General features: G+C 67.1%; 40 protein-coding genes. 26 read left to right on the top strand and 14 right to left on the bottom strand.

The features are described from left to right. The first annotated feature begins 463 nt into the window (after nucleotides 1-463). The 4 genes from benA (at nucleotide 464) to J2T47_RS28770 (ending at nucleotide 4354) form a co-directional block, all read left to right on the top strand. Nucleotides 464-1831 carry a benzoate 1,2-dioxygenase large subunit gene (gene benA, locus J2T47_RS28785; protein WP_253454145.1) on the top strand — a complete coding sequence of 456 codons (1368 nt, stop codon included), beginning with the start codon at nucleotides 464-466 and terminating at the stop codon, nucleotides 1829-1831. Next, complete coding sequence (gene benB / locus J2T47_RS28780) at nucleotides 1831-2316, top strand: benzoate 1,2-dioxygenase small subunit (protein ID WP_301295725.1); 486 nt, start codon at nucleotides 1831-1833, stop codon at nucleotides 2314-2316. The genes benA and benB overlap by 1 nt, the downstream gene beginning before the upstream one ends. Nucleotides 2317-2394: 78 nt before the next feature. Next, on the top strand, nucleotides 2395-3408 hold the full coding sequence (gene benC / locus J2T47_RS28775) for a benzoate 1,2-dioxygenase electron transfer component BenC (protein WP_253454141.1): 1014 nt from the start codon (nucleotides 2395-2397) through the stop codon (nucleotides 3406-3408). A 172-nt stretch (nucleotides 3409-3580) separates the two neighbouring features. Continuing rightward, on the top strand, nucleotides 3581-4354 hold the full coding sequence (locus J2T47_RS28770) for a 1,6-dihydroxycyclohexa-2,4-diene-1-carboxylate dehydrogenase (protein WP_253454139.1): 774 nt from the start codon (nucleotides 3581-3583) through the stop codon (nucleotides 4352-4354). An 18-nt stretch (nucleotides 4355-4372) separates the two neighbouring features. Here J2T47_RS28770 and J2T47_RS28765 read toward each other — a convergent pair whose 3' ends face one another. Next, on the bottom strand, nucleotides 4373-5245 hold the full coding sequence (locus J2T47_RS28765; protein ID WP_253454137.1) for a LysR family transcriptional regulator: 873 nt from the start codon (nucleotides 5243-5245) through the stop codon (nucleotides 4373-4375). Nucleotides 5246-5393: 148 nt separating this feature from the next. On the opposite strand from J2T47_RS28765, the gene J2T47_RS28760 reads away from it, so the two are divergent. The 9 genes from J2T47_RS28760 to pcaC all read left to right on the top strand — a co-directional run bounded on the left by J2T47_RS28760 (nucleotide 5394) and on the right by pcaC (nucleotide 13880). Then, complete coding sequence (locus J2T47_RS28760; RefSeq protein WP_253454135.1) at nucleotides 5394-6515, top strand: muconate cycloisomerase family protein; 1122 nt, start codon at nucleotides 5394-5396, stop codon at nucleotides 6513-6515. A gap of 41 nt (nucleotides 6516-6556) precedes the next feature. Beyond that, a complete protein-coding gene (gene catC, locus J2T47_RS28755) occupies nucleotides 6557-6847 on the top strand; it encodes a muconolactone Delta-isomerase (RefSeq protein ID WP_017519458.1) in 291 nt (96 codons plus the stop codon). Nucleotides 6848-6894: 47 nt separating this feature from the next. Further along, nucleotides 6895-7827, top strand: a complete 933-nt coding sequence (catA, locus tag J2T47_RS28750; protein WP_253454133.1) for a catechol 1,2-dioxygenase — start codon at nucleotides 6895-6897, stop codon at nucleotides 7825-7827. A 387-nt stretch (nucleotides 7828-8214) separates the two neighbouring features. Then, nucleotides 8215-9063, top strand: coding sequence for a CoA transferase subunit A (locus J2T47_RS28745; protein WP_253454131.1), 849 nt, complete (start codon nucleotides 8215-8217; stop codon nucleotides 9061-9063). Further along, entirely contained in the window at nucleotides 9063-9845 is a 783-nt protein-coding gene (locus J2T47_RS28740; RefSeq protein ID WP_253454129.1) for a CoA-transferase subunit beta, read from the top strand. Before J2T47_RS28745 ends, J2T47_RS28740 begins: the two co-directional genes overlap by 1 nt. Then, nucleotides 9842-11047 carry a 3-oxoadipyl-CoA thiolase gene (pcaF, locus tag J2T47_RS28735; RefSeq protein ID WP_253454126.1) on the top strand — a complete coding sequence of 402 codons (1206 nt, stop codon included), beginning with the start codon at nucleotides 9842-9844 and terminating at the stop codon, nucleotides 11045-11047. Before J2T47_RS28740 ends, pcaF begins: the two co-directional genes overlap by 4 nt. 143 nt (nucleotides 11048-11190) lie before the next feature. Further along, nucleotides 11191-12549 carry a 3-carboxy-cis,cis-muconate cycloisomerase gene (locus J2T47_RS28730; RefSeq protein WP_437181025.1) on the top strand — a complete coding sequence of 453 codons (1359 nt, stop codon included), beginning with the start codon at nucleotides 11191-11193 and terminating at the stop codon, nucleotides 12547-12549. A 9-nt stretch (nucleotides 12550-12558) separates the two neighbouring features. After that, the gene (gene pcaD, locus J2T47_RS28725; RefSeq protein ID WP_253454124.1) at nucleotides 12559-13362 is read left to right on the top strand and encodes a 3-oxoadipate enol-lactonase; all 804 of its coding nucleotides are present in this window, start codon (nucleotides 12559-12561) and stop codon (nucleotides 13360-13362) included. Between the two features lie 119 nt (nucleotides 13363-13481). Beyond that, nucleotides 13482-13880: a 4-carboxymuconolactone decarboxylase gene (pcaC, locus tag J2T47_RS28720; RefSeq protein ID WP_253454122.1), complete on the top strand. Its 399-nt coding sequence runs from the start codon at nucleotides 13482-13484 to the stop codon at nucleotides 13878-13880. A 178-nt stretch (nucleotides 13881-14058) separates the two neighbouring features. On the opposite strand, the gene J2T47_RS28715 is transcribed toward pcaC, so the two are convergent. From J2T47_RS28715 to J2T47_RS28685, 7 genes are all read right to left on the bottom strand, one after another. Then, nucleotides 14059-16011: an acetoacetate--CoA ligase gene (locus J2T47_RS28715; RefSeq protein ID WP_253454120.1), complete on the bottom strand. Its 1953-nt coding sequence runs from the start codon at nucleotides 16009-16011 to the stop codon at nucleotides 14059-14061. A 174-nt stretch (nucleotides 16012-16185) separates the two neighbouring features. Further along, complete coding sequence (locus J2T47_RS28710; protein WP_253454118.1) at nucleotides 16186-17088, bottom strand: hydroxymethylglutaryl-CoA lyase; 903 nt, start codon at nucleotides 17086-17088, stop codon at nucleotides 16186-16188. Between the two features lie 188 nt (nucleotides 17089-17276). Beyond that, complete coding sequence (locus J2T47_RS28705; protein ID WP_253454116.1) at nucleotides 17277-19238, bottom strand: acetyl/propionyl/methylcrotonyl-CoA carboxylase subunit alpha; 1962 nt, start codon at nucleotides 19236-19238, stop codon at nucleotides 17277-17279. Then, nucleotides 19238-20035 (bottom strand): gamma-carboxygeranoyl-CoA hydratase, encoded by a 798-nt coding sequence (locus J2T47_RS28700; protein WP_253454114.1) that lies wholly within the window; start codon nucleotides 20033-20035, stop codon nucleotides 19238-19240. The genes J2T47_RS28705 and J2T47_RS28700 overlap by 1 nt, the downstream gene beginning before the upstream one ends. Before the next feature lie 10 nt (nucleotides 20036-20045). Next, nucleotides 20046-21653 (bottom strand): carboxyl transferase domain-containing protein, encoded by a 1608-nt coding sequence (locus J2T47_RS28695; RefSeq protein ID WP_253454112.1) that lies wholly within the window; start codon nucleotides 21651-21653, stop codon nucleotides 20046-20048. Nucleotides 21654-21775: 122 nt separating this feature from the next. After that, the gene (locus J2T47_RS28690; protein WP_024765596.1) at nucleotides 21776-22939 is read right to left on the bottom strand and encodes an isovaleryl-CoA dehydrogenase; all 1164 of its coding nucleotides are present in this window, start codon (nucleotides 22937-22939) and stop codon (nucleotides 21776-21778) included. A 55-nt stretch (nucleotides 22940-22994) separates the two neighbouring features. Next, nucleotides 22995-23399 (bottom strand): MerR family transcriptional regulator, encoded by a 405-nt coding sequence (locus tag J2T47_RS28685; protein ID WP_184593353.1) that lies wholly within the window; start codon nucleotides 23397-23399, stop codon nucleotides 22995-22997. Nucleotides 23400-23639: 240 nt separating this feature from the next. On the opposite strand from J2T47_RS28685, the gene J2T47_RS28680 reads away from it, so the two are divergent. The 5 genes from J2T47_RS28680 to J2T47_RS28660 all read left to right on the top strand — a co-directional run bounded on the left by J2T47_RS28680 (nucleotide 23640) and on the right by J2T47_RS28660 (nucleotide 30059). After that, the gene (locus J2T47_RS28680) at nucleotides 23640-25538 is read left to right on the top strand and encodes a sigma-54-dependent Fis family transcriptional regulator (RefSeq protein WP_253454110.1); all 1899 of its coding nucleotides are present in this window, start codon (nucleotides 23640-23642) and stop codon (nucleotides 25536-25538) included. Further along, on the top strand, nucleotides 25538-27265 hold the full coding sequence (locus J2T47_RS28675) for an ABC transporter ATP-binding protein (RefSeq protein ID WP_253454108.1): 1728 nt from the start codon (nucleotides 25538-25540) through the stop codon (nucleotides 27263-27265). The genes J2T47_RS28680 and J2T47_RS28675 overlap by 1 nt, the downstream gene beginning before the upstream one ends. Further along, nucleotides 27255-27926, top strand: coding sequence for a subtilisin-like serine protease QhpE (qhpE, locus tag J2T47_RS28670; RefSeq protein ID WP_253454106.1), 672 nt, complete (start codon nucleotides 27255-27257; stop codon nucleotides 27924-27926). The genes J2T47_RS28675 and qhpE overlap by 11 nt, the downstream gene beginning before the upstream one ends. Further along, a complete protein-coding gene (gene qhpG / locus J2T47_RS28665) occupies nucleotides 27923-29239 on the top strand; it encodes a flavin-dependent monooxygenase QhpG (RefSeq protein WP_253454104.1) in 1317 nt (438 codons plus the stop codon). Before qhpE ends, qhpG begins: the two co-directional genes overlap by 4 nt. Before the next feature lie 292 nt (nucleotides 29240-29531). Beyond that, nucleotides 29532-30059 (top strand): DUF3828 domain-containing protein, encoded by a 528-nt coding sequence (locus J2T47_RS28660; RefSeq protein WP_253454102.1) that lies wholly within the window; start codon nucleotides 29532-29534, stop codon nucleotides 30057-30059. Between the two features lie 126 nt (nucleotides 30060-30185). Here J2T47_RS28660 and J2T47_RS28655 read toward each other — a convergent pair whose 3' ends face one another. Then, nucleotides 30186-31571 carry an NAD-dependent succinate-semialdehyde dehydrogenase gene (locus J2T47_RS28655; RefSeq protein WP_253454100.1) on the bottom strand — a complete coding sequence of 462 codons (1386 nt, stop codon included), beginning with the start codon at nucleotides 31569-31571 and terminating at the stop codon, nucleotides 30186-30188. Between the two features lie 142 nt (nucleotides 31572-31713). On the opposite strand from J2T47_RS28655, the gene ptrR reads away from it, so the two are divergent. After that, complete coding sequence (gene ptrR / locus J2T47_RS28650) at nucleotides 31714-32592, top strand: putrescine utilization regulator PtrR (protein ID WP_253454098.1); 879 nt, start codon at nucleotides 31714-31716, stop codon at nucleotides 32590-32592. Nucleotides 32593-32784: 192 nt separating this feature from the next. Further along, complete coding sequence (locus J2T47_RS28645) at nucleotides 32785-33714, top strand: hypothetical protein (protein ID WP_253454096.1); 930 nt, start codon at nucleotides 32785-32787, stop codon at nucleotides 33712-33714. A 118-nt stretch (nucleotides 33715-33832) separates the two neighbouring features. On the opposite strand, the gene J2T47_RS28640 is transcribed toward J2T47_RS28645, so the two are convergent. Next, nucleotides 33833-35380: a nucleobase:cation symporter-2 family protein gene (locus J2T47_RS28640; RefSeq protein ID WP_253454094.1), complete on the bottom strand. Its 1548-nt coding sequence runs from the start codon at nucleotides 35378-35380 to the stop codon at nucleotides 33833-33835. Between the two features lie 378 nt (nucleotides 35381-35758). Between J2T47_RS28640 and J2T47_RS28635 the strand changes: the two genes are divergently transcribed. Next, on the top strand, nucleotides 35759-36643 hold the full coding sequence (locus tag J2T47_RS28635) for a LysR substrate-binding domain-containing protein (RefSeq protein WP_253454092.1): 885 nt from the start codon (nucleotides 35759-35761) through the stop codon (nucleotides 36641-36643). Between the two features lie 340 nt (nucleotides 36644-36983). Here the strand turns inward: J2T47_RS28635 and J2T47_RS28630 are convergent, their stop codons facing one another. Then, nucleotides 36984-37907 (bottom strand): MBL fold metallo-hydrolase, encoded by a 924-nt coding sequence (locus J2T47_RS28630; RefSeq protein WP_253454090.1) that lies wholly within the window; start codon nucleotides 37905-37907, stop codon nucleotides 36984-36986. Nucleotides 37908-38339: 432 nt separating this feature from the next. On the opposite strand from J2T47_RS28630, the gene J2T47_RS28625 reads away from it, so the two are divergent. After that, nucleotides 38340-39032, top strand: a complete 693-nt coding sequence (locus J2T47_RS28625) for a B3/B4 domain-containing protein (RefSeq protein ID WP_253454088.1) — start codon at nucleotides 38340-38342, stop codon at nucleotides 39030-39032. A 4-nt stretch (nucleotides 39033-39036) separates the two neighbouring features. Here J2T47_RS28625 and J2T47_RS28620 read toward each other — a convergent pair whose 3' ends face one another. Further along, a complete protein-coding gene (locus J2T47_RS28620; protein WP_253454086.1) occupies nucleotides 39037-39666 on the bottom strand; it encodes a TetR family transcriptional regulator in 630 nt (209 codons plus the stop codon). Between the two features lie 96 nt (nucleotides 39667-39762). Here J2T47_RS28620 and J2T47_RS28615 point away from each other — a divergent pair, with 96 nt between their 5' ends. Next, nucleotides 39763-40428, top strand: coding sequence for an O-methyltransferase (locus J2T47_RS28615; RefSeq protein WP_253454084.1), 666 nt, complete (start codon nucleotides 39763-39765; stop codon nucleotides 40426-40428). A gap of 10 nt (nucleotides 40429-40438) precedes the next feature. On the opposite strand, the gene J2T47_RS28610 is transcribed toward J2T47_RS28615, so the two are convergent. Further along, a complete protein-coding gene (locus tag J2T47_RS28610) occupies nucleotides 40439-41356 on the bottom strand; it encodes a LysR family transcriptional regulator (RefSeq protein ID WP_253454147.1) in 918 nt (305 codons plus the stop codon). 95 nt (nucleotides 41357-41451) lie between these two features. Here J2T47_RS28610 and J2T47_RS28605 point away from each other — a divergent pair, with 95 nt between their 5' ends. Continuing rightward, nucleotides 41452-41952 carry a GNAT family N-acetyltransferase gene (locus tag J2T47_RS28605; RefSeq protein ID WP_253454082.1) on the top strand — a complete coding sequence of 167 codons (501 nt, stop codon included), beginning with the start codon at nucleotides 41452-41454 and terminating at the stop codon, nucleotides 41950-41952. Nucleotides 41953-41963: 11 nt separating this feature from the next. Here J2T47_RS28605 and J2T47_RS28600 read toward each other — a convergent pair whose 3' ends face one another. Beyond that, nucleotides 41964-42383, bottom strand: coding sequence for a transcriptional regulator (locus J2T47_RS28600; protein ID WP_253454080.1), 420 nt, complete (start codon nucleotides 42381-42383; stop codon nucleotides 41964-41966). A gap of 219 nt (nucleotides 42384-42602) precedes the next feature. On the opposite strand from J2T47_RS28600, the gene J2T47_RS28595 reads away from it, so the two are divergent. Continuing rightward, the gene (locus tag J2T47_RS28595; RefSeq protein WP_253454078.1) at nucleotides 42603-42992 is read left to right on the top strand and encodes a hypothetical protein; all 390 of its coding nucleotides are present in this window, start codon (nucleotides 42603-42605) and stop codon (nucleotides 42990-42992) included. A 435-nt stretch (nucleotides 42993-43427) separates the two neighbouring features. Continuing rightward, entirely contained in the window at nucleotides 43428-45122 is a 1695-nt protein-coding gene (locus J2T47_RS28590) for an amidase (protein ID WP_253454076.1), read from the top strand. Nucleotides 45123-45291: the final 169 nt, after the last annotated feature.

The following is a 45291-nucleotide window of genomic DNA, read 5'->3' as shown; positions in this document are numbered from 1 at the left end:
GCGATATCTGAAGATGCGAGTGTCACCCATGTGACTGAACTCGTTTGTTACCTATGTGGTTGTCTCCTACACCCCGGACATCCGGTTTTTCGCTTGGGGCGAAAAATTCCCTCGTTGAAGCGAAGTTTCAGGGGCACGCGTCGAAGGGCCATCCCTGGCCCATCGCCGCTCTCGCGACATCCATGTCGCTCAACCCCTGAAACTCCGCTTCAACGAGGCCTCCTGAACGGGGCATTCGGAGCGAGCGGATATTTCTCTGGAAGTCTCATCAGAGCCAAAGCGGTGCTGAGCCTGTAGGAGCGAGCTTGCTCGCGAACCGCCCAATAACGGTTTTCCATGTAGGAGCACCGCCTGCGGACAGCTCTGCAAGAAACGGATAGCACTCTGCACAAAGCGGATATTGCCCTGAGAAACCCAGCCCTAACCTGAGCCTGCCTGAACAATAACAACGGAGGCCCCGGCCATGTCCCTGGGTATCGACTACCTGCGTTCGCTGCTTGAGGAAGACCCTGCCAAAGGCGTCTATCGCTGCCGGCGGGAGATGTTCACCGACCCGCGCCTGTTCGACCTGGAGATGAAGCACATCTTCGAAGGCAACTGGGTCTACCTCGCCCATGAAAGCCAGATCCCCGAGAAGAACGACTTCCTCACGACCCTGATCGGTCGCCAGTCGGTCTTCATCGCGCGCAACAAGGACGGCGTGCTCAACGCCTTCCTCAACGCCTGCAGCCACAAGGGCGCCATGCTCTGCCGGCACAAGTCCGGCAACCGCTCCAGCTACACCTGTCCGTTCCACGGCTGGACCTTCAACAACTCCGGCAAGCTGCTCAAGGTTAAGGACCCGGCCGAGGCCGGTTACCCGGAAGGCTTCAACTGCGAAGGCTCCCATGACCTGACCAAGGTGGCGCGCTTCGAGTCCTACCGCGGCTTCCTCTTCGGCAGCCTGAAGGCCGAGGTCAAGCCGCTGGTGGAGCACCTGGGCGAGTCGGCGAAGATCATCGACATGATCGTCGACCAGTCCCCCGAAGGCCTGGAAGTGCTGCGCGGTTCCAGCAGCTACATCTACGAAGGCAACTGGAAACTCACTGCCGAGAACGGCGCAGACGGCTACCACGTCAGCTCCGTGCACTGGAACTACGCCGCCACCCAGAACCAGCGTCAGCAGCGTGAAGCCGGCGAAGAAGTGAAGACCATGAGCGCCGGTGGCTGGGCCAAGCACGGCGGCGGCTTCTACTCCTTCGACCACGGCCACCTGCTGCTCTGGAGCCGCTGGGCCAACCCCGAGGCGCGCCCGGCCTTCGAGCGCCGCGACGAGCTGGCCCGCGACCATGGCCGCGCCCGCGCCGACTGGATGATCGAGAACTCGCGCAACCTCTGCCTGTACCCCAACGTCTACCTGATGGACCAGTTCAGCTCGCAGATCCGCATCGCCCGGCCCATCGACGTCAACCGCACCGAGATCACCATCTACTGCATCGCGCCGAAGGGCGAGAGCAGCGAGGCGCGTGCCCAGCGCATCCGCCAGTACGAGGACTTCTTCAACGTCAGCGGCATGGCCACGCCGGATGACCTGGAGGAATTCCGCTCCTGCCAGCAGGCCTACCAGGGCAGTGCCGGCGGCTGGAATGACATGTCCCGCGGGGCGAAGCACTGGATCGATGGCGCCGACGACGCGGCGCGGGAGATCGAGCTGGCGCCGGCGCTGTCCGGCGTGCGCACCGAGGACGAGGGCCTGTTCGTGCTGCAGCACCAGTACTGGCAGCAGACCATGATCGACGCACTGGCCGCCGAGCAGGCCAAGCGCATCGCCGTGAAAGAGGAGGGCGTGTGATGAGCCGCTACGAGAGCGTCCGCGACTTCCTCTACCGCGAAGCGCGCTACCTCGACGACAAGGACTGGGATTCCTGGCTGGAGTTGTACGCCGCCGACGCCACCTTCTGGATGCCCTCCTGGGACGACCGCGACCAGCTCACCGAAGACCCGCAGCGGGAAATCTCGCTGATCTGGTACGGCAGCCGTGGCGGCCTGGAAGACCGCGTCTTCCGCATCAAGACCGAGCGCTCCAGCGCGACCCTGCCGGACACCCGCACCTCGCACAACCTGAGCAACATCGAGGTGCTCGGCGAAGCCGACGGGCAATGCCAGGTGCGCTTCAACTGGCACACCCTGAGCTTCCGCTACAAGACCGTCGACAGCTACTTCGGCACCAGCTTCTACACGCTCGATGTGCGAGGCGAGCAACTGCTGGTCAAGGCGAAGAAGGTCGTGCTGAAGAACGACTACGTCCGCCAGGTCATCGACATCTACCACATCTGATTCCGCCGTCAGGGCTGTGCGTTGCGCGCGTGGATTCACCGCGCGCGACGCCGCCTGCGCGGCGCCGAGGTGCACGCCATGAACCACAAGATCGCCCTTAATTTCGAAGACGGCGTTACCCGCTTCATCGACGCCAGCCCCCGCGAGACCGTGGCCGATGCGGCCTACCGCCAGGGCATCAATATCCCGCTGGATTGCCGCGACGGCGCCTGCGGCACCTGCAAGTGCTTCGCCGAAGCCGGCCGTTACGACCTGGGCCAGGACTACATCGAGGACGCGCTGACCGAGGACGAAGCGCAGCAGGGCTACGTGCTTACCTGCCAGATGCGCGCGCAGAGCGATTGCGTGGTGCGCGTGCCGGCCTCCTCGCAGGTCTGCAAGACCGCCCAGGCCAGTTTCGAGGCCAGCATCAGCACGGTGCGGCAGCTCTCCGAAAGCACCATTGCGCTGTCGATCAAGGGCGAGGCCCTGAGCAGGCTGGCGTTCCTGCCGGGGCAGTACGTCAACCTGCAGGTGCCCGGCAGCGAGCAGAGCCGCGCCTACTCCTTCAGCTCGCTGCAGAAGGACGGCGAGGTCAGCTTCCTGATCCGCAACGTGCCGGGTGGCCTGATGAGCAGCTTCCTCACCGGCCTGGCCAAGGCCGGCGACGCCCTGTCCCTGGCCGGCCCGCTGGGCAGCTTCTACCTGCGCGAGATCAGGCGGCCGCTGTTGCTGCTGGCTGGCGGCACGGGACTGGCGCCCTTCACCGCGATGCTGGAGCAGATCGCCGAGCGCGGCAGCGAGCATCCGCTGCACCTGATCTACGGCGTCACCCACGACTTCGACCTGGTGGAGATCGACCGCCTTGAGGCCTTCGCTGCGCGCATTCCCAACTTCACCTGGAGTGCCTGCGTGGCCAGCCCCGAGAGCAGCTACCCGCAAAAGGGCTACGTCACCCAGCACATCGAGCCTGCGCACCTGAACGATGGCGAGGTGGACATCTACCTCTGCGGCCCGCCGCCGATGGTCGAGGCGGTCAGCCAGTACATCCGCGAGCAGGGCATTACGCCGGCGAATTTCTATTTCGAGAAGTTTGCGGCGAGTGCGGCCTGATGGCGCTCCGCCGGTAAAGCCCCTCTCCCTAACCCTCTCCCTGAAGGGAGAGGGGACCGTTCGGTGCAGGATGAAACGATGGCGTCAGCCGGCACAGACAGCTCCCTCTCCCTTCAGGGAGAGGGCAGGGGAGAGGGTGGTGGACCAAACGAAGATGCCAAAAGAGGTCACCATGAACCGATTCAATAACAAAACCGCCCTCGTCACCGGCGCCGCCCAGGGCATCGGCCGGCGCGTCGCCGAGCGGCTGGCGGAAGAGGGCGCGAGAGTCATCGCCGTGGACCGCTCCGAGATTGTCCACGAGCTGCAGGACGCCCTCGGCCAGCACGGCGAAGTGCTCACCCTGACCGCCGACCTGGAGCGCTTTTCCGACTGCCAGGGCGTGGTCGCCCAGGCCATCGAGCGCTTCGGCCGCCTCGACATCCTGGTCAACAACGTCGGCGGCACCATCTGGGCGAAGCCCTTCGAGCACTACGCCGAGGACGAAATCGAAGCCGAGGTGCGCCGCTCGCTGTTCCCGACTTTGTGGTGCTGCCGCGCCGCGCTGGTGCCGATGCTGGAGCAGGGCGCGGGTGCCATCGTCAATGTCTCGTCCATCGCCACCCGTGGGGTGAACCGCGTGCCCTACGGTGCGGCGAAGGGCGGGGTGAATGCGCTGACCGCGTGTCTGGCCTTCGAGACCGCCGAGCGCGGCGTGCGAGTCAACGCCACCGCGCCCGGCGGCACCGAAGCGCCGCCCCGGCGCATCCCGCGCAACGCAGCGCAGCAGAGTGAAGAGGAAAAACTCTGGTACCAGCAGATCGTCGACCAGACCGTCGCCAGCAGCCTGATGAAACGCTACGGCAGCATCGACGAACAGGTCGGCGCGATCCTCTTTCTCGCCTCCGACGAAGCCAGCTACATCACCGGCGTAACCCTGCCGGTGGGTGGCGGCGACCTGGGCTGAGGCGCCGCGATGAGGCACTTACGGCAGGTTCGCGCCGATCAGTTGCAGGCAGCGTTGCAGCGGCGCACTGACGTCGCCGCGGCGCTGGCTGAGGATGATCGGCGAGACCGCCTCGGCGTCGGTCAGCCTGGCGTAGCCGATGTCGGCGCGGTGCTGCTGTTGCACCGACGCCGGCACCAGCGCCACGCCCAGGCCGGCGGCGACCAGGCCGATGGCGGTCTGCAGCTCATTGGTCCATTGCGAAACGCGCACGCTCAGGCCGTGGTTGGCGAACAGCGCCAGCACGTGGTCGGCATAGCTGGGGCGCGGGTTGGCGGGGTAGAGCACGAAGTCCTCGCCGGCCAGTTGCTCCAGGCTCAGCGGCGCGCCGAGCAGGCGGTGCCCGGCGGGCAGCACGGCGACCATCGGCTCCTCGCGCAATACCTGCTGGGTAATGGCGGGATCGTCGATGCGGATGCGCCCGAAACCGATGTCGATGCGCCCGCTTTTCAGCGCCTCGACCTGCTGCACCGTGGTCATTTCCTGCAGCCCCAGCTCCAGAGCGGCGTCGCCGCGCAACTCGCGGATCAGCTCGGGCAGGCCGTCGTACAGCGTCGAGGGCGCGAAGCCGATGCCGAACCACTGGCGTTCGCCCCGACCGATGCGCCGGGTGCTCTGGCAGATGCTCTCCAGCTGTGCCAGCAGGGTGCCGGTCTGCTCGTGGAAGTAACGCCCGGCGTCAGTCAGGCGCAGCGGTCGGCCACGCTCCAGCAGTGGCACGCCGAGCAGTTCTTCGAGCTGCTGGATCTGCCGGCTCAGCGGTGGCTGGGCAATGTGCAGGCGCTCGGCGGCGCGGGTGAAGTTGAGGGTGCCGGCCACTTCGCGGAAGTAGCGCAGGTGTCGCAGCTCCATGATACCTCCAGGGTATGCAACCAGACGGCAACGATATTGGACTGCCCTGCAGGCCAGACGCAATCCTTCTTCATCCGTCAAAAGACCTTCCGGGTATCGCTGCAGAGCAGCCCGGCCCATTCAGAAATCCCGGAGCGGAACGCCGTCCATGAGTAGCCCCGTCATCGAACGCATCGAGTCGATCATCGTCGACCTGCCGACCATCCGCCCGCACAAGCTGGCCATGCACACCATGCAGCAGCAGACCCTGGTGATCATCCGCCTGCGCTGCTCCGACGGTGTCGAAGGCATCGGCGAAGCCACCACCATCGGCGGCCTGGCCTACGGCAACGAGAGCCCGGAAAGCATCAAGGCCAACATCGACGCGCACTTCGCGCCGCTGCTCAAGGGCCAGGACGCCAGCAACATCAATGCCTGCATGCAGCGCCTGGACAAGTCGATCAAGGGCAACACCTTCGCCCGCTCCGGTATCGAAAGCGCGCTGCTGGACGCCCAGGGCAAGCGCCTCGGCCTCCCGGTCAGCGAGCTGCTCGGCGGCCGCGTGCGCGACAGCCTGGAAGTGGCCTGGACCCTGGCCTCCGGCGACACCGCCCGCGACATCGCCGAAGCCGAGCAGATGCTGGAAATTCGCCGTCACCGCATCTTCAAACTGAAGATCGGCGCCAACCCGCTGGAGCAGGACCTCAAGCACGTGGTGGCGATCAAGAAGGCCCTGGGCGAGCGCGCCAGCGTGCGTGTGGACGTCAACCAGGGCTGGGACGAATCCCAGGCCATCCGCGGCTGCCAGGTGCTCGGCGAGAACGGCATCGACCTCATCGAGCAGCCGATTTCGCGGATCAATCGCAGCGGCCAGGTGCGCCTGAACCAGCGCAGTCCGGCGCCGATCATGGCCGACGAATCCATCGAAAGTGTTGCCGACGCCTTCAGCCTCGCCGCCGACGGCGCAGCCAGCATTTTCGCCCTGAAGATCGCCAAGAACGGCGGCCCACGCGCCGTGCTGCGCACCGCGCAGATCGCCGAAGCCGCCGGCATCGCGCTGTACGGCGGGACCATGCTCGAAGGCGCGGTCGGCACCCTGGCCTCGGCCCACGCCTTCCTCACCCTGGAGAAGCTGACCTGGGCCACCGAGCTGTTCGGCCCGCTGCTGCTCACCGAGGAAATCGTCACCGAGGCGCCGGTCTACCGCGACTTCCAGCTCCACGTGCCGCGCACGCCCGGCCTGGGCCTGACCCTCGACGAAGAGCGCCTGGCGCGCTTCCGCCGTACCTGATTCGAAACCCTTTCCGACTGCCCGATAGAGGAGAACCCCCGATGCTGTTCCACGTGAAGATGACCGTGAAATTGCCCGTCGACATGGACCCGGCGAAGGCCGCCCAGCTCAAGGCCGACGAGAAGGAACTGGCCCAGCGCCTGCAGCGCGAGGGCAAGTGGCGCCACCTGTGGCGCATCGCCGGGCACTACGCCAACTACAGCGTGTTCGACCTCGCCAGCGTCGAGGAACTGCACGACACCCTGATGCAGCTGCCGCTGTTTCCGTACATGGACATCGAGGTCGACGGGCTCTGCCGCCATCCGTCCTCGATCCATTCCGACGACCGCTGATTTTCCCTTTCGCACACCTCACAAGAACAAGACTTGAGGATCGCATCATGACCGTGAAGATTTCCCAGACTGCCGACATCCAGAAGTTCTTCGAAGAAGCCAGTGGCGCCCTGAACGATGCGGGCAACCCGCGGGTGAAGAACCTCGTCCTGCGCATCCTGCAGGACACCGCGAAACTGATCGAAGACATGAACGTCACCCCCGACGAATTCTGGAAAGCGGTGGACTACCTCAACCGTCTTGGCTCGCGCCAGGAAGCCGGTCTGGTCGTTGCCGGCCTCGGCGTCGAGCACTACCTCGACCTGCTGCTGGACGCCCAGGACGAAGCCGCCGGCATCGGCGGCGGCACCCCGCGCACCATCGAAGGCCCCCTGTACGTGGCCGGCGCGCCGCTGTCCGAAGGCGAAGCGCGGATGGACGACGGCAAGGACGCGGGTACCGTGATGTTCCTCTCCGGCCGCGTGTTCGACCCGCAGGGCAAGCCGCTGGCCGGCGCCGTGGTCGACCTCTGGCACGCCAACACCAACGGCACCTACTCCTACTTCGACAGCACCCAGTCCGAGTTCAACCTGCGCCGGCGCATCGTCACCGACGCCGAGGGCCGCTACAAAGCCCGCAGCATCGTGCCCAGCGGCTACGGCTGCCCGCCGGACGGCCCGACCCAGGAACTGCTCGATCAACTGGGCCGCCATGGCCAGCGTCCGGCGCACATCCATTTCTTCATTTCGGCGCCGGGGCATCGTCACCTGACCACGCAGATCAACCTCGCCGGTGATCAGTACCTGTGGGACGACTTCGCCTACGCCACCCGTGACGGGCTGATTGGTGAGGTGCGTTTCGTCGAGGACGCGGCCGCCGCCCAGGCGCGCGGCGTGGACGGACGCTTCGCCGAGATCGAGTTCGACTTCCAGCTGCAGCAGGCGGTTTCCGCCGACGCCGAAGACCGCAGCAACCGCCCCCGCGCGCTGCAGGAAGCCTGATTCCCGCCAACGCTCCGACTTTGCCGGTAACCCCGACGTAGGGTGGAGCGGAGCGATACCCATGCTGTCGGCGCACGGATTGATGGGTATCGCTGCGCTCCACGCCATCCTACTCAGAGCACCCTGATGCTCCGCAGCTCGGACTGTCGCAGGCATGGCCAGCTCCTACAGGGGCTGGCCTGCGCGCTCCTTGTAGGAGCGAGCCACGCTCGCGATCGCGGACAAGGTCCGCGTCCACTCAAGCACTCCTCACGCCGCGAAAACCAGCCGTTAGCCTCCTAAGAGAAGTGTTCGATATTCGCACCAATAGTCGATTATCGCATTGTTCGCCCATCCCCCCGACGGTACTGTTTTCCCATCGGCACCCCCTACACAACGAGACCGACCATGGCTGAACTCCTGACTCTCCGCGAAGCGGTCGAGCGCTTCGTCAACGACGGCGATACCGTCGCGCTCGAAGGCTTCACCCACCTGATCCCCACCGCTGCCTCCCACGAGCTGATCCGCCAGGGCAAGAAAGACCTGCACCTGGTGCGCATGACCCCCGACCTGGTCTACGACCTGCTGATCGGTGCCGGTTGCGTGCGCAAGCTGACCTTCTCCTGGGGCGGCAACCCCGGCGTCGGTTCGCTGCATCGCCTGCGTGATGCGGTGGAGAAGGGCTGGCCGCGAGAGCTGGAGATCGACGAGCACAGCCACGCCGACCTTGCCAACTCCTACGTCGCCGGCGCCTCGGGCCTGCCTTTCGCCGTGCTGCGCGCCTACGCCGGTTCCGACCTGCCGAAGGTCAACCCGAACATCAAGTTCATCAATTGCCCGTTCACCGGCGAGCAACTGGCCGCCGTACCGTCGGTACGCCCGGACGTCACCGTGATCCACGCGCAGAAGGCCGACCGCAAGGGCAACGTGCTGCTGTGGGGCATCCTCGGCGTGCAGAAGGAAGCCGCCCTGGCCGCCAAGCGCTGCATCGTCACCGTGGAAGAAATCGTCGACGACCTGAACGCGCCGATGAACTCCTGCGTGCTGCCGACCTGGGCGCTGTCCGCCGTCTGCCTGGTGCCCGGCGGTTCGCACCCGTCCTACGCCCACGGCTACTCCGAGCGCGACAACCGCTTCTACCAGGCCTGGGACCCGATCGCCCGCGACCGCGACACCTTCAACGCCTGGATCGATACCTACATCCGCGGCACCCAAGACTTTGCAGAGTTCCGAGCCAAGCTCGCGGAGGCCAAGTAATGAGCGCCTACAGCACCAATGAAATGATGACCGTGGCCGCCGCCCGCCGCCTGAAGAACGGCGCCGTCTGCTTCGTCGGCATCGGCCTGCCATCCAAGGCTGCCAACCTCGCGCGCCTGACTGCATCGCCCGATGTGGTCCTGATCTACGAATCCGGCCCCATCGGCGCCAAGCCCAGCGTGCTGCCGCTGTCCATCGGCGACGGCGAACTGGCCGAGACCGCCGACACCGTGGTGCCCACCGGCGAGATCTTCCGCTACTGGCTGCAGGGCGGGCGCATCGATGTCGGCTTCCTCGGCGCGGCCCAGGTCGACCGCTTCGGCAACATCAACACCACCGTCATCGGCGACTACAACAAGCCCAAGGTGCGCCTGCCCGGCGCCGGCGGCGCGCCGGAGATCGCCGGTTCCGCCAAGGAAGTGCTGATCATCCTCAAGCAGTCGCACCGCACCTTTGTCGACAAGCTGGCGTTCATCACCTCGGTCGGTTTCGGCGAGGGCGGCGATCATCGCCAGCAGCTCGGCCTGCCCGGCAAGGGCCCGGTGGCGATCATTACCGACCTGTGCATCATGGAGCCGGAAGCCGGTAGCAACGAATTCATCGTCACCACCCTGCACCCGGGCGTGACCCGCGAGCAGGTGATCGAGAACACCGGCTGGGCGATCCGCTTCGCCGAGCAGGTGACCGAAACCGTCGCGCCGACCGACGTGGAACTGGAAGCCCTGCGCGCCCTCGAAGCCCGCACCGCCGCCGCCCACGGCCAGCTCGGAGGTGAGGAATGAGCCGCGAGGTCTTCATCTGTGACGCCGTGCGCACGCCCATCGGCCGCTTCGGCGGCTCGCTCTCCGGCGTACGCGCCGACGACCTCGCCGCAGTACCGGTGAAGGCGCTGGTGGAACGTAACCCGCAAGTCGACTGGGCCGCGCTGGACGAGGTGTACCTCGGCTGCGCCAACCAGGCCGGCGAAGACAACCGCAACGTGGCGCGCATGGCGCTGCTGCTGGCCGGCCTGCCGGAAAGCGTGCCGGGCGTGACCCTCAACCGACTCTGCGCCTCGGGTCTGGACGCGGTGGGCACTGGCTTCCGCGCCATCGCCAGCGGCGAGGCCGAACTGGTCATCGCCGGCGGCGTGGAATCCATGTCCCGCGCACCCTATGTGATGGGCAAGGCCGACAGCGCCTTCGGCCGCGGCCAGAAAATCGAGGACACCACCATCGGCTGGCGCTTCATCAACCCGCTGATGAAGGCGCAGTACGGCGTGGATGCCATGCCGCAGACCGCCGACAACGTGGCCGACGATTACAACGTCAACCGCGCCGACCAGGACGCCTTTTCCCTGCGCAGCCAGCAGCGTGCCGGCATCGCCCAGGCCAGCGGTTACTTCGCCGAGGAAATCGTCCCGGTGGTGATCAAGGGCCGCAAGGGTGAGACCGTCGTGGACACCGACGAGCACCCGCGCCCGGACACCACCCTGGAAGCGCTGGCCAAGCTCAAGCCGGTCAACGGCGAAGGCAAGACCGTCACCGCCGGCAACGCTTCCGGCGTCAATGACGGCGCCGTGGCGCTGATCCTCGCCAGTGCCGAGGCAGTGAAGAAACACGGTCTGACGCCGCGTGCGAAAGTGCTCGGCATGGCCAGCGCCGGCGTCGCCCCGCGCGTGATGGGCATCGGTCCGGTGCCGGCGGTGCGCAAACTGCTGGAGCGCCTGAACCTGTCGGTGGACCAGTTCGACGTCATCGAGCTGAACGAAGCCTTCGCCGCGCAGGGCCTGGCGGTGACCCGTGATCTGGGTATCGCCGATGACGATGCGCGGGTGAATCCCAACGGCGGCGCCATCGCCCTCGGCCACCCGCTGGGCGCCAGCGGCGCGCGTCTGGTGCTGACCGCCGTGCATCAACTGCAGAAGTCCGGCGGCAAGCTCGGCCTGTGCACCATGTGCGTGGGCGTAGGGCAGGGCGTGGCGCTGGTCGTCGAGCGCGTGTGATCCGCTGCTTTTCGTAGGAGCGAGCTTGCTCGCGAACAAACCCCGCAGTGGGGGCCGGGTTCGCGAGCAAGCGCGCTCTTACAGACAGCAGCTCTCCGGTCATACTGTCCCGACTACGCCCGCCGATCTCCGGAGCCACCCCAGTGAGCAGCAACCTTCTGTTCGACGCCTACTTCACCCAACCGGCCATGCGCGCGATCTTCAGCGACCACGGCCGGGTGCAGGGCATGCTCGACTTCGAGGCCGCGCTGGCCCGTGCCGAGGCCCGTGTGGGTGTGATCCCGGCGAGCGCCGTGGCGCCCATTGCCGCCGCCTGCCGTGCCGAACTCTACGATTTCCCTGCACTGGCCCAGGCCATCTGCAGCGCCGGCAACTCTGCGATCCCGCTGGTGAAGGCGCTGGGCAAGCGCATCGCCGCCGAGGACGCCGAAGCCGAGCGCTACGTGCACCTGGGGGCCACCAGCCAGGACGCCATGGATTCCGGGCTGGTTCTGCAACTGCGCGCCGCCGTCGAGCTGCTGGAAGGCGACCTCGCCCAACTGGCCGACGCGCTCGCTGTACAAGCACAAGCCCACGCCGGCACGCCCATGGTCGGCCGTACCTGGCTGCAGCACGCCACGCCCGTCACCCTCGGCATGAAGATCGCCGGCTGGCTGGGCGCGATCACCCGCCATCGCCAGCGTCTGCACGAACTCAAGCCGCGTCTGCTGTGCCTGCAATTTGGCGGCGCCTCCGGCAGCCTTGCCGCACTGGGCGAGCAGGGTTTTGCCGTGGCCGATGCGCTGGCTGAAGAACTCGATCTGCAACTGCCCGAGCAACCCTGGCATACCCAGCGCGACCGCCTGGTGGAGTTCGCCAGCCTGCTCGGCCTGATTGCCGGCAGCCTCGGCAAGCTGGGCCGCGACCTCAGCCTGCTGATGCAGACCGAAGCTGGCGAAGTCTTCGAGCCTTCCGCGCCGGGCAAGGGGGGTTCCTCCACCATGCCGCACAAGCGCAACCCGGTGGGCGCTGCCGTGCTCATCGGCGCGGCCACCCGCGCGCCGGGACTGGTGTCGACCCTGTTCGCCGCCATGCCCCAGGAGCACGAGCGCAGCCTCGGCCTGTGGCACGCCGAATGGGAAAGCCTGCCGGAGCTGTGCTGCCTCGTCTCCGGCGCACTGCAACAGGCGCTGAGCCTGGCGCCGGGGCTGGAAGTGGATGCCGAGCGCATGCTGGCCAACCTTGACCTGACCCGTGGCCTGGTGCTCGCCGAAGCCGTGAGCATCGCCCTGGCCCAGCGCATCGGCCGCGACGCCGCGCACCATCTGGTGGAGCAATGCTGCAAGCAGGCGGTGAAGGAGGGCGCGCACCTGCGCACGGTTCTCGGCGCCAATGCCGAAGTCGCCGCCCAACTGACTGCCGGGGAGCTGGATCGCCTGCTCGATCCCGCCCATTACCTGGGCCAGGCGCGCCGCTGGGTCGAGCGCGCGCTGGCCGAACACCACGAACTTTCTTCGCGCTAGGAGCCTTGCATGCCTGCCGTACGACTCGCCGATGGCGACCTGAATTACTTACTTGAAGGGCCGCAACTCTCAGGCCCCGCCGACGCTCCGGTTTTGGTGCTGTCCAACTCCCTGGGCACCGACCTGCACATGTGGGACGCGCAGGTCGCGGCCTTCGCCGAGCACTTCCGCGTGCTGCGTTACGACACCCGTGGCCACGGCGCTTCGCTGGTCACTCCCGGCCCCTACAGCATCGAGCAGAACGGCCGCGACGTGCTGGCCCTGCTGGATGCGCTGGACATCCCGCGCGCGCACTTCTGCGGCCTGTCCATGGGCGGCCTGATCGGCCAGTGGCTGGCCATCCATGCGCCGGAGCGCATCGAGCGCCTGGTGGTGTGCAACACCGCCGCCAAGATCGGCACTCCGGAAATCTGGAACCCGCGCATCGAGACCGTGCTCAGCGGCGGCGCCGAGGCCATGCGCAACCTGCGTGATGCTTCGATCTCGCGCTGGTTCACCGCCGACTTCGCCGAAGCTGAGCCGGGCAAGGTCGAGCCCATCGTCGGCATGCTGGCGCAGACCTCGCCGGAAGGTTACGCAGCCAACTGCGCGGCCGTGCGCGACGCCGACTTCCGTGGCGAGATCGGTGCGATCACTGCGCCGACCCTGGTGGTCTGCGGCTCCGCCGATCCGGTGACCACCACCGAGGACGGCCGCTTCCTGCAGGCGCGCATTCCCGGCGCGGAGCTGGTGGAATTCCGCGCCGCGCACCTGTCCAACGTGCAAGCCGGCGATGCCTTCAGTCAGCGTGTGCTGGACTTCCTGCGCGCCTGATTGCTTTGCTCTTTGTAGGAGCGAGCTTGCTCGCGAACCTCGGCCTCGCAGCGGGGATGGTTCGCGAGCAAGGGCTAGGCGCCCCCCTCGGTCCTACAAGTTGAATTCGGAGTTAACTGATGGACGAGAAAGAACGCTACGAAGCCGGCATGCAGGTCCGCCGCGCGGTACTGGGCGATGCCCACGTCGACCGCAGCCTGCAGAAGCGCAACGCCTTCAACGAAGAGTTCCAGGAAATGATCACCCGTCATGCCTGGGGTGACATCTGGACCCGCCCCGGCCTGCCGCGCCACACCCGCAGCCTGATCACCATCGCCATGCTGATCGGCATGAACCGCGAAGGCGAGCTGACGCTGCACCTGCGCGCTGCGCGCAACAACGGCGTGACCCGCGAAGAGATCAAGGAAGTCCTGCTGCAGAGCGCGATCTACTGCGGCATCCCGGCCGCCAACGCCACCTTCCACCTCGCCGAGGCGGTGTGGGACGAACTGGGCACCGAGTCGCTGGGCGACCACTGATCAGCACCGCCCGGACCACGCATCCGGGCGGTGACTGATTGGCTGATGCTCGGTCCGCTCTGCGACCTGATCCTGTAAGAGCGCCCCATGGGCGCGATCGCGGGCATGGCCCGCTCCTACAGGTATATCGCGCTCTTGAAGGATGGGTGGAACGAAGCGATACCCAGGCTGAAAGGCCTCAGCTCCCCAGCTCCTTGCGATCCCTGAACAGCTCCAGCGCCTGCGGGTTGGCCAGCGCGTCGGTGTTCTTCACCGGCTCGCCGTGCACCACATTGCGTACGGCCAGTTCGACGATCTTGCCGCTGAGGGTGCGGGGGATGTCGCTGACCGCGAGGATCTTCGCCGGCACGTGGCGCGGGGTGGTATTGCTGCGGATGGTCTGGCGGATGCGCTCCTGCAGCGTGTCGTCCAGCTCCACGCCGTCACGCAGGCGCACGAACAGCACCACGCGCACATCGCCCTGCCACTCCTGGCCGATGGCGATGGACTCCAGCACCTGCTCGACTTTCTCCACCTGGCGGTAGATTTCCGCGGTGCCGATGCGCACGCCGCCGGGGTTGAGCACGGCATCGGAGCGGCCATGGATCACCAGCCCGCCGTGTTCGGTTTCCTCGGCGTAGTCGCCATGGGCCCAGACGCCGGGGAAGGTGGCGAAGTAGGCGTCGAGGAATCTCTCGTCGTCCTCGTCGTTCCAGAAACCCACCGGGATCGACGGGAAGTGCCGCACGCAGACCAGTTCGCCTTTCTCGCCGTGCACCGGCTTGCCGGCCTCGTTCCAGACCTCCACCGCCATGCCCAGCGCCTTGCACTGGATTTCCCCGCGCCACACCGCTGCGGTGGGGTTGCCGATGGCGAAGCAGGACACGATGTCGGTGCCGCCGGAGATCGACGACAGGCAGAGGTCGCGCTTCACCTCGCGGTAGACGTAGTCGAAGCTCTCGTGGCCCAGTGGCGAGCCGGTGGAGAGCAGCGTCTTCAGACGTTCCAGCGAGTGTGTCTGGCGCGGTCGCACATTGGCCTTTTCCAGCGCAGCGATGTACTTGGCGCTGGTACCGAAGACGCTGATGTTCTCCGCGTCGATCAGGTCCATCAGACGCTCGGGGCCGGGGTGGAAGGGCGAGCCGTCGTAGAGCACCAGCGTGGCGCCGACGGCGAGGCCGGAGACCAGCCAGTTCCACATCATCCAACCGCAGGTGGTGTAGTAGAACAGCGTGTCGTCGTGGCTCAGGTCGACGTGCAGGCCGTGTTCCTTGAGGTGCTGCAGCAGTACGCCGCCGGCGCCGTGGACGATGCACTTGGGCACGCCGGTGGTGCCGGAGGAGTAGAGGATGTACAGCGGGTGGTCGAAGGGTACCGGGGTGAACACCGGCTCGCCGCCGCTGTGGAAGAAGTCCTGCCAGAGGCTGACCCGCGCCGGCGTCTGGAAGTCGCTGCGGCGGGCGTGGCGATTGGCGTAGGGGACGATCAGCAGCTGCTCAAGACCGGGCAGCTGGGCGAGGATTTCGTTGAGCTTGGCGCTGAGGTCCAGCACCTTGCCGGCGTAGCGGTAGCCGGCGCAGGCGATCAGCACCTTGGGCTCGATCTGGCCGAAGCGGTCGATCACGCCATGGGTACCGAAGTCCGGCGAGCAGCTCGACCAGGTGGCACCCAGGCTGGTGGTGGCGAGCATGCCGACCACAGTCTGCCAGGTGTTGGGCATGAACGCCGCGACGCGGTCGCCGACGCCCACGCCGGCCTCGCGCAAGGCTTGTTGCAAGCCGGCGACCTGGGCTGCCAGTTCAGCGTGGCTGATCACCTCACGGCGCTCATCCTCGCTGATGGCGATCAGCGCCGGCTGGTTGTCGCGGCGGCGCAGCAGGTGCTCGGCGAAGTTCAGGGTGGCGCCGGGGAACCAGCGCGCATCGGGCATTTCCGGGCCTTCCTCGAGGACCGCGGTGGGCGCCTCGTGGAATTGCACGCCGAAGGTGTCGACGATGGCCAGCCAGAAGGCTTCGCGCTCGGCGATGCTCCAGGCGTGCAGCGCGGCGTAGTCAGGCAGGTCGACGCCGTGCTGCTGCGCTACCTTGCGGCGGAAGGCGTCCATCCGGGTGGCGGCGATGCGTTCGGGGGAGGGGGTCCACAATGGGTTCATCTTGGGCGTCCGTCCGGTTTTCTTTCGGACCAGTGTGGCACGGACGCGGGGATGTAGGAGGCGCAGAAAGCTTTTGTGGGAACGGTGAGGGATTCACTGTAGGAGCGAGCTTGCTCGCGAACAATTCCCTCAGTGGGGCTGGTTCGCGAGCAAGCTCGCTCCTACAAAGAGCACTCAGCGCTTGGACAGCTGCGCCTTGGCCACGCGCGAGCCGTTGGGCTTGTCGAGCACGGCGCAGATGCGCTGGCCGGCGTCGATCAACTGGTCCAGGTCGATGCCGGTGTGGATGCCCAGGCCGTTGAGCAGGTAGAGCACGTCCTCGGTGGCGACGTTGCCGGTGGCGCCCTTGGCGTAGGGGCAACCGCCGAGGCCGGCGACCGAGCTGTCGAATACCGCGATGCCTTCCAGCATGCTGGCGTAGATGTTCGCCGTGGCCTGGCCGTAGGTGTCGTGGAAGTGCCCGGCCAGTTGCTCGCGCGGCACGCGCTGGCCGACGACTTCGAACAGGTGGCGGGTGGCGCCAGCGGTGCCGACACCGATGGTGTCGCCCAGGGAGACTTCGTAGCAGCCCATGGCGTGCAGCTCCGCGGCGACGGCAGCGACCTGTGCCGCGTCCACCTCGCCCTGGTAAGGACAGCCGAGCACGCAGGAGACGTAGCCGCGCACGCGTACGCCGTGATGGCGCGCCGCTTCCATGATCGGCACGAAGCGCTCCAGGCTCTCCTGGATCGAGCAGTTGATGTTCTTCTGCGAGAAGGCCTCGGAGGCGGCGGCGAATACCGCGACTTCCTTCACCTGCGATTCCAGCGCGGCTTCGAAGCCCTTCAGGTTCGGCGCCAGCGCGGCGTAGGTGACGCCAGCCTTCTGCTGGATGCCGGCGAAGACTTCCGCCGAGCCGGCCATCTGCGGCACCCACTTGGGCGAAACGAAGCTGCCGACTTCGATGTAGCTCAGGCCGGCGGCGGTGAGGTCGTCCACCAGGCGCACCTTGTCGGCGACGGCGATCGGCTGTTTCTCGTTCTGCAGGCCATCGCGCGGGCCGACTTCGACCAGGCGGACGGATTGGGGCAGGGTCATTTGCGGTCCTCGTGGTGTTTTGTGGAGGAGGGTGCGTGATGCTCCGCACCCTCTCCCTGACCCTCTCCCTGAAGGGAGAGGGGACTGTCCTGAGCGGCGGGAGGCTTCCGGTTCACACGGAAGGTCCGCGTGGCACGGATACTCCCTCTCCCTTCAGGGAGAGGGCGGGGGAGAGGGGCTTTCGGTTGTTACGCCGATGCCTCTTCCAGCTCCACCAGGGCGGTGCCTTCCGACACCAGCTCACCTTCGCTGCAATACAGCGATTTCACCACGCCGGCGTGCGGCGCGCGAATGCTGTGTTCCATCTTCATGGCTTCGAGCACCACCAGGGCGGCGCCGGCTTCGACGCTCTGGCCGGGTTCGACCAGGATGCGCACGATGCTGCCGTTCATGGGAGCGCCCAGGCCACCCTGGTGCGAGTGCGCGGCTTCCGCCTCGGCGATCGGGTCGAAACGCTGCACGCTGACCAGCTCGCCGTTCCATTCCAGGTAGAGGCTGCCGCTGCGGCGGATGACCTGGTGGCGACGGCGAACTTCACCGTCCTTCACCTCCAGCCACTGTCCGTCGAGCCTGGCGATACGCTGGCCGTCGGCATGACGCAGGCGCACGACATGGGACTCGCCCTTGGCCAGCAGGTGCAGGTCGGTTTCCCCCGGCAGGCCGCTGCGCCAGCCGCTCTGGGCGGACCAGGGCGAATGGGCGTCGTCGGCGCGCACGCGGGCAGCCTCGCTCTGCACCCAGGCTTCGGCGGCAAGCTGCCAGAAGCGCTCAGGCAAGGCGGTGGCCGCGGGCAGCAGGTCATCCTGGTAGCGGCCGATGAAGCCGGTATCCAGTTCGCCCTCGGCGAAGGCCGGGTGGGCCAGCACGCGGCGCAGGAAGGCGAGGTTGGTCTTGAAGCCGCCGACGGCGGTTTCGCCGAGCATCGACAGCAGGCGCTGGCGCGCTTCCTCGCGGTTCTCGCCCCAGGCGATCAGCTTGGCCAGCATCGGGTCGTAGAACGGCGAGATGTCGTCGCCCTCGCGGATGCCGCTGTCCACCCGGCGACCGGGGCCGGCAGCGGGTTCGCGGTACAGCGCGAGGTGGCCGCTGGCGGGCAGGAAACCGCCTTCGGGGTCTTCGGCGTAGAGGCGTACTTCGATGGCGTGGCCGATCAGCGGCACCTGTTCCTGGGTGATCGGCAGCGGCTCGCCCCGGGCAACGCGAATCTGCAGGGCGACCAGGTCGAGGCCGGTGATGGCTTCGGTGACCGGGTGCTCCACCTGCAGGCGGGTGTTCATCTCCATGAAGAAGAACTGGCCGCTGCCTTCGTCGTAGAGGAATTCCACGGTGCCGGCGCCGACGTAGCCGATGGCCTGGGCGGCGCGCACGGCGGCTTCGCCCATGCCCTGGCGCAGTTCCAGGGAGAGGCCCGGAGCCGGCGCTTCTTCCACCACTTTCTGGTGGCGGCGCTGGATCGAGCAGTCGCGTTCGTTGAGGTACAGGCAGTGGCCGTGCTGGTCGGCGAACACCTGGATTTCCACGTGGCGCGGTTTGGTCAGGTACTTCTCCACCAGCATGCGCGAGTCGCCGAAACCGGACTGCGCTTCACGCTGGGCGGATTCCAGCGCTTCGGCCAGTTCGGCCTCGCGCTCGACCACCTTCATGCCTTTGCCGCCACCGCCGGCGGCGGCCTTGAGCAGCACCGGGTAGCCGATGCGCTCGGCCTCGCGCTGGAAGGTCGCGTAGTCCTGCGCTTCGCCGTGGTAGCCGGGCACCAGTGGCACGCCGGCAGTTTCCATCAGTGCCTTGGCGGCGGACTTGCTGCCCATGGCGTCGATGGCGCTGGCCGGTGGGCCGAGGAACACCAGCCCGGCTTCTTCGCAGGCGCGGGCGAAACCGGCGTTCTCCGAGAGGAAGCCGTAGCCGGGGTGGATGGCCTGGGCGCCGGCGGCTTTCGCAGCGGCGAGCACGGCGTCGGCGCGCAGGTAGCTTTCAGCCGGTTTGGCGCCGCCCAGGTCGATGGCGATATCTGCCTCTTCGACGTGGCGGGCGTTGCGGTCGGTGGCGCTGTGCACGGCCACGGTGGTCAGGCCCAGGGCCTTGGCGGTGCGCATCACGCGGCAGGCGATCTCGCCACGGTTGGCCACCAGCAGGGTATCGATCTTCTTCATCAGACTTGCTCCTGCCAGGCCGGCTTGCGTTTTTCCAGGAAGGCGCGCAGGCCTTCCTGCCCTTCGGGGCTGGTGCGGATGCGGGCAATGGCGGCTTCGGTGTAGCGGCGGCGCTCGGGGGTGAGTTCGCCGGCGCCGATTTCGTGGAACAGCGCCTTGCAGGCCACCAGGGCCGCCGGGCTGTTGTTCATGAGATTGGCGATCCAGGCGTCGGCTTCGTCATCCAGCTCGGCGGCCGGGTAGTGCTCGTCCACCAGCCCCAGCTCGCGGGCGCGCACGCCGCTGAAGCGTTCGGCGGTCATGGCGTAGCGGGTGGCGGCACGCTGGCCGATGGCCTTGGTGACGAATGGGCCGATGGTCGCCGGGATCAGGCCGATGCGCACTTCGGACAGGCAGAACTGCGCGTCCTCGGCGGCCAGCGCCATGTCGCAGCAGGCCACCAGTCCGACGCCGCCGCCGAAGGCCGCGCCCTGGACGATGGCGAGGGTCGGCTTGTTCAGCTGGTGCAGGTTGTAGAGCAGTTCGGCGAGCTGCTGGGCGTCGTTGAGGTTGCCCTGGTAGTCCAGCTGCACGGACTCCTGCATCCAGGAAAGGTCCGCGCCGCCGCAGAAGTGCCGGCCAAGGCCGCGCAGCACGACCAGGCGAACGCGCTCGTCATTGGCCACGGCGGCCAGTGCCTGGATCAGCTCGGCGATGGTCTGGGCGTTGAAGGCGTTGTTCTTCTCCGGGCGGTTCAGCCAGAGGCTGGCGACGCCGCGCGGGTCGATATCAAGCTCAATGTTCTGATAGTCGGTCATGGCAGCGGCCTTACATGCGGAAGACGCCGAAGCGCGTGGCTTCGACAGGCGCGTTGAGCGAGGCGGAGAGGGCCAGGCCGAGCACGTCGCGGGTCTGGGCCGGGTCGATGACACCGTCGTCCCACAGGCGCGCGCTGGAGTAGTAGGGGTGACCCTGGCGCTCGTACTGTTCGAGGATCGGCGCCTTGATCTTCGCCTCGTCCTCGGCGGACAGCGCATTGCCTGCGCGTTCGGCCTGCTCGCGCTTGACCTGGGCGAGCACGCCGGCAGCCTGCTCGCCACCCATCACGCCGATCCGCGCGTTGGGCCACATCCACAGGAAGCGCGGGTCATAGGCGCGGCCGCACATGCCGTAGTTACCGGCGCCGAAGCTGCCGCCGATGATCACGGTGAACTTCGGCACCTGGGCGCAGGCCACCGCGGTGACCAGTTTGGCACCGTGCTTGGCGATGCCGCCGGCCTCGTACTTCTGGCCGACCATGAAGCCGGTGATGTTCTGCAGGAATACCAGCGGGATGCCGCGCTGGCAGGCCAGTTCGATGAAGTGCGCGCCTTTCTGCGCGGCCTCGGCGAAGAGGATGCCGTTGTTGGCGAGGATCGCCACCGGGTAGCCGTGCAGGTGGGCGAAGCCGCACACCAGGGTGGTGCCGAACAGCGCCTTGAACTCGTCGAATTCGCTGCCGTCGACCAGGCGGGCGATGATCTCGCGCACGTCGAAGGGCTGCTTGCTGTCCACCGGGATCACCCCGTACAGCTCGTCGCTGGCGTACAGCGGGGCGCGCGGGGCGCGGATGTTGAGCTGGCCCTGCTTGCTCCAGTTGAGGTTGGCGATGCAGCGGCGGGCGATGGCCAGTGCGTGCTCGTCGTCCTCGGCGTAATGGTCGGCCACGCCGGAGGTCTTGCAGTGCACGTCGGCGCCGCCCAGGTCCTCGGCACTCACCACCTCACCGGTGGCGGCCTTCACCAGCGGCGGGCCGGCGAGGAAGATGGTGGCCTGGTTGCGCACCATGATGGTCTCGTCGCTCATGGCCGGCACGTAGGCGCCGCCGGCGGTGCAGGAGCCCATCACCACGGCGATCTGCGGGATGCCCTGGGCGCTCATGTTGGCCTGGTTGAAGAAGATGCGGCCGAAGTGCTCGCGGTCGGGGAACACCTCGTCCTGGCGCGGCAGGTTGGCGCCGCCGGAGTCCACCAGGTAGATGCACGGCAGGCGGTTCTGCTGGGCGATGGTCTGGGCGCGCAGGTGCTTCTTCACGGTCAGCGGGTAGTAACTGCCGCCTTTCACCGTGGCGTCGTTGCCGACGATCATGCATTCCACGCCTTCCACGCGGCCGATGCCGGCGACCACGCCGGCGGCGGCGACGTCTTCGCCGTACACCTCATGGGCGGCGAGGGCGGAGACTTCGAGGAACGGCGAGCCGGCGTCGAGCAGGCGGTTGATGCGCTCGCGCACCAGCAGCTTGCCGCGCGCGGTGTGCTTGGCCTGGGCGGCAGCGCCGCCGCCTTCATGGACGCGGCCGAGAACGGCGCGCAGGTCCTGGACGTTCTCCAGCATGGTCGCGGCGTTGGCGGCGAATTCCGGGGAACGGGTATTGAGTTGGGTGCCGAGGATGGTCATAGGGTCTCCACGAGCGGAAAAGACCTGTAGGAGCGAGGGGGGCGCCTAGCCCTTGCTCGCGAAGCTCTGCATGGGGCGGTTCGCGAGCAAGCTCGCTCCTACAAAGGCAAGGGCGTCAGTGTTCAGCGGGTCTCGTTGAACAGCTCGCGGCCGATCAGCATGCGGCGGATTTCGCTGGTGCCGGCACCGATCTCGTAGAGCTTGGCGTCGCGCAGCAGGCGGCCGGTGGGGAATTCGTTGATGTAGCCGTTGCCGCCGAGGATCTGGATGGCGTCCAGGGCCATCTGGGTGGCGCGCTCGGCGGTGTAGAGGATCACCCCGGCGGCATCCTTGCGGGTGGTCTCGCCACGGTCGCAGGCCTGGGCCACGGCATAGAGGTAGGCGCGGCTGGCGTTGAGCTGGGTGTACATGTCGGCGACCTTGCCCTGGATCAGCTGGAACTCGCCGATGCTCTGGCCGAACTGCTTGCGGTCGTGGATGTAGGGGACGATCACGTCCATGCAGGCCTGCATGATGCCGATCGGGCCGCCGGCGAGGACCACGCGCTCGTAGTCCAGGCCGCTCATCAGCACCTTCACGCCGCCGTTGACCGCGCCCAGCACGTTCTCTTCCGGTACTTCCACGTCATCGAAGAACAGCTCGCAGGTGTTCGAGCCGCGCATGCCCAGCTTGTCGAACTTGCTGCCACGGCTGAAGCCCTTCCAGTCGCGCTCGACGATGAACGCGGTGATGCCGTGGGCGCCTTTCTCCGGCTCGGTCTTGGCGTAGATCACGTAGGTGTTGGCGTCCGGACCGTTGGTGATCCAGGTCTTGCTGCCGTTCAAGACGAAGCGGTCGCCGCGCTTCTCGGCGCGCAGCTTCATCGACACCACGTCGGAACCGGCGTTGGGTTCGCTCATGGCCAGCGCGCCGATGTGTTCGCCGCTGATCAGCTTGGGCAGGTACTTGGCCTTCTGCTCGGCGTTGCCGTTGCGCTTGATCTGGTTGACGCACAGGTTGGAGTGGGCACCGTAGGACAGCCCGACCGAAGCCGAGCCACGGCTGATTTCCTCGATGGCGATGACGTGGGCCAGGTAGCCCATGTTGGCGCCGCCGTATTCCTCCGCGACGGTGATGCCGAGCAGGCCCATGTCACCGAACTTCTTCCACATGTCCATGGGGAACAGGTTGTCGGCATCGATCTGCGCGGCGCGCGGGGCGAGTTCGCTGGCGACGAAGCCCTGCACCTGCTCGCGCAGCATGTCGATGGTTTCGCCGAGGCCGAAGTTGAGGGAGGGGTAGCTCATGGGGTCACCTGTTGTACTTGTAATCGGATGAGGGAGAGCGGGCAGTGCGGCGAGGTCAGCTCGGGACGCGCTGCTTGCGGGGTTTGTCGGTCTCGGCCATGGCCGCCAGGCAGCGTTCCTCGGCCGTGTCCAGTTCCAGTTTCATCTGCTCGATGTCGAGCAGCTGCTGTTCCAGCTGCGCGCGGCGCGCGGTGATCTTGTCGAGGAAGGTCTGCAGCTGCTTGGTGTTGCCGCTGCTGGGGTCGTAGAGGTCGATCAGCTCCTTGCACTCGGCCAGCGAGAAGCCGATGCGCTTGCCGCGCAGGATCAGCTTCAGGGCCACCAGGTCCTTGGCGCTGTAGATGCGCTCCTGGCCGCGGCGCTCGGGGCTGAGCATGCCCTGTTCCTCGTAGAAACGGATGGCGCGGGTGGTGACGTCCAGTTCGCGGGCCAGCTCGGAGATGGTGTAGGTCGTGGGCATGGGAATGTTCTTGCTCGGTCGTTTACCTTTACGTTAACGTAAACCTGCCTTGGGTCACTGTCAATACAACTCGGAGGCGGCGCAGGAGGGTTTGCTGGCGCGGGAATTGCGTTGCGATCGCGATGAACCTTCCTACTAGGGGCTTCCCCTTTACTGACGCTGCCTGCGGGTGTACACAGCCCTGACCAGCCTGCGAGTTCCGTGCCCTCAAAGAGGGCGCGGAACCTACCGGAGCGATGCATGACGACAAGAACAATAAGCAGCGACCTGCTGCGTGAAGCCCACCTGGCCCGTGAACGCCTGCAACAGGAAGGCGAAGTCCCCAGCGGCGTGCTCCGCGAGGAAATCGACGCCTCCTGGCGGCGCAGCGTGGGCCACGGCCTGGATTGCGCCAGCGGCACCGAGCACGGTCTCGACACGCGGGTCAAACCCGACGTGCTGCTCGCCGGCAACCGCCTGCTGCTCGACGCCGCCATCCCCGAACTCGACTACCTGCAACAGCGCCAGGGCCACGATGGCGTGATCATCCTGGCCAACGCCGACGCCACCATCCTCTCTGTCGAAGGCGCCCGCGAGCGCATGCAGAGCAAGGGCCTGGCGGACATCGTCCAGGGCGCGTGCTGGAGCGAAGCCTCGCGCGGCACCAACGCCCTGGGTACTGCGCTGGTGGAGAAGCGCGCCACGCAGATCGACTGCGGCGAACACTTCCTCGACCGCCTGAGCCGCTTCTCCTGCACCTCGGTGCCCATCGAAGGACCGCAGGGCACGCTGCTCGGAGTGCTCGACATGACCCGCGAAGGGCCGCTCTCCGGCCCGCGGGAAAGCCTCTCGCTGCTCAGCCTCGCGGTGTTCCAGATCGAGGCGCGGCTGTTCGCCGTCAGCCATCCGGGGCAGGTGGTGATCGCCTTCCATTACCGCCGCCAGTACCTGGATTCCGCCTGGCAGGGCCTGCTGGCGCTGGGCCTGGACGGCAAGGTGCTGGCCGTCAGCGGCCAGGCCTGCCAGCTGCTCGGCGCCCATCGCGAAAGCCTGGTGGGCCGGCGCAGCGAAGACTTCCTCGGGCTGCGCGGCGACCAGTTGCTCGGCCGCCTCTACCAGGGCGGTGTCGGCAGCCTGCAGACGCCCAAGGGCGAGCTGTTCTACAAGACGCTGCAAGCGCCGCTGCGCAGCCACGCGGTGCCGGTCAGCGCCCGCGCGCCGCGCCCGGCCGCCGGCCCCGAGCTCGAAGCCCTGGCTGGCAGCCACCCGCGCTACGCCCGCGCCCTGCGCATGGCGCGCCAGGGCCTGGTGAACGAACTGCCGGTACTGCTGCTGGGCGAAACCGGCAGCGGCAAGGAAGTGGTTGCCCGCGCTCTGCACCAGGCCAGTGCGCGCAGCGACAAGCCCTTCGTCGCGGTGAACTGCGCGGCGATTCCCGAGGGCCTGATCGAGTCCGAACTGTTCGGCTACCGCGACGGCGCCTTCACCGGCTCGCGGCGCGGCGGCATGGTCGGCCGGCTGCAGCAGGCCCACGGCGGCACGCTGTTCCTCGACGAGATCGGCGACATGCCGCTGGCCCTGCAGGCGCGCCTGCTGCGCGTGCTGCAGGAGCGCAAGGTGGCGCCGCTGGGCGCTGGCGAGGAACAGGACATCGACGTCGCGCTGATCTGCGCCACCCACCGCGACCTCAAGCGCCAGGTGGAGGAAAAGCACTTCCGCGAGGACCTCTACTACCGCGTCAACGGCATCAGCGTGAAACTGCCGGCACTGCGCGAGCGCGACGACCTCGCCGAGCTGGCCGCCAGCCTGCTGGCCCGCCTGGGCGCGCCGAAGGTGAAGCTTTCCGCCGAGCTGCTCGGCCTGCTGCGCGAGTACCACTGGCCGGGCAACATCCGCCAGCTGGAGATGGTCCTGCGCACCGCGCTGGCCATGCGCGAGGAGGGCGAGACGGAGCTGAGCCTCGACCACCTGCCCGACAGCACCCTGGACGAGCTCGCCGCCGGCGAGCGCCCGCAGAGCGGCAGCATCCGCGAGAACGAACTGGAGCTGATCCGCCAGGCGCTGGAGCGCCACCAGGGCAACGTCTCCGCCGCCGCCGACGCGCTGGGCATCAGCCGCGCCACGCTGTACCGCAAGCTCAAGCAACTCAAGGTGGGCTGATGTTCTTCACCCGCCTTATCGACAGCGATGACCCGCAGCAACTCAAGGCTTCGCTGCGCTGGCTGTACGGCTTCGTGCGTCCGCACAAGGCGGCCATCGCCGGCCTGCTCGGGTTGTCGTTCTGCGCCTCGATCCTGGTCCTGGCGCAGCCCTGGCTGACCAAGACGCTGATCGACGACGGCCTGCTGGCCAAGGACTTCCCGGTGCTGGTGATGGTGGCCGGGGCGATGATCGTCGTCGGCCTGCTCGGCACGGCGCTGTCCGGCCTCAACCGCTACCTGCACACGCGCCTGTCCGGGCGCATCCTGTTTTCCCTGCGCGACGCGCTGTACCGCCATTTGCAGACCCTGTCGCCGAGCTTCTTCGGCCGCCGCCGCATCGGCGACCTGATGTCCCGGCTCGACGGCGACGTCGCCGAGATCCAGCGTTTCGCCGTGGACTCGCTGTTCTCCGCGGTCTCCAGCGTGATCGGCCTGGTCGGCGCGCTGGCGCTGCTGCTCACCCTGTCGTGGAAGCTCTCGCTGCTGGTGGCACTGCTGATACCGCTGGACGTGCTCTGGCTGCGCTGGATGCGGCGCAAGGTGGAGCGCGAGGCGCGCGGCCTGCGCGAGCGTTCGGCGGACCTGTCGTCGTTCTTCGTCGAGACGCTGCCGGCAATGAAGTTCATCCAGTCCGCCGGCCAGCAGTCCCGCGAATCGGGGCGCCTGGAAGGACTGGGGCAGGGCTACCTCGGCCAGTTGCTGCGCCTGCAACTCACCGAATTCTTCACCCAGGCGGTGCCCGGCACGCTGATGTCGCTGTCCCGCGCCTGCGCCTTCCTGGTTGGCGGTTACTGGGTGGTGCAGGGCACCTGGCAACTGGGTTCGCTGATCGCCTTTTCCACCTATCTGGGCATGGCCATCGGGCCGGTGCAGAGCCTGCTCGGCCTGTACGTCGCGCTGCAGCGCATGACCGTCAGCCTCGGCCGCGTGATGGAGCTGCGCGGCGAAGAGGCGACCATCGTTTCACCCGCTGCGCCCAGGCCGATGCCGTCGGTGGGCGAGCTGCGCCTGGAGAACCTGCACTACGCCTGGCCGGGCCGTGTGCAGCCGGTTCTGCAGGATGTGCAGGCGGTGATTCCCGCGGGCCTCAAGGTCGCGCTGAGCGGCCCTTCCGGGGTCGGCAAGAGCACCCTGATCGACCTGCTGCAACGCTTCTACGACCCCGACCAGGGGCGCATCCTGCTCGACGGCGTGGACCTGCGCGAACTCGACCTGCACGCCCTGCGCCGGCGCGTGGCGGTGGTCAGCCAGGACATCGTGCTGTTCCGCGGCAGCCTCGCCGACAACCTGGCCTACAGCGCGCCCGAATCGAGTCGCGAGGCCATCGACAGGGCCGCCCGCGCGGCACAGCTGGACAGCCTGATCGCCAGCCTGCCCGAAGGCCTCGACAGCCCTCTGGGCGAGCGTGGCCAGCAGCTGTCCGGCGGGCAGAAACAACGCATCGCCATCGCTCGCGCATTGCTGCAGAATCCTCTGATCCTGGTGCTGGACGAAGCCACGTCGCAGGTGGACGAGAGCACCGAGCGCGAGGTCATCGCGGCCATCGACCAGTTGTTCGCCGGGCGCACGCGCCTGCTGATCAGCCACCGTACTTCGACCCTGGCGGCCGCCGACCTGCACCTGGAATTGCAGGACGGGCAGATGCGAGTGCGTGAGGCGCAGCCGGTGCAGCGTCATGAGGCCTGAGTTGTTGGTCGGCGTGGTCGATAGTGGTTTTGCCGACGCGCAGTCCGCGAGCGTCAGCGTTGCGCGGCGGTTCTTCCTCACGGATGACGGCCACGCTGACGGCGAGCCTGTGGCGGATGCTTTGGGCCACGGCAGCGTCGTCTGCGCAGCCATGCTTTCCCATGCGCCGGATGCTCGCCTGTGCGTCGCCCAGGTCTTCGATGAGCGCGGCGTGACCAGTCCGCTGCAGATCGCGGCCGCGCTGCACTGGCTGGGCGAGAAGGGCGTGCGGGTGATCAACCTGAGCTTGGGCGTGCGTCAGGACAGGCCGATCCTGCGCGAGGCTGTGGCGGAGCTGATCGAGGCCGGTGTGCTGGTCTGCGCGTCCAGCCCCGCGCGGGGCGAGCCGGTATTTCCGGCGGGCTATCCCGGTGTGATCCGGGTGACCGGCGATGCCCGCTGCAGTGAAGGCGAGTGGTCCTGGCTGGACAGCCCGCAGGCCGATTTCGGTGCGGCGGTGAAGGTGGCAGGGCGCTCCGGGGCGAGCCTGGGGTGTGCGGCTTTCGCTGGGCATCTGGCGGCGTTGCTGGCGGAGCGGCCGGAGCTGTCGAATGTGCAACTTATCGAGTTGATGCGTGAGAGGGCGGCTTTTCGGGGGATCGAGCGGAAGGTGGGGTTGTGAACGGCAAGCCCATCCTGATCCTCGGCGCCGGCCCTGCCGGAGCGGCGGTCGCCCTCGGCCTGCGTCGCCTTGGCCATCCCGTCAGCGTGATCAGCGAATGGCGTCGCTTCGCTGCCGTCGAAGGCGTCTCCCAGCGCGTACTGGAAGGCCTGCGCAACTCCGGTCTGAAGCACGCGCTGGAATGCGCCGCGCCGCCGTCGCAACGGCGCGTGCTCTGGAATGGTGTGGAAAGCGCCCAGAACATCGAATGCGTCCTCGACCGCCCGCGCTTCGACGCGGGGCTGCGCGAGGACCTGAAGCAGGCCGGTGTCGAGCTGGTCGAAGCCCAGGTGCTGGCGGTGGCAGAAGAAGGTGCCGGCTGGCGGGTGAAGCTCGAAGGCGGCCGGGAAGTGCAGGGCGCTTTCCTGGTTGAGGCCCGGGGCCGGCAGGCGCCGCTGAGCCAGAAGGGCAGCAAGGCCCGGCGCGGCCCGGAAACCCTCAGCCTGCTCAATCGCTGGCAGGGCGAGCCGGGCCCGCTGGCGACGGCGGTGGAAAGCCTGGCCGACGGCTGGGCGTGGATGGCGCGGCTGGAGGACGGGCGCTGCTACTGGCAGCTCACCCTGGATGTCGCCAGCAGCCATCTGCCGCCCCGCGAGCAGTTGCTGGAGTACTGCCGTGAGCGCCGTGTCGCATCGACGCTAACGCAGCCGTTCTTCGGCGATGCCGAGGAGCGCGAGTTGGAGCTGCACGCCCGCAGCAGCACGGCGATCCTCTGCCTGGAAGCCTGTGGTGATAACTGGATTCGCGTGGGCGATGCGGCGATGGCGGTGGACCCGTTGTCCGGCAATGGCATCTTCCAGTCGCTGTCCTCGGCGCTGCAGGCGCCGCTGGTGATCAACACCTTGCTGCGCGCGCCGGAGCGGGCGGAACTTGCCAGGCGCTTCCATCAGCAGCGGGTCGAGCAGTTGTTCCTGCGCTTCGCCCGTGTCGGCCGTGACTTCTATGCCAGCGAAACGCAGTGGGCCGATCTGCCGTTCTGGCAGGCACGCCGTGCCTGGCCGGATGAGCAGCCGAGCCACATGCCGGCGGACTTCGCCAGCCTGCGTATCGAGCGCGCTCCCGTGTTGAAGGGCGAGTTCGTCGACGAGGCGGAGGTGGTGGTCAGCGCCGACCAGCCGCTGGGCATCTGGCACCTCGATGGCCTGGAACTGGCGCCCTGGCTGCGGCGGCTGCGTGCGGAGCCAGAGGCGCAGGTGCTGGCGGATTTGCCGCCGGAGCGACGCCGGGCGTTTCAGGGGTGGCTGCTCGCCCAGGGCTATCGTCCGCGATCCTGATCTAACCGCCCCGGCGGATAACGCCGCTGGCGTTATGCGCCCTACGGCCCCATCGGACGTTCGCCTTTGCGCTCGTCGTAGGATGGCGTGGAGCGTAGCGATACCCATCGCTTAACTTTCCGATCCGCTCGATGGGTATCGCAAGCTCCACCCATCCTGCTCGGGTGCTCGCCGGGGGCTTTGGCGGTGGGGCTGGCGGTTGCCCCGAGGCTATCGGTCGCAGCTTTAACCGCATCACGGATTTTCGAGGCTGCACTGGGCGATGATGCCCGGCTGACCGATGGAGAATCCCATGGCCTTCCTGCGCTCCGCTTTCGCCCTGTCGCTGATCCTGCTGACGCTCTTCGACACTTCGCTCGCGGCCTCGACGTCGGCGACCGATAGCGCCAGCGCGGAGCGTTTCCTGCGGCAGATCTACGCCAGCTATACGCCGGACGGCCCGGGCGTGCCGAACCCGACATTGAAGGAAGAGGACGTCTACGATGCCTCGCTGATCGCACTGATGAAGGCGGACCAGGATGCCGCCGACGGTGAACTGGGCTACCTCGGTGGCGACCCGTTGTGCGATTGCCAGGACTGGGGCGACATCAAGGTGAAGTCGCTGGACTTCGACACGGTAGACGACGATCGACTCAAGGCGCGGGTAGTGCTCAAGGATGCCCTGACAGGGGAGGACCGCGATCTCGGCCTGCTGTTGCATCGCACGGCTGGCGGTTGGCTCGTCGAGGACTGCTTCAACGAGCAGGGCAGCCTGGCCGAGAATCTGCGGCATAGCACCCGGGAGCTTCTGCAGTTGAAGCAGGGCGCGACAAAACCCTGATTTTACCTGTAGGAGCGGGCCATGCCCGCGATCGCGCGCATGGCGCGCTCCTGTAAAGGGCAGCGGCGCGCAGGCCGCATGAGCAATAAAAAAGGCCCCTCGAAGGGGCCTTTTTGGTGGGGCGACTTACTTGCGGTCGATCCACACGGTCTGCGGGTTGGTGAACTCGCGCAGGCCGAAGTGCGACAGCTCGCGACCGAAGCCGCTCTTCTTCACGCCGCCAATCGGTACGCGGGGATCGGAAGCGGAGAAGCCGTTGATGAACACGCCACCGCTGACCAGGCGACGGGCCATGTGCTGGGCCTTGGCCTTGTCGGCGGACCAGATGGCGCCGGAGAGGCCGAACTCGCTGTCGTTGGCCAGCTCCAGGGCGTGCTCGGCGTCACGGGCGACGATCAGCGAGGCGACCGGGCCGAAGATTTCCTTCTTGAACGCGGTATTGCCCGGCTTCACGTCGGCCAACACGGTCGGCGCGTAGTAGTTGCCTTCGCCGTCGAGCTTGTGGCCGCCCAGCAGCAGGGTGGCGCCATCGGCGATGGCCTGTTGCACCTGGCCGTCCAGCTCGTCGCGCAGGTCGAAGCGGGCCATGGGGCCAACGAAGGTGTCGTCCGCCAGCGGATCGCCGATCTTCAGTGCCTTGACGGCGGCCAGCAGTTTTTCGGTGAAGGCCGGGGCGATGGATTCTTCGAGGATCATGCGCTTGGCGGCGATGCACACCTGGCCGCAGTTGCCGAAGCGGCTGGCGACAGCGGCTTTGACGGCGGCGTCGAGGTCGGCGTCGGCGAGCACGATGAAGGCGTCGGAACCGCCCAGCTCCAGCACGCACTTCTTCAGTGCGGCACCGGCCTGGGAGGCAATGGCGGCGCCGGCGCCGACACTGCCGGTGACGGCGATGGAGGCGATGCGGTCATCGGCGATGGCCTTGGAAACCAGCGGCGGCTCGACGTTCAGCACTTCGAACACGCCTTCCGGCAGGCCGGCCTGCAGCCAGGCGTCGCGCAGCTGATAGGCGCAGCCCATGACGTTCGGCGCGTGCTTGAGCACGTAGGTGTTGCCGCCGAGGATGATGCTCACCGCGCCGCGCATCACCTGCCAGGTCGGGAAGTTCCACGGCATCACGGCCAGCACCGGGCCCAGCGGCAGGTAGGAGATGTACGCGCCTTCGATGCTGGTCTTCTCGTCTTCGAGCATGGCCGGGCCGTTGTCGGCGTACCACTCGCAGAGGTTGGCGCACTTGTTGATCTCGCCACGGGCCTGGGTGACCGGCATGCCCATTTCCTGGGCTTCCATGCGGGCCATCGGCTCGACGTTGGCGCGCAGGACTTCGGCCATCTTGCGCAGCACGGCGACACGTTCGGCGATGCTGGTATCGCGCCATTGGCGGAACGCGGCATCGGTGCGGGCCAGCGAGGTTTCCAGCTGGGCGGCGTCTTCGAAGGTGTAGCGGGCCAGTTCCTGGCCGGTGGCGGGGCTGCGGGAGATGGCAGCGGGGATGGCGGCGATCTGGTTCATGGTGAGTCCTGCTTGTTCTGTTTGAGGCGCAAGGCCGGTCATTCGTCCGGGCGGGTGGCTCCGGGATGGCGCAGAAATTAAGATGCGCAACCATTCATGTAAAATGAATAATCAAGAAAGACTCTTTCTCTCGGAGAGAATCATGGACCTTACCCAGCTGGAAATCGTCCGCGCCGTCGCCACCGAGGGCAGCATCACTGCCGCCGCGGCCCGTCTACATCGCGTGCCTTCGAACCTGACCACGCGGATCAAGCAGCTGGAAGCGGAACTGGGCACGGAGCTGTTCATCCGCGAAAAGCTCCGCCTCCGTCTGTCGCCGACCGGCCGCAGCTTCCTCGAATACGCCGAGCGCATCCTCGATCTGGTGGAGGAGGCCCGGCAGGTGGCGGTGGGCGCCGAGCCCCATGGCGGCTTCTCCCTGGGCTCGATGGAGAGTACGGCGGCGGTGCGCATCCCGGAGATGCTGGCGCGCTATCACCAGCAGTGCCCGAAGGTGCAGCTGGACCTCTCCACCGGCCCCTCGGGCGAGATGATCGACGGCGTGCTCTCCGGCCGGTTCATCGCCGCCTTCGCCGACGGCCCGGCCAACCACCCGCAGCTGGACGGCAAGCCGGTGTACCGCGAGGAGCTGGTGCTGATGAGCGCCAGGCACCATGCGCCGGTGCATGATGCGCGCGACGTGGCGGGTGAGACGGTGTTCGCCTTCCGCGATACCTGCTCGTACCGCAAGCGCCTGGAAGGCTGGTTCGCCGAGCATCGCGTGGTGCCGGGCAAGATCATGGAGATGGAGTCCTACCACGGCATGCTTGCCTGCATCGCGGCGGGCGGCGGCGTGGCGATCATCCCGCGGGCGATGTTCGAGAGCCTGGCCGGCGGGCGCAATGTGGCGATCCACCGCCTGGCGCCGCAGCATGCCGACGCGACGACCTGGCTGTTCTGGCGACGCGGCACCGACACGCCGGCGCTGCGGGCATTTATCGGACTACTGGACGCACCCGTGGCCGAGGCCGAAGTGGCCTGAGGACGGGGCTTTGCCAGGGGCGTCTCGCGGGTGTTACGTAACGCCGCTGAGACAGCGGTTAAAAATTCACCAGCGCCTCTTGCAGCGGCCTTGCGCTGCGCTAACGTGAGTCTCTCTGTCCGTCGTGCGAAGGCGGAAAACGCCCTTCGCGGCAGGGCGTTTTCCCCGCTGGCCTTCTGCCCGGAGCGCATGATGGAGACACGCAGCAAGAGACGACGCGCCAACGCCTTACAGATCACTCTCATGGGCGCGGGGCTGTTGCTCTTCGCCCTGGCCCTCGCGGTCGCCCTGGTCGGCCTGTGGCCGCAGGCCTACCCGCAGTTCCCTCCCGCCGGCGAGGTCGGTGACCCCGGCGTGCAATGCCTGATCGGCTGGTGCCCGGGACCGGATGCCCGGCTGCTGGTGATGGTCATGGTCGCCGGCGCGCTCGGCAGTTTCGTCCATGTGGCGAAGTCCTTCGGCGACTTCGTCGGCAACGACCGCTTCATGGCCAGCTGGATCTGGTGGTACCTGCTCAAGCCGTGCATCGGCATGGCGCTGGCACTGATGTTCTACCTGATCGTGCGCGCGGTGTACCTCACGGCGAGCGGCGCCAACGGCCCCGCCAGCGTCAATCTCTACGGGCTGATGGCCATGGCCGCTCTGGTGGGGATGGCATCCAAGCAGGGCACCGACAAGTTCGCGGTCCTCCTCGATGCGCTGTTCCGCACCCGCCATCCTGCCGGTGACGCGCGGCGCAAGGACCCGCTGGAAAACCCCCTGGCGGTCATCACCGAAGCGCAGCCGCCGGTCCTCGACGCCCAGTCGCTTTACGTCACCCTGCGCGGCAAGGGTTTCAGCCGTGGCGCGCGGGTGCAGGTGAATGGACAGGAGCGCGAGACATCGCTGGCCGACAGCTCGCGCCTGGCCTTCCAGCTGTTGCCCGAGGATGTGGCCGTTGGCGGCAGCCTGGCCGTGGTGGTGGTCAACCCGCCGCCGGGCGGCGGGCCTTCCGCGTCGCTGATGCTGGAGGTGAGCGCGCCGCCGCAGGTCGAAGCGGAAGCAGAACCGCCGCATGCCGATCCGGTGGCCATGGTGGTGGCGTCGGCGGAAGAAGATTCGGCGGTGGCGTCGCTGCACTGAGTCACGGGCGGCTTTGGCCTTTGTAGGAGTGAGCAAGCTCGCTCCTACCCCAAGGTGGGAGGTACGAAAATGAAAAAGGCCCCGGAAGGGGCCTTTTTCATGGGTGTCGGGCGGCTCTTCAGGCGCTGCTGTTCACCGTCTCGCGCTTGGGCGAGCGGCTCGCTGGCGCGTGGTGCTCGTCATGGTCGTGATCGTCAACGACCACCTGCACCTCGTTGCCTTCGGCGTCATACAGCTTGCCGTTCTGGAAGTAGTCACCCTCGTTCAGCGCGGCGATGTCGCGGTAGCGCAGGGTGCGCTCCTCGGCGGCGACGAACACCGACTGCTGGTTGGAGTTGCCGGTCTTGAGGTGGTTGAACAGCAGGTTCAGGCCGATGGCCATGATCGCCGCCGAGCTGATGCCCGAGTGGAAGATGGTGGCGAACCAGCTGGGGAAGTGCTCGTAGAAGCTGGGAGCAGCGATCGGGATCATGCCGAAACCAATGGAGGTGGCGACGATGATCAGGTTCATGTTGTTGCGGTAGTCCACCTTGGACAGGGTGCGGATGCCGCTGGCCGCCACGGTGCCGAACAGCACCACGCCGGCGCCGCCGAGCACGGAGGAGGGCACCGCGGCAATCACCCGGCCCATCACCGGCAGCAGGCCGAGGGTCACCAGGATCAGGCCGCCGGTGGCCACCACGTAGCGGCTCTTCACGCCGGTCACGGCCACCAGGCCGACGTTCTGGGCGAAGGCGCTCTGGGTAAAGGAGCCGAAGATCGGCGCCAGGATGCTCGACGCCATGTCGGCACGCAGGCCGTTGCCCAGGCGCTTGGAGTCGACCTTGGTGCCGATGATCTCACCGACGGCGAGGATGTCTGCCGAGGTTTCCACCAGGGTCACCATGATCACGATCAGCATCGACAGGATCGCGGCGATATGGAACGTCGGCATGCCGAAGTGGAAGATCGCCGGGAAGGCCACCATCGGGCCTTCGGCCACGCGGGAGAAGTCGGTCATGCCCAGGGCGGCGGCGATGATCGTCCCGATCACCATGGCCAGCAGGATCGACAGGCGCGAGATGGACGCGCTGCCCAGCTTGCTCAGCAGCAGGACGATCACCAGGGTCAGTGCGGCCAGGCCGATGTTGGCCATGCTGCCGAAGTCCGGTGCCTTGGGGTTGCCGCCCATGGCCCAGCGCGCCGCTACCGGCATCAGCGTGAGGCCGATGGTGGTGATGACGATGCCGGTGACCAGCGGCGGGAAGAACTTGGTGATGCGCGAGAAGATCGGGGTGATCAGGAAGCCGATGAACGAGGCCGCCATCACCGCGCCGAGCACGGCGTTCAGGCCGCCGCCCTCATAGCCGCCGCCGAGGATGGCGATCATGGTGGCGACACCGGCGAAGGACACGCCCTGCACCAGCGGCATCTGCGAGCCGAAGAAGGGGATACCGAGGGTCTGCAGCAGGGTGGCCAGGCCACCGGCGAACAGCGAGGCGGCGATCAGCAGGCCGATCTCGCTGGGGGAGAGCCCGGCCGCCTGGCCGAGGATCAGGGGCACGGCGACGATACCGCCGTACATGGTCAGAACGTGTTGCAGGCCGTACGCCAGGTTGGCGCCGATTCCGAGGTTCTCGTCTTCCGGTCGTGCGCCGGCGGACGCTACAGCTGAACGATCATTCATGGCTGAGGACTCGCTTGTTTTTGTTGTGGGGCCACTGTAGACAAAGTCCGTGGTGAATATCCACTGTTTTGTATACATGTTTGCGGCCGATGGTCCGGAATCTGACCGGTCGGTTATGTGTTTTTTCGGGGTGGATGGCTCTGCAATCGGTGTTATGCATGAATTCCTGACCCGGAGTGCGTTGCACAAAATGTGTGCATGTCTGAATCCAAAAGCACCAGTTGGCTGCATGCAAAGTGCCGAAAGGCTCATGCCGGCCACCTGTACACAGGTCATCGCAAAATGCGCGCCAGTGATGCGCCGTGCTCGCCGTCCTCCCCGGCCAAGGCTGCTCCTGCTATAACCGTCCGCCTGGTTCAAGTCGGATGTCGAAAAGCGATGGCCCTCCCTCCGCTGCACAGTTTCAGGGTGTTCGAAAGCGTGGCCCGTCTGGGCAGCCTCGCCGCGGCTGCCGTCGAGCTGCACGTCACCACGGGCGCGGTCAGCCAGCAGGTCAAGGCGTTGCAGGCCAGCCTGGGCGTGGAGCTGTTCGAGAAGCGCGGCCGCCAGTTGGTGCTGACCGCCAGCGGTCGTGAGCTGCAGAAGCGCGTGGCCAGCGCCATGGGCGAGATCACCGAGGCCGTGCAGGCGTTGCAGGCGGGAGTCCGGCTGGAAGAGGACCGGGTGGACATCTGCCTGTCGATCCCGCCGGCCGAGGGCGTGGAATGGCTGACCCGGCCGCTGTTGCGCTTCATGGAGGAGTCGCGCTCGGTGCGGGTCAGCGTGATCACCGCGCCGGGCATGCCGCAGGTGGACTGGCGCCGTGCCGACGTGGCGGTGATCTACGGCACGCCGCCGTGGCCGGGCGTCTGGTGGCGTTTGCTGCATGGCATTCGCATGACGCCGGTGTGCAGCCCGCAATACCTGCGCGGGCCGCTGGCCATCGTCGAGGCCGCCGATCTGGCGCGGCACCGGCTGCTGCATGAGGACGACGGCAGCCAGTGGCAGCAATGGCTGGCCGAGGCTGGATGCAGTCGGGGTGGTGCCGAGGACATCCATTTCGAAGACTTCGGCATGGTCCTGCAGGCAGCGCGTGATGGTTTCGGCGTAGCGCTCAGCGATGAGACGGTGTCACAGCGTGACCTCGACGAAGGCCGGCTGGTGCGCCCGCTGCCGATCTCGGTGGCGGCGGTGCACAACTACTACGTGGTCTGCCCCGAGGCGAAACGCGAACGCCCGGAGGTCCGGGCGTTCATCGAGTGGTTGCTGTCGATTGGGGAGTAGGGGGTGACGGGCTCGACATGGGCCTGTAGGAGCGAGCTTGCTCGCGAACCAGCGCCTACCTGGCGCGCCAGTGCAGATCGATCGGCCGTTGTTCGCGAGCAATGACGATGGCTTCCCCCTCGCTCCTACAAGGATCAGGTGACTCCGTGCCTGGGTTTCCCTCTCCCTAACCCTCTCCCTGAAGGGAGAGGGGATATCCGTGTCTTGCGATCTCCCGTGATCGCCGGCGAGCGAAGTGCTTGCCATGCGCGCCGAACGGGCTCCCTCTCCCTTCGGAGCGGGGCGCGCAGCCAGGGCGGGGGGAGAGGGCCGGGCGTGCGCCGAGCGCCACCTGGAGCCATCAATACCCGTAACCGCGCCCATCGGTGAACTGGATGTCGGTGAGGATGCTGATGTCCTTCTCCACCTTGTACAGCTCCGAGCTCTTGATCAGTTCCGGGTCGCTGAAGGCTTCGCCCTTGGCGCGCCCGGCCTGGATCTGCTGCATCTTGTCGCGCACCGCGACGACGTCGGCGTAGGTCATCGCCGGCACCTTGCTCGGGTCCTCGTCGGCGTGGGCGCCGTAGAGGGTGGTCTGCGGGTTGATCACCTTCAGCGTGGAATCCAGCGAGGCGACGTAGTCCTTGAGGTTCCCGGCCAGCAGCCAGGACGGGTAGAGGTGGTCGCCGGAGAGCAGGATGTTGTGCGCCTCGTCGTACAGCGCGACTTCGTCCGGGGTATGCCCAGGCATGCTCAGCAGGCGCAGCCTGAGGCCGCCCAGGTCGATCACCTCGTCGGGCTTCACCAGCCGCGAGACCTTGAAGGGCGGCAGGGTCATGTGGTCGATGTTGCCCAGGTAGACCGGCTCGGGTACGTGGTAGAGGCCATCGGCGCGGCGGAATTTCGCGGTGAAGGGCGTATCCACCAGGTAGATGCTCTGGAAGTTGTGCAACCCGCCCAGGTGGTCGAAGTGCAGGTGCGAGGGCAGCACGGAAAGCGGCTTGTCGGTGATCTGCCGGGCGACCTGGGTGATGTCTTCCTTCTGGTTGGCGCCGGAGTCGAACATCAGCGCCTGGTTCGCGCCCACCAGCAGGTACGAATAGTTCTTCTGGTAGTAGTTCGGCTCGCCGATGGCGTAGAGGAAGTCCGTCAGCTTGTGGACCACGAAGGCCGGCGCTTCGGTCTTGGGAGCTTCGGCCTTGGGCGCGTCAGCGGCGGTCGCGGCGAAAGGCGCGCCGAGGAGGGTGGTGGAAGCCAGGGCCAGGACTTTGATCAGCGTGCGCATGGGGCGCGAACCTCTTTCTCGTTGTTGTCGGGGGCGGTGGGTTGTCCGCCGGCCCATCTCACCGCTGGCGAGGGCGTACTTCAATGCACGATTTCTGCGGCCCGACAGTTCAGTTCAGCTAAAGCCTGGGGTATTAGCGAGGCTGATTTCTGTGGCTCTGCATAAGCTGGGCTAATTGTTCATTCGGGGATTTCATGGCAGCGATGACGCCATGCCGGTAGAACTGTGCGGGTCGGGCGCGCCGTTCGTGCCCCATTCCCACCGATTCCGGAGCTATTCCAATGAAGTCCAGATGGACCACCTTGCTGTGTGTGCTGAAAACCTTGTCCGTCGCCTGGGGCGACTACAACAGGCGCAACTTCGTCCGCCGTTGAGGCGGGCGATTCGCCAGACCGTTCCACCTCGTTTCCGATGCACCTCAAGGATTCCGCCATGCAAGCCGTCACGCCGCAAATCACTCCCGCCATCGCCACCCTCGCTCCCGGCTTTCGTGCCCTGAGCATCACCGTGGAAGCCGCGCCTATCCTCCACCCGGAAGTGGCGGAGCAGGCCCTGCAGCGAGCCTGCGCGGCACTGGCGGCGGGCCAACCGGCCTGGGGCGATGCGCATCTGGCGGCCTGGGCCGAGGTGTTCCGTCGCTTCGGCGCCAAACCCCAGCGCACGCCCTGTTCCGCGGAGGCGCTGCGCAAGCGCGCATTGCGTGACGGCAGCCTGCCGAGCATCGATCCCGTGGTGGACCTGTACAACGCCATCAGCGTGCAATTCGCCATTCCCGTAGGCGGCGAAAACCTCGCCGCCTACACCGGCACCCCGCGCCTGGTGATCGCCGATGGCAGCGAGACCTTCGACACCATGAAGGACGGCGCCCCGGCCCATGAGTCGCCCGAGGCCGGCGAAGTCATCTGGCGCGATGAGATGGGCGTCACCTGCCGTCGCTGGAACTGGCGCCAGGGCGTGCGCACCCGCCTGGACGCCGAGGCGCAGCATATGTGGTTCATCCTCGAAAGCTTGCCGGAGATGCCGCTGGAAGCCTTGCGCGAAGCGGGCGACCAGCTGGTTGCCGGGCTGCTGGCGATGATGCCAGGTGCCCGTGTCGAGACGCTGCTGGTGGAAAGTCGAGCCTGACCCGTTACTGCATGAGGCTCTGCAGGTACGCGCAGAACATGTCCGCCATGGCCGCGCTGAACGCCTGGATTTCCTCCGCGCTGCGCGGGCTCTCCGAGAACTGCTTGCCCACCGAGCCCAGCGTCGTGGTGATCAGTTCGCGGGCCAGCGTGCGCTGTGCATCGCTGGCGTCGGGCAGGACCTCGGCGATGAATACCTGGAAGATGCCTTCGCTGGCGGCCTTGGCTTCCCTGGCCTCGGGGGCGTCGCGGTAGAGCGGGGCAGCGTCGCTCAGGGCAATCCGCATGCGCGCTTCCTCGCACTCGGAGCGGATGAAGGCGTGCACCAGGTTGCGCAGGCGTTGCAGCGGCGCCTGGGTGGCATCGCTGAGCAGGCCGCAGAGCAGCTCGGTGGTCTGCCGCCACTCGTCGCTCTGCAGGCGGAAGAGGATCGCGGCCTTGTTCGGGAAGTACTGGTACAGCGAGCCGACGCTGACCCCGGCGCGCTCGGCGACCCGCGCGGTGGTGAAACGCTGGGCGCCTTCCTTCTCCAGAACCTGAACAGCGGCATCGAGAATGGCCGTCACGAGGTCGTTGGAGCGCGCCTGTTTCGGCTCCTTGCGCGTGGAAATACGCGGGCTGCGGCGTTCGCTCATGGCTGGCTCCGGCAATGCGAATAGTAAAACCTGACGAAAAGATCGCATTCTAGTCGGGCGCTGTTTCGCACTCAAATTCCACACGGGAAACCCAGCATGACGACCCTCACTACCGCCCCCATCGCCCCCCTGCTGCAGCACCTGTTCGAAGAGGCTGACGCCGCCTCGCCGCAGTCCAGCCCGGCTTTCGCCAACCTCGACCCAGCCGCGCTGACCCGCCTGATGCAGAGCAAGACCCAGTACCGCGAACTCTACGGCCAGCTCAAGGACCAGCCGCTGCCGGTCTCGCGGGAAACCGGCGCGCTGCTGTACATGCTGGCGCGCGGCATCGGCGCGAAGCACATCGTCGAGTTCGGCACCTCGTTCGGCATCTCCACCCTGCACCTGGCCGCAGCGCTGCGCGACAACGGCGGCGGCCGGCTGATCACCAGCGAGTTCGAGCCGTCTAAAGTGGCGCGGGCGCAGGCCAACCTGGCAGCTGGCGGCGTCGCCGACCTGGTGGAGATTCGCCAGGGGGACGCACTGCAGACCCTGGCCCGCGACCTGCCGGAGAGCATCGACCTGCTCTTGCTCGACGGCGCCAAATCGCTCTACCCGGAAATCCTCGCGCTGGTGGAAAGTCGCCTGCGCCCCGGCTCGATGATCGTCGCCGACAACGCCGACTATTGCCCGGAGTACCTGGCCGAAGTTCGGATGCCGGGCGGGCGTTACCTGTCGATTCCCTTTGCCGATGACGTGGAACTGTCCATGTGCCTGGGCTGAGGCGCCGCGCTCAGCCGTGCTCCAGCGCCTGCAGCATCTGCTCGCGCAGCCAGCGATGCGCCGGGCGGCTGGCGTGGCGCGGGTGGTAGAGGATGCGCAGGCTGTAGCGCGGCAGCTCGATGGGCGTGGGATAGAGCGCCAGCGCGCCGTCCGCATTGAGCTGTTGCGCCACGCGGCGGGGCAGGGTGAGCAGGTAGTCGGAGACGGCGACCAGGCTTGGTGCGGCCAGCAGGCTGGGCAGTTGCACCGCCACGTCACGCTGGATGCCCTGGCGCGCCAGGGCGCTGTCGATCACGCCGACGGCATCGCTCCAGGGCAGCACCACCACATGCCGCTCGGCGAGGTATTGCTGCAGTGAAAGCCCGCCGCCGATCCGCGAGTGCCCCTTGCGCGCGACCACCACGTAGTCGTCGCTGAAGCACTCGATGGCTTCCAGGGTGTCGTCTGCGGCGCGCTCGTGGAGAACCCCCAGGGCGAAGTGCACGCGGCCTTCGCGCAGGTCGTCGAGCGAATCCTGCTGGGTGGCGTAGACGACCTTGATGCGCAGGTGCGGTGCGAGTGTTTCGGTTCGCGAGATCAGCCGCGGCAGCAAGGTGAAGCTGGTGTAGTCGGTGGCGGCGAAGACGAAGGTCTGGGTGGTGCTGGCCGGGTCGAAAGGCGCGGCGCTGGACAGCCGCTCGGCGAGCAGCGCCAGGGCCTCGCCAATGCCTTCGGCCATCAGCTCGGCCTGGGCGGTGGGCTGCATGGCGCTACCGGCGCGGACGAACAGCTCATCGCCGAGGGTGTCGCGCAGGCGGCCCAGCGCGTGGCTGCAGGCGGAGGGACTCATGGCCAGTTCGTCGGCGGCGGTCACCACGCTGCGGTGGCGGAACAGGGCGTCGAACACCAGCAGCAGGTTGAGGTCGAGGCGGCGCAGGTTGGCGTGCACGCTGTTCAGTATCCGGTGAAGAAAATGCAGTACGTGCATTCTGCGCTTTCATTATCCTGCTGTCTCCGATCCACCTGATTCGCCGGACCATCACCATGAACCAACCGACTTTCCGCATCGCCACCCTGGCCGACACCGACCGCTGCTTCGAGATCGAGATTTCCGCCTACGAAGGCGACGAGGCCGCGACTCGGGAGAAGATCGCCACGCGCATCGCGCAGTACCCCGAGGGCTTCCTGATCATGGAGCAGGATGGCGAGATCATCGGCTTCATCAACAGCGGCTGCGCGGTCGAGGTGGTGATGTCCGACGAGGAGTTCAAGGAACTCATCGGCCATGACGCGGCGGCGCCCAACGTGGTGATCATGTCGGTGGTGATCGACCCGGCGCAGCAGGGCAAGGGCTATTCGACGCTGCTGATGCGCACCTTCATCGAACGCATGGCCGGCCTCGGCAAGCGCACCATCCACCTGATGTGCAAGGACCGCCACGTGCCGCTCTACGAGCGCTTCGGCTACCGCTACGTGAAGCCGTCGGCGTCCGACCACGGCGGCATGGCGTGGCACGAGATGGTGATGGAGTTGCCTGCCGCCTGATCGCTGAAGCGTCAGCGCTCCGGGCGGTCGTTCACCCGGTCGCGGGTGGCGCGCTCGGCCAGCAGGTCGAAGGTCTCCGGCAGCAGCGCGGCTTCGCCCTGTTCGTCGAGTAGCTGGCGGAACACCAGATGGTCCGGGAAGCTGCGGCTGATCAGCGTGAGCAGTTCGGTACCGCGCTCGGTCAGCTCGAAGTTGTTGCCGGTGCCACCGTGTTCGCGCGGGCGTTCCTGGATATAGCCATTGGCGAACAGGTCGCCCTCCAGGTCGCCGGCGACCTTCTTCAGGTGATCGACGCTGCCGTCTACCGGCTCGCCCTGCAGCCGGTGCTGCTCGGCCACTTCCTCGCCGCACTCGCGGGCCTTGTAGGGTTGGTCGGCGCATTCCTGCGCGCGCAGCAGCAGGCGTTCGATCAGGTCCCAGTCATAGCTCATGGCGTGTCCTCCGGGGTCATCAATGCAGGGCCTTCCTGAGTTGCGACCTGGCCGGGCGGGGAGGGTTCGAACTTCCTGCGCAGCGGTGCCGCCGACCCGTCGCCGCCCAAGCATCGACGGCGTCGAGTTTCACTATCGATGCAATCGAGTGGTGCGCCGGCCGGGCGCGGCTGACTATCTGTCCCAAGAGCTTGTCGAACCGAGCAAGGGACAGAAACGATGAACACACAGCGCCCCACACCCAATCGCCTGGCCGCCCGCATCTCCCTTGGTCCGCTGCTGCTGGCCGTGGCCAGCCTGACCGGCTGCGCGGCGACCTCGGAAACCCGGCTGAGCTGGGACAGCCTTGGCGGCACCACCGCCCAGGACAGCAGTGCCTATCTGAGCTGCGTCGACGGTCGGCTCACCCCCGGCACCGCCACCTTCGTCAGCGACAGCGGCAGTACCCGCCAGTTGCTCACCGGCAGCGCCGATCCGCGGCAGGCCAGCGGCATGGTCCAGGTGACGCCGATTGCCGGCGGCAACCACTTCAGCGCCTACCAGCGCAGCGCCTGGCAGGACAAGGGCGAACTGCTGGATGCCGCCTACCAGTGCGCCCAGCACAGTTGAATCGTCTTCGAGCGGGCCGCTCCCCCCAGCGACCCGCCCAGCGCCGGCAGGCGGCGAATAGCCTGCGTCAGGGTCTGCCTCCGGGCCGTCGCTGATTCACTCTCCAGGGGCGCTCCCCCCAGCGCCCGACTATCGCCCGGCGAGTCCCCCCACTCGGCGGGCGTTTTTTTTAATTTACGACTGTTGTGTATTCTGATCGGGCATGCCAGTGTGTGCGCCCTGGCGGCTGTATTCGCCCTTCACAGCCTGTTGATGCGCATCCGGTTTGTCCGCCGGGCGCTGAACGCTGCCGCCAGCCGACGGTACACTCACTCCCGTCGCGTAACAGAAGTACAAGAGAATCGAGATGAACACGCATTTTCCGACTTGCGCCGTCTGGGTCCGTCGCGACGCAGACCTGCCCCTTCCCACCACCCTTCAGCCGACGGTGAAAGCATGATCGAGGTAACCGAAGTTTCCATTGCGCAGCTGCGTGAAGCCCTGGAGTCGGGCCGCACCACCGCGGTCGAACTGGTCAAGGCCTACCTCGCGCGCATCGACGCCTACGATGGCCCGAGCAAGCTCAATGCGCTGGTCGTGCGCAACACCGAGGCGCTGAAGGAAGCCGAAGCCTCCGACGCCCGCCGCGCCCGTGGCGAGACCCTCGGCCCGCTGGACGGCATCCCCTACACCGCCAAGGACAGCTACCTGGTCAAGGGCCTGACCGCCGCCTCCGGCAGCCCGGCCTTCAAGGACCTGGTCGCCTACCGCGACGCCTTCACCGTCGAGCGCCTGCGCGCCGGCGGCGCCATCTGCCTGGGCAAGACCAACATGCCGCCCATGGCCAACGGCGGCATGCAGCGCGGCGTCTACGGCCGTGCGGAAAGCCCGTACAACCGCAAGTTCCTCACCGCGCCCTTCGCCTCCGGCTCCTCCAACGGTGCCGGCACCGCGACCGCCGCGAGCTTCTCGGCCTTCGGCCTGGCGGAGGAAACCTGGTCCAGCGGTCGTGGTCCGGCCTCGAACAACGGCCTGTGCGCCTACACCCCGTCCCGTGGCGTGATCTCGGTGCGTGGCAACTGGCCGCTGACCCCGACCATGGACGTGGTGGTGCCCTACGCGCGCACCATGGCCGACCTGCTGGAAGTGCTCGACGTGGTCGTCGCCGAAGACGCCGACAAGCGTGGCGACCTCTGGCGCCTGCAGCCGTGGGTGCCGATCCCCGCCGTCGCCGATGTGCGCCCGGCGTCCTACCTGGACCTCGCCGCCGGCCCCGAAGCCCTCAAGGGCAAGCGCCTGGGCGTGCCGCGCATGTTCATCAACAAGGACGAACTGGCCGGCACCAGCGAGAAGCCTGGCATCGGCGGCCCGACCGGCCAGCGCATCAACACCCGTGCTTCGGTCATCGACCTCTGGGAACAGGCCCGCAAGGCCCTGGAAGCCGCCGGCGCCGAAGTCGTCGAAGTGGACTTCCCGCTGGTTTCCAACTGCGAGGGCGACCGTCCTGGCGCGCCGACCGTGTTCAACCGTGGCTTCGTCACCGAGCAGTTCATGCATGACGAACTGTGGGAGCTGTCCGGCTGGGGCTTCGACGATTTCCTCCGCGCCAACGGCGACCCCAAGCTGAACAAGCTGGCCGATGTCGATGGCCCGCAGATCTTCCCGCACGACCCGGGCACCCTGCCGAACCGTGAGGACGACCTGGTCGCCGGCATGGACGAGTACGTCAACATGGCCAAGCGTGGCCTGAAGACCTGGGACCAGATCGAGTCGCTGCCCGACGGCCTGCGCGGCCTGGAGAAGACCCGCAAGCTCGACCTGGAAGACTGGATGGACGGCCTGAAGCTCGACGCCGTGCTGTTCCCCACCGTGGCCGACGTCGGCCCGGCTGACGCCGACGTCAACCCGGAATCGGCCGACATTGCCTGGAGCAACGGCATCTGGGTCGCCAACGGCAACCTGGCGATCCGTCACCTGGGCGTGCCGACCGTCACCGTGCCGATGGGCGTGATGGCCGATATCGGCATGCCGGTGGGCCTGACCTTTGCCGGTCGCGCCTATGACGACTCCGCGCTGCTGCGCTTTGCCGCGGCCTTCGAAGCCACCGGCTCCAGGCGCCTGGTGCCGCCGAGCACGCCGCCGCTGGCCTGATCGGCTGGTTGCGGTCGGCAGAAAGAAAACCGCGCCCATGGGGCGCGGTTTTTTTATGGTTGGCTCTGGCGTCTCCCTGTAGGAGATTCTATGTCTACCCCACCGTATCGGCCGTAGGCCGATACGGCTGTTGAGTCTTCATCAGAGCAAAGGCAATCCGGGCCAGTTT

This window comes from Pseudomonas nitroreducens, from assembly GCF_024170165.1.
GTDB classification, from domain to species: domain Bacteria; phylum Pseudomonadota; class Gammaproteobacteria; order Pseudomonadales; family Pseudomonadaceae; genus Pseudomonas; species Pseudomonas nitroreducens_C.
Note: the sequence above shows the minus strand (reverse complement) of the source record. Positions and strands in the feature narration are given on the sequence as shown.

What these genes read in the sequence shown, in the direction of transcription:
- benA (WP_253454145.1), top strand. Translation starts at nt 464, where the DNA reads ATGTCCCTGGGTATCGACTACCTGCGTTCGCTGCTTGAGGAAGACCCT.
- benB (WP_301295725.1), top strand. Translation starts at nt 1,831, where the DNA reads ATGAGCCGCTACGAGAGCGTCCGCGACTTCCTCTACCGCGAAGCGCGC.
- benC (WP_253454141.1), top strand. Translation starts at nt 2,395, where the DNA reads ATGAACCACAAGATCGCCCTTAATTTCGAAGACGGCGTTACCCGCTTC.
- J2T47_RS28770 (WP_253454139.1), top strand. Translation starts at nt 3,581, where the DNA reads ATGAACCGATTCAATAACAAAACCGCCCTCGTCACCGGCGCCGCCCAG.
- J2T47_RS28765 (WP_253454137.1), bottom strand. Translation starts at nt 5,245, where the DNA reads ATGGAGCTGCGACACCTGCGCTACTTCCGCGAAGTGGCCGGCACCCTC.
- J2T47_RS28760 (WP_253454135.1), top strand. Translation starts at nt 5,394, where the DNA reads ATGAGTAGCCCCGTCATCGAACGCATCGAGTCGATCATCGTCGACCTG.
- catC (WP_017519458.1), top strand. Translation starts at nt 6,557, where the DNA reads ATGCTGTTCCACGTGAAGATGACCGTGAAATTGCCCGTCGACATGGAC.
- catA (WP_253454133.1), top strand. Translation starts at nt 6,895, where the DNA reads ATGACCGTGAAGATTTCCCAGACTGCCGACATCCAGAAGTTCTTCGAA.
- J2T47_RS28745 (WP_253454131.1), top strand. Translation starts at nt 8,215, where the DNA reads ATGGCTGAACTCCTGACTCTCCGCGAAGCGGTCGAGCGCTTCGTCAAC.
- J2T47_RS28740 (WP_253454129.1), top strand. Translation starts at nt 9,063, where the DNA reads ATGAGCGCCTACAGCACCAATGAAATGATGACCGTGGCCGCCGCCCGC.
- pcaF (WP_253454126.1), top strand. Translation starts at nt 9,842, where the DNA reads ATGAGCCGCGAGGTCTTCATCTGTGACGCCGTGCGCACGCCCATCGGC.
- pcaD (WP_253454124.1), top strand. Translation starts at nt 12,559, where the DNA reads ATGCCTGCCGTACGACTCGCCGATGGCGACCTGAATTACTTACTTGAA.
- pcaC (WP_253454122.1), top strand. Translation starts at nt 13,482, where the DNA reads ATGGACGAGAAAGAACGCTACGAAGCCGGCATGCAGGTCCGCCGCGCG.
- J2T47_RS28715 (WP_253454120.1), bottom strand. Translation starts at nt 16,011, where the DNA reads ATGAACCCATTGTGGACCCCCTCCCCCGAACGCATCGCCGCCACCCGG.
- J2T47_RS28710 (WP_253454118.1), bottom strand. Translation starts at nt 17,088, where the DNA reads ATGACCCTGCCCCAATCCGTCCGCCTGGTCGAAGTCGGCCCGCGCGAT.
- J2T47_RS28705 (WP_253454116.1), bottom strand. Translation starts at nt 19,238, where the DNA reads ATGAAGAAGATCGATACCCTGCTGGTGGCCAACCGTGGCGAGATCGCC.
- J2T47_RS28700 (WP_253454114.1), bottom strand. Translation starts at nt 20,035, where the DNA reads ATGACCGACTATCAGAACATTGAGCTTGATATCGACCCGCGCGGCGTC.
- J2T47_RS28695 (WP_253454112.1), bottom strand. Translation starts at nt 21,653, where the DNA reads ATGACCATCCTCGGCACCCAACTCAATACCCGTTCCCCGGAATTCGCC.
- J2T47_RS28690 (WP_024765596.1), bottom strand. Translation starts at nt 22,939, where the DNA reads ATGAGCTACCCCTCCCTCAACTTCGGCCTCGGCGAAACCATCGACATG.
- J2T47_RS28685 (WP_184593353.1), bottom strand. Translation starts at nt 23,399, where the DNA reads ATGCCCACGACCTACACCATCTCCGAGCTGGCCCGCGAACTGGACGTC.
- J2T47_RS28680 (WP_253454110.1), top strand. Translation starts at nt 23,640, where the DNA reads ATGACGACAAGAACAATAAGCAGCGACCTGCTGCGTGAAGCCCACCTG.
- J2T47_RS28675 (WP_253454108.1), top strand. Translation starts at nt 25,538, where the DNA reads ATGTTCTTCACCCGCCTTATCGACAGCGATGACCCGCAGCAACTCAAG.
- qhpE (WP_253454106.1), top strand. Translation starts at nt 27,255, where the DNA reads ATGAGGCCTGAGTTGTTGGTCGGCGTGGTCGATAGTGGTTTTGCCGAC.
- J2T47_RS28660 (WP_253454102.1), top strand. Translation starts at nt 29,532, where the DNA reads ATGGCCTTCCTGCGCTCCGCTTTCGCCCTGTCGCTGATCCTGCTGACG.
- J2T47_RS28655 (WP_253454100.1), bottom strand. Translation starts at nt 31,571, where the DNA reads ATGAACCAGATCGCCGCCATCCCCGCTGCCATCTCCCGCAGCCCCGCC.
- ptrR (WP_253454098.1), top strand. Translation starts at nt 31,714, where the DNA reads ATGGACCTTACCCAGCTGGAAATCGTCCGCGCCGTCGCCACCGAGGGC.
- J2T47_RS28645 (WP_253454096.1), top strand. Translation starts at nt 32,785, where the DNA reads ATGGAGACACGCAGCAAGAGACGACGCGCCAACGCCTTACAGATCACT.
- J2T47_RS28640 (WP_253454094.1), bottom strand. Translation starts at nt 35,380, where the DNA reads ATGAATGATCGTTCAGCTGTAGCGTCCGCCGGCGCACGACCGGAAGAC.
- J2T47_RS28635 (WP_253454092.1), top strand. Translation starts at nt 35,759, where the DNA reads ATGGCCCTCCCTCCGCTGCACAGTTTCAGGGTGTTCGAAAGCGTGGCC.
- J2T47_RS28630 (WP_253454090.1), bottom strand. Translation starts at nt 37,907, where the DNA reads ATGCGCACGCTGATCAAAGTCCTGGCCCTGGCTTCCACCACCCTCCTC.
- J2T47_RS28625 (WP_253454088.1), top strand. Translation starts at nt 38,340, where the DNA reads ATGCAAGCCGTCACGCCGCAAATCACTCCCGCCATCGCCACCCTCGCT.
- J2T47_RS28620 (WP_253454086.1), bottom strand. Translation starts at nt 39,666, where the DNA reads ATGAGCGAACGCCGCAGCCCGCGTATTTCCACGCGCAAGGAGCCGAAA.
- J2T47_RS28615 (WP_253454084.1), top strand. Translation starts at nt 39,763, where the DNA reads ATGACGACCCTCACTACCGCCCCCATCGCCCCCCTGCTGCAGCACCTG.
- J2T47_RS28605 (WP_253454082.1), top strand. Translation starts at nt 41,452, where the DNA reads ATGAACCAACCGACTTTCCGCATCGCCACCCTGGCCGACACCGACCGC.
- J2T47_RS28600 (WP_253454080.1), bottom strand. Translation starts at nt 42,383, where the DNA reads ATGAGCTATGACTGGGACCTGATCGAACGCCTGCTGCTGCGCGCGCAG.
- J2T47_RS28595 (WP_253454078.1), top strand. Translation starts at nt 42,603, where the DNA reads ATGAACACACAGCGCCCCACACCCAATCGCCTGGCCGCCCGCATCTCC.
- J2T47_RS28590 (WP_253454076.1), top strand. Translation starts at nt 43,428, where the DNA reads ATGATCGAGGTAACCGAAGTTTCCATTGCGCAGCTGCGTGAAGCCCTG.